The organism is Rhizobium sp. 05N430 (assembly GCF_056396985.1).
Genome location: NZ_JBFTMO010000010.1, coordinates 110,206 through 167,876 on the forward strand (window position 1 = coordinate 110,206; position 57,671 = coordinate 167,876).

At 57.6% G+C, this 57,671-nt stretch carries 51 protein-coding genes and 1 pseudogene (2 of these 52 only partly in view); 33 read left to right on the plus strand and 19 right to left on the minus strand.

All coding sequences use genetic code 11. The features are described from left to right. Both AC1DJO_RS20200 and AC1DJO_RS20205 read right to left on the minus strand, forming a co-directional pair. Positions 1 to 515, minus strand: the 5' end (the start) of a protein-coding gene (locus AC1DJO_RS20200; protein ID WP_310295858.1) for a mechanosensitive ion channel domain-containing protein. The gene continues 1,006 nt to the left of window position 1, outside the view; only the first 515 of its 1,521 coding nucleotides appear in the window; it begins with the start codon at positions 513 to 515; the stop codon falls past the left edge of the window. Between the two features lie 350 nt (positions 516 to 865). Further along, complete coding sequence (locus tag AC1DJO_RS20205; RefSeq protein ID WP_112386565.1) at positions 866 to 1,264, minus strand: VOC family protein; 399 nt, start codon at positions 1,262 to 1,264, stop codon at positions 866 to 868. 88 nt (positions 1,265 to 1,352) lie between these two features. On the opposite strand from AC1DJO_RS20205, the gene AC1DJO_RS20210 reads away from it, so the two are divergent. Next, positions 1,353 to 2,063, plus strand: a complete 711-nt coding sequence (locus AC1DJO_RS20210) for a helix-turn-helix transcriptional regulator (protein WP_112386564.1) — start codon at positions 1,353 to 1,355, stop codon at positions 2,061 to 2,063. Here the strand turns inward: AC1DJO_RS20210 and AC1DJO_RS20215 are convergent, their stop codons facing one another. Together AC1DJO_RS20215 and AC1DJO_RS20220 are read right to left on the minus strand one after the other, a co-directional pair. After that, the gene (locus AC1DJO_RS20215; RefSeq protein WP_310295864.1) at positions 2,064 to 2,336 is read right to left on the minus strand and encodes a hypothetical protein; all 273 of its coding nucleotides are present in this window, start codon (positions 2,334 to 2,336) and stop codon (positions 2,064 to 2,066) included. It lies immediately after the preceding gene. A 4-nt stretch (positions 2,337 to 2,340) separates the two neighbouring features. Then, complete coding sequence (locus AC1DJO_RS20220; RefSeq protein ID WP_112386562.1) at positions 2,341 to 3,132, minus strand: DUF899 domain-containing protein; 792 nt, start codon at positions 3,130 to 3,132, stop codon at positions 2,341 to 2,343. Positions 3,133 to 3,242: 110 nt separating this feature from the next. On the opposite strand from AC1DJO_RS20220, the gene AC1DJO_RS20225 reads away from it, so the two are divergent. The 5 genes from AC1DJO_RS20225 to AC1DJO_RS20245 all read left to right on the plus strand — a co-directional run bounded on the left by AC1DJO_RS20225 (position 3,243) and on the right by AC1DJO_RS20245 (position 7,070). After that, positions 3,243 to 4,463, plus strand: a complete 1,221-nt coding sequence (locus AC1DJO_RS20225) for an HTH domain-containing protein (protein ID WP_112446092.1) — start codon at positions 3,243 to 3,245, stop codon at positions 4,461 to 4,463. Positions 4,464 to 4,493: 30 nt separating this feature from the next. Further along, positions 4,494 to 5,129 (plus strand): Vgb family protein, encoded by a 636-nt coding sequence (locus AC1DJO_RS20230; RefSeq protein WP_310295868.1) that lies wholly within the window; start codon positions 4,494 to 4,496, stop codon positions 5,127 to 5,129. 94 nt (positions 5,130 to 5,223) lie between these two features. Further along, positions 5,224 to 5,580 carry a VOC family protein gene (locus AC1DJO_RS20235; protein ID WP_112386559.1) on the plus strand — a complete coding sequence of 119 codons (357 nt, stop codon included), beginning with the start codon at positions 5,224 to 5,226 and terminating at the stop codon, positions 5,578 to 5,580. Positions 5,581 to 5,843: 263 nt separating this feature from the next. Then, positions 5,844 to 6,746, plus strand: a complete 903-nt coding sequence (locus AC1DJO_RS20240; RefSeq protein ID WP_477972716.1) for a DnaJ C-terminal domain-containing protein — start codon at positions 5,844 to 5,846, stop codon at positions 6,744 to 6,746. 9 nt (positions 6,747 to 6,755) lie between these two features. Next, positions 6,756 to 7,070 (plus strand): chaperone modulator CbpM, encoded by a 315-nt coding sequence (locus tag AC1DJO_RS20245; protein WP_112386557.1) that lies wholly within the window; start codon positions 6,756 to 6,758, stop codon positions 7,068 to 7,070. 24 nt (positions 7,071 to 7,094) lie between these two features. Here AC1DJO_RS20245 and AC1DJO_RS20250 read toward each other — a convergent pair whose 3' ends face one another. Both AC1DJO_RS20250 and AC1DJO_RS20255 read right to left on the minus strand, forming a co-directional pair. Then, positions 7,095 to 7,553 (minus strand): hypothetical protein, encoded by a 459-nt coding sequence (locus AC1DJO_RS20250; RefSeq protein WP_112386556.1) that lies wholly within the window; start codon positions 7,551 to 7,553, stop codon positions 7,095 to 7,097. Between the two features lie 103 nt (positions 7,554 to 7,656). Beyond that, the gene (locus AC1DJO_RS20255) at positions 7,657 to 8,352 is read right to left on the minus strand and encodes a helix-turn-helix domain-containing protein (RefSeq protein ID WP_112386555.1); all 696 of its coding nucleotides are present in this window, start codon (positions 8,350 to 8,352) and stop codon (positions 7,657 to 7,659) included. Between the two features lie 68 nt (positions 8,353 to 8,420). Between AC1DJO_RS20255 and AC1DJO_RS20260 the strand changes: the two genes are divergently transcribed. Together AC1DJO_RS20260 and AC1DJO_RS20265 are read left to right on the plus strand one after the other, a co-directional pair. After that, positions 8,421 to 9,569, plus strand: a complete 1,149-nt coding sequence (locus tag AC1DJO_RS20260; protein ID WP_477972646.1) for an FAD-dependent oxidoreductase — start codon at positions 8,421 to 8,423, stop codon at positions 9,567 to 9,569. A gap of 342 nt (positions 9,570 to 9,911) precedes the next feature. Continuing rightward, positions 9,912 to 10,649 carry a metallophosphoesterase gene (locus tag AC1DJO_RS20265; RefSeq protein ID WP_477831719.1) on the plus strand — a complete coding sequence of 246 codons (738 nt, stop codon included), beginning with the start codon at positions 9,912 to 9,914 and terminating at the stop codon, positions 10,647 to 10,649. A 93-nt stretch (positions 10,650 to 10,742) separates the two neighbouring features. Here AC1DJO_RS20265 and AC1DJO_RS20270 read toward each other — a convergent pair whose 3' ends face one another. Continuing rightward, positions 10,743 to 11,516, minus strand: a complete 774-nt coding sequence (locus tag AC1DJO_RS20270; protein ID WP_310295878.1) for an SOS response-associated peptidase family protein — start codon at positions 11,514 to 11,516, stop codon at positions 10,743 to 10,745. A 157-nt stretch (positions 11,517 to 11,673) separates the two neighbouring features. Beyond that, positions 11,674 to 12,774, minus strand: a complete 1,101-nt coding sequence (gene dinB / locus AC1DJO_RS20275) for a DNA polymerase IV (RefSeq protein ID WP_310295880.1) — start codon at positions 12,772 to 12,774, stop codon at positions 11,674 to 11,676. 169 nt (positions 12,775 to 12,943) lie between these two features. Between dinB and AC1DJO_RS20280 the strand changes: the two genes are divergently transcribed. The 5 genes and pseudogenes from AC1DJO_RS20280 to AC1DJO_RS20300 form a co-directional block, all read left to right on the plus strand. Further along, positions 12,944 to 13,129, plus strand: coding sequence for a hypothetical protein (locus AC1DJO_RS20280; protein ID WP_112386551.1), 186 nt, complete (start codon positions 12,944 to 12,946; stop codon positions 13,127 to 13,129). A gap of 144 nt (positions 13,130 to 13,273) precedes the next feature. After that, positions 13,274 to 14,029 carry an ImuA family protein gene (locus tag AC1DJO_RS20285; RefSeq protein ID WP_112386550.1) on the plus strand — a complete coding sequence of 252 codons (756 nt, stop codon included), beginning with the start codon at positions 13,274 to 13,276 and terminating at the stop codon, positions 14,027 to 14,029. Then, positions 13,950 to 15,461 carry a Y-family DNA polymerase gene (locus AC1DJO_RS20290; RefSeq protein WP_477972649.1) on the plus strand — a complete coding sequence of 504 codons (1,512 nt, stop codon included), beginning with the start codon at positions 13,950 to 13,952 and terminating at the stop codon, positions 15,459 to 15,461. The genes AC1DJO_RS20285 and AC1DJO_RS20290 overlap by 80 nt, the downstream gene beginning before the upstream one ends. Then, positions 15,458 to 18,721 (plus strand): error-prone DNA polymerase, encoded by a 3,264-nt coding sequence (locus AC1DJO_RS20295; RefSeq protein ID WP_477972651.1) that lies wholly within the window; start codon positions 15,458 to 15,460, stop codon positions 18,719 to 18,721. The genes AC1DJO_RS20290 and AC1DJO_RS20295 overlap by 4 nt, the downstream gene beginning before the upstream one ends. Positions 18,722 to 18,797: 76 nt before the next feature. Next, positions 18,798 to 19,046 (plus strand): annotated as a pseudogene (locus AC1DJO_RS20300) (aminoglycoside phosphotransferase); the annotation flags it as partial. A 553-nt stretch (positions 19,047 to 19,599) separates the two neighbouring features. Here the strand turns inward: AC1DJO_RS20300 and AC1DJO_RS20305 are convergent. The 3 genes from AC1DJO_RS20305 to AC1DJO_RS20315 are packed head-to-tail and all read right to left on the minus strand — an operon-like array spanning position 19,600 to position 20,490. Continuing rightward, entirely contained in the window at positions 19,600 to 19,914 is a 315-nt protein-coding gene (locus AC1DJO_RS20305; protein ID WP_112386547.1) for a hypothetical protein, read from the minus strand. Between the two features lies 1 nt (position 19,915). Further along, the gene (locus AC1DJO_RS20310) at positions 19,916 to 20,128 is read right to left on the minus strand and encodes a hypothetical protein (RefSeq protein WP_112386546.1); all 213 of its coding nucleotides are present in this window, start codon (positions 20,126 to 20,128) and stop codon (positions 19,916 to 19,918) included. After that, the gene (locus AC1DJO_RS20315) at positions 20,128 to 20,490 is read right to left on the minus strand and encodes a hypothetical protein (protein ID WP_112517580.1); all 363 of its coding nucleotides are present in this window, start codon (positions 20,488 to 20,490) and stop codon (positions 20,128 to 20,130) included. Before AC1DJO_RS20315 ends, AC1DJO_RS20310 begins: the two co-directional genes overlap by 1 nt. A gap of 285 nt (positions 20,491 to 20,775) precedes the next feature. On the opposite strand from AC1DJO_RS20315, the gene AC1DJO_RS20320 reads away from it, so the two are divergent. Next, a complete protein-coding gene (locus AC1DJO_RS20320; RefSeq protein ID WP_112386544.1) occupies positions 20,776 to 21,753 on the plus strand; it encodes a 3'-5' exonuclease in 978 nt (325 codons plus the stop codon). Positions 21,754 to 22,372: 619 nt separating this feature from the next. Further along, complete coding sequence (locus AC1DJO_RS20325; protein ID WP_112386543.1) at positions 22,373 to 22,681, plus strand: hypothetical protein; 309 nt, start codon at positions 22,373 to 22,375, stop codon at positions 22,679 to 22,681. Between the two features lie 652 nt (positions 22,682 to 23,333). Here AC1DJO_RS20325 and AC1DJO_RS20330 read toward each other — a convergent pair. Next, on the minus strand, positions 23,334 to 23,555 hold the full coding sequence (locus AC1DJO_RS20330) for a hypothetical protein (protein WP_112446096.1): 222 nt from the start codon (positions 23,553 to 23,555) through the stop codon (positions 23,334 to 23,336). Between the two features lie 211 nt (positions 23,556 to 23,766). Between AC1DJO_RS20330 and AC1DJO_RS20335 the strand changes: the two genes are divergently transcribed. After that, positions 23,767 to 24,534 carry an SDR family NAD(P)-dependent oxidoreductase gene (locus AC1DJO_RS20335; protein WP_112446097.1) on the plus strand — a complete coding sequence of 256 codons (768 nt, stop codon included), beginning with the start codon at positions 23,767 to 23,769 and terminating at the stop codon, positions 24,532 to 24,534. Between the two features lie 155 nt (positions 24,535 to 24,689). Here the strand turns inward: AC1DJO_RS20335 and AC1DJO_RS20340 are convergent, their stop codons facing one another. From AC1DJO_RS20340 to AC1DJO_RS20360, 5 genes are all read right to left on the minus strand, one after another. Further along, positions 24,690 to 27,977, minus strand: a complete 3,288-nt coding sequence (locus tag AC1DJO_RS20340) for a DEAD/DEAH box helicase (RefSeq protein WP_477972653.1) — start codon at positions 27,975 to 27,977, stop codon at positions 24,690 to 24,692. 89 nt (positions 27,978 to 28,066) lie between these two features. After that, entirely contained in the window at positions 28,067 to 29,917 is a 1,851-nt protein-coding gene (locus AC1DJO_RS20345; RefSeq protein WP_477972655.1) for a recombinase family protein, read from the minus strand. An 89-nt stretch (positions 29,918 to 30,006) separates the two neighbouring features. Continuing rightward, entirely contained in the window at positions 30,007 to 30,825 is an 819-nt protein-coding gene (locus AC1DJO_RS20350; protein ID WP_477972657.1) for a recombinase family protein, read from the minus strand. Between the two features lie 130 nt (positions 30,826 to 30,955). Then, positions 30,956 to 31,348, minus strand: coding sequence for a hypothetical protein (locus tag AC1DJO_RS20355; protein ID WP_477972659.1), 393 nt, complete (start codon positions 31,346 to 31,348; stop codon positions 30,956 to 30,958). Between the two features lie 55 nt (positions 31,349 to 31,403). Then, positions 31,404 to 31,619, minus strand: a complete 216-nt coding sequence (locus tag AC1DJO_RS20360; protein ID WP_477972661.1) for a hypothetical protein — start codon at positions 31,617 to 31,619, stop codon at positions 31,404 to 31,406. 579 nt (positions 31,620 to 32,198) lie between these two features. Between AC1DJO_RS20360 and AC1DJO_RS20365 the strand changes: the two genes are divergently transcribed. The 14 genes from AC1DJO_RS20365 to AC1DJO_RS20430 all read left to right on the plus strand — a co-directional run bounded on the left by AC1DJO_RS20365 (position 32,199) and on the right by AC1DJO_RS20430 (position 52,961). Next, positions 32,199 to 33,344, plus strand: coding sequence for a hypothetical protein (locus AC1DJO_RS20365; protein WP_477972663.1), 1,146 nt, complete (start codon positions 32,199 to 32,201; stop codon positions 33,342 to 33,344). 246 nt (positions 33,345 to 33,590) lie between these two features. Continuing rightward, positions 33,591 to 34,751 (plus strand): hypothetical protein, encoded by a 1,161-nt coding sequence (locus tag AC1DJO_RS20370; RefSeq protein WP_477972665.1) that lies wholly within the window; start codon positions 33,591 to 33,593, stop codon positions 34,749 to 34,751. A gap of 126 nt (positions 34,752 to 34,877) precedes the next feature. Then, the gene (locus tag AC1DJO_RS20375) at positions 34,878 to 35,234 is read left to right on the plus strand and encodes a hypothetical protein (RefSeq protein ID WP_477972667.1); all 357 of its coding nucleotides are present in this window, start codon (positions 34,878 to 34,880) and stop codon (positions 35,232 to 35,234) included. After that, a complete protein-coding gene (locus tag AC1DJO_RS20380) occupies positions 35,234 to 37,090 on the plus strand; it encodes an ATP-binding protein (protein WP_477972669.1) in 1,857 nt (618 codons plus the stop codon). The genes AC1DJO_RS20375 and AC1DJO_RS20380 overlap by 1 nt, the downstream gene beginning before the upstream one ends. After that, positions 37,087 to 37,902, plus strand: a complete 816-nt coding sequence (locus AC1DJO_RS20385) for an ATP-dependent metallopeptidase FtsH/Yme1/Tma family protein (protein WP_477972672.1) — start codon at positions 37,087 to 37,089, stop codon at positions 37,900 to 37,902. The genes AC1DJO_RS20380 and AC1DJO_RS20385 overlap by 4 nt, the downstream gene beginning before the upstream one ends. Before the next feature lie 26 nt (positions 37,903 to 37,928). Beyond that, a complete protein-coding gene (locus AC1DJO_RS20390) occupies positions 37,929 to 38,855 on the plus strand; it encodes a DUF429 domain-containing protein (RefSeq protein WP_477972674.1) in 927 nt (308 codons plus the stop codon). A 400-nt stretch (positions 38,856 to 39,255) separates the two neighbouring features. Next, the gene (locus tag AC1DJO_RS20395) at positions 39,256 to 39,567 is read left to right on the plus strand and encodes a hypothetical protein (protein WP_477972676.1); all 312 of its coding nucleotides are present in this window, start codon (positions 39,256 to 39,258) and stop codon (positions 39,565 to 39,567) included. A 218-nt stretch (positions 39,568 to 39,785) separates the two neighbouring features. Continuing rightward, the gene (locus AC1DJO_RS20400) at positions 39,786 to 42,116 is read left to right on the plus strand and encodes a hypothetical protein (protein ID WP_477972678.1); all 2,331 of its coding nucleotides are present in this window, start codon (positions 39,786 to 39,788) and stop codon (positions 42,114 to 42,116) included. A 480-nt stretch (positions 42,117 to 42,596) separates the two neighbouring features. Next, positions 42,597 to 42,803 (plus strand): hypothetical protein, encoded by a 207-nt coding sequence (locus tag AC1DJO_RS20405; protein ID WP_477972680.1) that lies wholly within the window; start codon positions 42,597 to 42,599, stop codon positions 42,801 to 42,803. Continuing rightward, positions 42,800 to 45,559: a class I SAM-dependent DNA methyltransferase gene (locus AC1DJO_RS20410; RefSeq protein ID WP_477972682.1), complete on the plus strand. Its 2,760-nt coding sequence runs from the start codon at positions 42,800 to 42,802 to the stop codon at positions 45,557 to 45,559. The genes AC1DJO_RS20405 and AC1DJO_RS20410 overlap by 4 nt, the downstream gene beginning before the upstream one ends. 4 nt (positions 45,560 to 45,563) lie before the next feature. Further along, the gene (locus AC1DJO_RS20415; RefSeq protein ID WP_477972684.1) at positions 45,564 to 47,621 is read left to right on the plus strand and encodes a DEAD/DEAH box helicase; all 2,058 of its coding nucleotides are present in this window, start codon (positions 45,564 to 45,566) and stop codon (positions 47,619 to 47,621) included. After that, positions 47,614 to 48,822 carry a GIY-YIG nuclease family protein gene (locus AC1DJO_RS20420; protein ID WP_477972686.1) on the plus strand — a complete coding sequence of 403 codons (1,209 nt, stop codon included), beginning with the start codon at positions 47,614 to 47,616 and terminating at the stop codon, positions 48,820 to 48,822. The genes AC1DJO_RS20415 and AC1DJO_RS20420 overlap by 8 nt, the downstream gene beginning before the upstream one ends. A gap of 115 nt (positions 48,823 to 48,937) precedes the next feature. Continuing rightward, complete coding sequence (locus AC1DJO_RS20425) at positions 48,938 to 51,493, plus strand: hypothetical protein (RefSeq protein WP_477972688.1); 2,556 nt, start codon at positions 48,938 to 48,940, stop codon at positions 51,491 to 51,493. Beyond that, the gene (locus tag AC1DJO_RS20430; RefSeq protein WP_477972690.1) at positions 51,459 to 52,961 is read left to right on the plus strand and encodes an argonaute/piwi family protein; all 1,503 of its coding nucleotides are present in this window, start codon (positions 51,459 to 51,461) and stop codon (positions 52,959 to 52,961) included. The genes AC1DJO_RS20425 and AC1DJO_RS20430 overlap by 35 nt, the downstream gene beginning before the upstream one ends. Positions 52,962 to 53,974: 1,013 nt before the next feature. On the opposite strand, the gene AC1DJO_RS20435 is transcribed toward AC1DJO_RS20430, so the two are convergent. Beyond that, on the minus strand, positions 53,975 to 55,297 hold the full coding sequence (locus tag AC1DJO_RS20435; protein WP_477972692.1) for a hypothetical protein: 1,323 nt from the start codon (positions 55,295 to 55,297) through the stop codon (positions 53,975 to 53,977). Positions 55,298 to 55,299: 2 nt separating this feature from the next. Next, positions 55,300 to 56,244 (minus strand): hypothetical protein, encoded by a 945-nt coding sequence (locus tag AC1DJO_RS20440; RefSeq protein WP_477972696.1) that lies wholly within the window; start codon positions 56,242 to 56,244, stop codon positions 55,300 to 55,302. 323 nt (positions 56,245 to 56,567) lie between these two features. Between AC1DJO_RS20440 and AC1DJO_RS20445 the strand changes: the two genes are divergently transcribed. The 3 genes from AC1DJO_RS20445 to AC1DJO_RS20455 form a co-directional block, all read left to right on the plus strand. Beyond that, complete coding sequence (locus AC1DJO_RS20445; RefSeq protein ID WP_112386540.1) at positions 56,568 to 56,741, plus strand: phosphoketolase family protein; 174 nt, start codon at positions 56,568 to 56,570, stop codon at positions 56,739 to 56,741. Positions 56,742 to 56,841: 100 nt separating this feature from the next. Next, the gene (locus AC1DJO_RS20450; RefSeq protein WP_442208270.1) at positions 56,842 to 57,243 is read left to right on the plus strand and encodes a sulfocyanin-like copper-binding protein; all 402 of its coding nucleotides are present in this window, start codon (positions 56,842 to 56,844) and stop codon (positions 57,241 to 57,243) included. Between the two features lie 53 nt (positions 57,244 to 57,296). Beyond that, a protein-coding gene (locus tag AC1DJO_RS20455) for a cytochrome b (RefSeq protein WP_112538797.1) crosses the window boundary here: on the plus strand, positions 57,297 to 57,671 show its 5' portion. Its footprint extends 132 nt past the window's final position; the window shows 375 of its 507 coding nt (coding positions 1-375); it begins with the start codon at positions 57,297 to 57,299; its stop codon lies off the right edge, out of view.

Here is a 57,671-nt window from a genome sequence, read left to right on the forward strand (position 1 = left end):
AGATTCAGTGCGATGCCGGAAAAAACGTCGTTGAGGGTACTTTGCAGTGCCAGACCAAGGACGATTGCGAAAACGCCGGATGTGGCGATCAGGGTGCCGACCGGCAGACTGAACACGAAGGCAATAATCGAGAGAGCCGCGCCGACGTAGATGATGCCCACAAGCAGATCCTGTATCAGCCGGCCCTCTCTCGGATTTCGCTCGAAAATCAGAAACAGCCGAACCGAAGCGACAAGGACCATTGCAGTGCCGATCCACCACGTCGTTTTCGCAAGGCCGAGAAACAAACGGTGTGTCAGATCCTCGGCCGTCATATCGGTCGACCATGGCGCGACACCGTTGGCGATCAGCAGGACCGTCAGCATCACGAAAAACACGACGTGAGCGGAAAACCGCAGCGCGGGCCGTCCTCTTGCAAAGACTCTCGCTGTCAGAATCAAGACCACAAGGGTCACGAACTGAGAGATCGGGTCACCGAGAACACGGCCTATCAGCGTAGAAAATGGGTCTGACATGGCGTCTCCTGGATGATGCTCGAACCAACCTTACCCCAGCGCCGCATGGTGGCAATCGACGGTCAACAGGAATCTTCGCACCATTCTGCCTATTCTGAACCATTCAAGACCTACCTTCGCGCAGCGATAGTTTTTACCGGGCCATCCGGTCGACCTTCCCGAGCAAGGCTCGGCGACCGATATCGCGGCGTCTAGGATAGATATTGTTTTCATAGATCTTTTCGATGAAAAGACGCAGCTCCCTTCCAAATGAGAACTTCTTCGTGTGAAGCATTTTCCTGGCCGTACATATGCATCCGGCACCGCTTCTTGCTTCACGAACGTTGACAATGCTCGCGTCTGGAGCGCCATCAGCGGCTGCCAAACCGAGCTCTTGCTTCTTCCGTCGCGGGCATGAAGAACGATACTAGCGTGCCCTCAGGGTCTCTGAACTGGAAGGTGCGATTGCCCCAAGGTAGCAGTTTTGGCTCGTGCACCACTTCGACATTGCTCTTAAGGCGTGAGAACTCCGCATCGATATCATCGACCAAAAATTCGAGTATCGCGGACCGGTTGGCGCCCGGCGTGGCGGTTCCGGCCATGAAGAGACCCACTGTCTCGGCTGCGCCGATCGCCAATGTCGCGCCAGGCGTCACTATCTCGGCAAAGACCGGCGCCAGCCAGTCAGCGGCGGTATCCGTCACCAGTTCGTAAAACGAAACGGCGGCGGTGATGTCGCTGACGATAAGGCGGGTGGATGCAAGTCTCATGATCTATCTCTCCAATAACGCCGCTTGGTCGGCATTGAGACCTTGTAAGCGAAGCCTCCTGACAGCATGGTGGCAGCAGGAGTGAGCCATGCGTCGTGCCGACCGTCTTTTCCAAATCATCCAGATCCTTCGTCGCTCGTCGCGTCCGGTAACGGCAACCATGCTTGCCGGCGAGCTGGAGATCTCGATCCGCACAGTCTATCGGGACATGGCCGATTTGATTGGTCAACGTGTCCCGATCGCTGGCGAAGCGGGCTTGGGCTATATTCTCGATTCAGACTACGACATGCCGCCCCTCATGCTCACACCTGATGAGATCGAGGCGGCCGTGCTTGGCGCCCAGTGGGTTGCACAGCATTCCGACCCATCGCTTGCAGCTGCTGCCCGCGATCTGATTGCCAAAATCGCTGATGCCATACCGGAAAGACTGCGCCCCCACATTGCTGAACCGAGCATTGGCACCAAGCCGAAAGCCGGCGATGCCGCAGAGATCGTCGACGCAAGGCAGCTTCGCAGCGCCATCCGCACCGGTATGAAGATCAGGCTCCGCTATCACAGCGAGCGTGGGGAGCACACGGAGCGGATCGTTTGGCCAGTCATTCTCGGTTATGCTGAAGCCTATCGGATGCTGATCGCATGGTGTGAGACCCGAAGCGATTTCCGCCATTTTCGTACCGATAGGATGATTGCCGCCGAAGTTCTTGAAGAGCCTATCGGCTTGCGAAAAGGCGAACTGCGGCGTCGTTGGGAAAGGTGGCGAAACGCCCGGGATCCTTCAGCATTCCCATTCAACACCTGATCAGGTGTCACGGTTGTGCCGCTTGCCGAGCAGATGCACCCACGGGACAAGATGGGCAATCGCCATCAGCACATACATCAGCACCATCCCGCTTAGCATCGAGCCGCCGTCGCTGGCACAGATCGTCATTGTTGATCGATCGCCAGCATTCAGGAAAGCCATGACGCCAAAGACAGGAGCGGCGGCAAGGTGTAGAAAGCGGCTGATCGCCGTGGTCCGATATCGGCCGGCGGAAGCGCCGGCCATGCCGTTGTGAATGAACGATCTGCGCACGGCGCTAGACTCCGTAGCGATCGTGATGGCGCCACCAGACGCCTTCCTCATTGCGCCCGAGTGGTGCCCGGTCGAGCCATTGATACATGCCCCAGAGGCCATCCAGCCCGCGGGCGTAGGATGAATAGGTGTGATAAATCTCGCCGCCATGCAAGGCAAAGGAGCTCACACCTGGCCGGTCGCGTGTATAGGTTGCTACATCAGTGCCCGTCATCGAAGCGATCTGCGCGACGGGCCCCTCGCTGCCCTTGAGCTCCCATTGTTGCACCGTCTCGGCGAGCGGTTCGGGCATCGGTGGCTCACGGCGATAGTTGTACTCGATGCCACCGTTCACCTGCTCCTCCGGCGTGAACCAGACATTGAAGTCGTGATTGAAATCACTTTCCGCTGAAGACGCCCAGTCGAAGGTCCATCCCATACGCTTCTTGAATTGCTGCAGTTTGACGAGTGGTCCGCGCGAAACGGCCCAGAAGGCGACGTCATGGTTTTCCAGATGTACGAAAATGCCGTTGAACCCGTCAGCTATCGATGAACAGGAGGGGCAGCCCGCTGTATAGTCCGTGCCGAACATGAAGTGGTAGACGAGGAGCTGCGAGCGCCCCCGGAAGAGCGCCGAAAGAGGCACGATGCCCGCATCTGTCTGCAACTGATATTGTTTGTCGATCTTCACCCAGGGGAGCTGGCGGCGGTGCTCCGCGATTTCGTCGCTGCGCCTTGTCAGCTCTTTTTCTTCTTCAAGAAGGGCAAGCCGGGCTGAAAGCCATGCCTCGCGCGTGCCAGTCACAGTGGTCGTCATCATCTTTCTCCTCATCAAAATTCTGCAGGCGCTTCACGTAGCCGGCAGATCGGCGTTACCCTAGGTCTGATTGACCGGAGGGTGGGAGTTACAAGTGTGACGGGATTTCAATGGACTCGATGATCACGGCTGCGGCGCAAGCGCTCGCGGCCGGCGATGTGCTCGGCGCTATGAAACGCGTCGCGCTGCGTGGCGATGCTCCGGCGCTCGCTCTCAGAGGAATTGCACTTGCCCAGCTCGGTGATTTCGAGCGGGCCAAGGCGCTCCTGAAAAACGCTCACCGCGCCTTCACCTCCCGCGAAGAGCTGGCTCGCGCCCGCTGCAAGCTGGCGGAAGGTGAGATCGCCCTTGTGAGCCGCGACCTCAGCTGGCCTGAAAAGGCTCTGGAGATGGCGCGCCAGACGCTCGAGCGGCACGGCGACAGGCCGAATGCAGCCCATGCCCGAAATCTGCAGATTCGCCGCCTGCTGCTTGTCGGCCGCCTCGAAGAAGCGGAGACGCTGCTTGCGATGCTCGATCCATCGCCATTGCCGCCCGCCGCAAGAGCAAGCCTGGAGCTGACCGTCGCCGGCATTGCAGTCCGCCGGCTAAAGATCCAGATCGCCCGCGCGGCTTTTGCGCGCGCGGCATCTGCGGCAAGGGACGCCGATATTCCGGCTCTTGTTGCGGAAGTGCAAAACGCAGCTCATGTTCTCGATGAGCCCGCGGGCCGAAGAATTGTCCACGGCGACGAACGCACCCTTTACCTCGATGAGGTCGAGGCACTCCTTTCCTCTGATGGCCTTATCATCGATGCCTGCCGCTTCACCATCCGTCGTGGCTCCCGAATCGTTTCCTTGGCTGGAAGGCCAGTGTTGTTTTCACTGGCGCGCGCGTTGGCCGAGGCTGCACCGGATGACTTGCCGCGCGGCGTTCTGCTCGCCCGTGCCTTCGGTGCGCGCCATGTAGACGAATCCCATCGTGCCCGTCTGCGGGTCGAAGTCGGGCGGCTGCGCGCCGCGCTAGAAGGGCTTGTGACCATCGAGGCCACACAGGACGGCTTCGTTCTCCTGCCTGCCAACGGCGCCGATGTCGCGGTGCTGGCACCGCCGATCGATAATGAGAACGGTACTGTGCTCGCCCTCCTTGCCGACGGTGAAAGCTGGTCGAGTTCGGCTTTATCGATCGCGCTCGGGATCAGCACGCGCACGGTCCAGCGCGCACTTGAAACACTTGCTGCGTCGGGCAAGGTCGAAAGCGTAGGCAATGGACCGGCGCGGCGCTGGATCAGCACGCCGGCAATCGGTTTCCCGACAACATTGTTACTCCCGGGACCGCTCCCGAGCGGCTAGCGTCGCGAAAATAATGATGGAGGAATAGGCATGAAGCGATCCGCAGCCGAGATCATCCGTGAATACGGTCCTTTCGATAGTGCCCAAAGGGTCAACGGCGTGACCTTCGACGGGCAGCATATCTGGTTCGCTTCCGGCGAGAAGCTCCATGCGCTGGATCCGGAAACAGGTAGCGAGGTAAGCACGATCCATGTTGCATCGCATGCAGGGACCGCATTCGACGGCCGCTCTCTCTACCAGATCGCCGAGGATCGGATCATCAAAATCGACCCTCAGACCGGCACGGTCCTGTCGACCATTCCGGCGCCCGGAAACGGTGGCGATTCCGGGCTCGCCTGGTGTGAAGGCAGCCTTTGGGTCGGCCAGCATCGCGGCCGCAAAATCCATGAGATCGATCCGGATACCGGCGCCATCAAGCGGACCATCGAATCCGATCGGGTCGTGACCGGCGTCACCTGGGTCGACGGTGAACTGTGGCATGGGACGTGGGAAGGCGACGTCAGCGATGTACGCCGTATTGATCCGGGGACAGGCGAGGTTCTGGTACGCCTCGAGATGCCCGAAGGGATCGGCGTTTCCGGCTTGGAATCTGACGGGAAGGATCGCTTCTTTGCCGGTGGCGGAACGCAATCCGTGGTTCGGGCAATCAGGAGACCGCGACCGTGAAATCAAGGCGCAACGCTGCCCTCTCATGGCAAATGGAACGCTTCGCGGCGTTCGATCATTTCAGGAGTGAATGGATTCGAGCGGAGCTAGGCAGATGCAAATCCAAGGGGTCTACGCCGCACTCGCGACCACCGACATCAAGAAGGCAGAAGAATTTTACAGCTATCTATTCGGTCGGGAAGCCGACGATCGCCCGATGGCGCGATTGATCCAATGGCGCGATGTTGCCGGAGCGAACATTCAGGTATTCGAGGATCGTGATACGGCCGGTTCCGGCCGATTGACGATAGTCGTGCCTGATATGGCCGATGCCAGAAATGCCCTTCGGAAGATCGGTGTGCAGCTTGTGGGTGAAGCCCAGGGTGACTATGGCCGGATTGCACAGATTTCCGATCCAGACGGCAACCGCATCACGCTTGCTGAACCGCCCTCAAGAGCGTTCACTCGTTAGGCTCGCGTCGCCGGCACGGCTTTCACACGGCCAACCGGATCAAGGTAATCCGGACAGCCAACAGCAATTGAGCGCCAACCGGGCAAGAGGTGCGGGAAACCTGGCGATCCATGTGCAGATCAACTGCGATGGTCGCGCACCCGTCGTTATGTAAGCCGTTTCATGCACGCCCTGACAGCCCCCTGGTGTTACGCCGCAAGGTTCTTGCAGGCAAAGTCGCCAGCACTATCTCTTATGTAACAAAGGTGCATGGCGGGATACTCATGGCGAACCCCTACGAAACACTGGGTGTGGCAAAAGGCGCATCGCAGAAGGAAATTCAGACCGCATACCGCAAGCTTGCCAAGAAACTGCATCCAGACCTCAATCCTGGAGACGCTGCATCGGAGGAGAAATTCAAGGCAGCGTCAGCCGCCTACGCAATCTTGGGTGACGAAGACAAGCGCGCCAAATTTGACAGGGGTGAGATCGACGAGACGGGCGCAGGGCAGCAACAGCGGAGCTACTATCGTGACTATGCTGCGGATCAGGCCAGCGGCGCCCGTTATCATAATGCAGGCGGTTTTGCCGATTTCGGTGACAGAGACGACATCTTTTCGAGCTTCTTTTCCGGAGCAAGGAGCAGGGGCAATGCGTCTTACCAAGGTGGCGACCTGCAGTATCGACTGGAGGTCAGTCTTCGCGAGGCGGCGAACGGTGGCAAGAGGACGGTTTCGCTTCCCGAAGGCGGGACCCTGGAGCTCAAGATCCCGGCTGGTGTCCGGGACGGCCAGATCCTGCGCCTTCGTGGAAAAGGCGCACCGGGCCATAATGACGGACCGGCCGGCGACGCCCTCATCGAAATCCACGTTCTGCCTGACAGGCAGTTCTCCCTTGAGGGCGATGACGTCAGGACCGAAGTCCCTATTTCAATCCGCGAGGCGGTTCTCGGCGCAAAGGTGGAAGTCCCGACCCTGTCCGGCGCGGTGTTCCTTTCGGTTCCACCAAATTCCAGCACCGGCAGGACGCTTCGTCTCAAGGGCAAGGGTTTTCCAAACAAGCATGGTGGCCATGGCGATCAATACGTCGTCCTGAAGATCGTGTTGCAGGGCACGCCGGACGCAGAGTTGAACGAATTCATGACCAACTGGGAAGCGGGCAAGTCACATGATCCGCGGCGTACATAGGAGGAGGCGATGGACGAGCTTGAATATTGCCGTACCCTGAGGATTGAAACGTCAACCCTTCAGATGTGGGTCGAGGAGCGATGGATCATCCCGGTTGGATCTCCCGACGCTTTTTCCTACGAGGATGCCGACGTGGCAAGGGGTCGCTTGATTCTAGACCTGATCGGAAGCATGGGGGTCAATGATGCAGGCATCGACGTGGTCATTGATCTTGTCGACCAGCTCCACAGTCTGCGCGAACGGATGCGTTTGTTGATGGATGCCATCGCGACGCAGGACATCGCGGTCCAGAATGCACTCGGCCGCGCACTCAATCGGGGCTGATGCCCGCAGAGAACGCCTGCCAGGTCATTCATTCTTGCTCATCGTGCTCTTGTATTCGAACTCGGCATTGGCTGGGTGGTCGACATATTTGTGCTTGAAGACCTCCGCGTCTTCGGCCTTTTCGAAACCGACCGCCACCCAGCGAGACGCGGCCATATTTGAATCGGCCCAGATGACGAAAATCTCGGCTTCGGGAAATTCGCTTCCCCAGTCATTTGCCCGATCTTGGAACGCCTCGTCGGTTTTGAAGGAAAAGGTGAACAGTGCCTTCAGCCGTTCTTCGTGGGCATGGAAGTAATCCAACACCGACTTCTCGTTGATAGGGAAGGGAGCGCTTTCGAAATTGTCGTCTGTGCCGAACTGCAGCGTCTCCAGATTCTTGCCGCCCTTGTTCCGGCGTAGCGAGAACTCGAAATTGTGGTGTTCCAGGCTGTAGGCAGTCGCTGTCTTCGGATGGCTCCATTCAACGCGGTTCAATTCCATCTGCAAACTCCGGTCTGGCATTTGGTGGCGCGAAAGTGGTCGTGCAATCAAGAACTAGGGCAGGCACAGATTTGGAGGAGGGCCCAACGCCGATGAGCCGTTGTTAAAGGTGTGATCTGCCGTCTGGTCCCTGCCATGTCGCAAGCTCACTAATACCCGCCAGGATGAGATCGAGCCCGGTCAGGAAATCTGCCCTATCATCGTGTGCCGGCAGATGAGCCGCCATACTGCGGGTGAACGGAAACGCAGCGGCATTGAGGTTAGACCAGTCCTTTGCCATTGCGCGGAGGAATAATTCTCGATCGAGGCCGAGGTCGCGGGCCATCTCGGCATTGGCAGCATTCTGCCCCCCAACACCCAGAACATAGTTCAATAGGGCGGCCACGACCGACCACTCAACCGCCGGATCAATCCCCATCTTTCGGATCTGCTGCCCGAACCGTTCGAGGATCCGGATCGATGGCATCGATCCTGGTGCCTGGGCAAGGGCCGTAGCTATCCAGGGCCTTTTATCGACCTCATCGAAGAGAGCGAGCGAAACTTCACGGATTTCCAAAAACGGCGATGCTCCGCAGGTCGGCGCCAAGACGGCTTCGACAGCTGCGTCGCAGGCCGCGATCAGGAGATCGGCCTTGTGGGCAACATGATAATATATCGCTCCGGCCCCGGTGTTGAGGTGTGCGGCCAGCGCCGGGAAGGTCAGGCCGCGTGTGCCGGCGATGTCAAGCAGCTCTATCGCCGCCTCGATAATGCGTTGCCTCGTCAGCGAATCGGACCGTCGTCTGCTGTCTTTTTTCATAGTTGATATTGACACGAATGGAATGGCATTCCAACTATGGAATGACATTCCATTCAAGGAGATTGTTCGTGAACGTTTCAATTATCGGCGCAGGGCTAGGCGGCCTCACGCTTGCCCGCGTCCTCCATATCCACGGCATTGCCGCAACCGTCTATGAAGCGGATGCCGATCGCGATGCCCGGCCTCAGGGCGGGATGATCGACATCCACGATTTCAACGGCCAGCTGGCGTTGCGCGACGCGGACCTCTATGAACAGTTTCTGGCCCTTGTGCATCCTGGAGGGCAGCAGTCGCGCGCGCTCGACATGCACGGCAACGTCCTGATGGACAATCCTGACGATGGCACTGGCGGCCGTCCTGAAGTTCAGCGTGGCGAACTGCGGCGGATCCTTCTGGATTCTCTTCCGCCCGGCACGGTATTATGGGGACATAAACTGAGGACCGCCGAACGTCTCGGGAGAGGAAGGCATTTTCTTTCGTTTGAGAACGGTTCGACTGCCGTGGCCGACCTGCTGGTTGGCGCCGACGGCGCGTGGTCGAAAGTTCGCTCCCTCGTCTCGGGCGCCAAGCCCGCGTATTCGGGAACGACGTTTGTTGAAACCTGGCTTCACGACGCAGACACTCGCCACCCCGCAACTGCAGCGGCCGTTGGCGGCGGCTCGATGTTTGGTCTCGCGCCCGGCAAGGGAATCATGGCACACCGGGAACCCAATGCCGTGCTCCATGCCTATGTCGCGTTAAATCGGCCGAAGCATTGGATCGATGCCATTGACTTCTCCGATCCCCCCAGCGCGAAGACCAGGATCGCAGCGGAGTTTAAAGGCTGGGCGCCAGAACTGACCGCCCTGATCACCGATTGCGAGCGTAACCTGGTCGCGCGCGTCCTTCATACGCTTCCGCAAGACCACCGATGGGAACGGGTTTCAGGCGTCACCTTGCTTGGTGATGCGGCCCATCTGATGATCCCGTCCGGTGAAGGGGCCAATCTCGCCATGCTCGATGGCGCCGAGCTTGGCAAAAGCATTGCAGCCAGCCCTGGCGATATCGAGACGGCACTTGCTTGCTACGAACAGCAACTCTTCCCGCGCAGCCATTCGGCTGCGATCGAAGCCGCAGAACTGGTCCAGCTGATGTTTGCCGAAGACGCGCCCTACGGCCTTGTTGAGGCATTTGCGCAGGATCTGCTCGGCAAGCCTAAGGCGGCAACCAAGGCCTGATCCGTGGGCCGGCTCCGGAAAAACCCTCGGCGGAGAGGATCGCCGGGACCTTGCAAGAGTGCCACGATGGGGTACCGTGACCTCTATACACCGGGAAAGTCGATGATCTCGATAGCCGACCGATCAGAGATTGCAATTGGCGTCGGGATCATCGCCCACCGAACGCGGTAAAATGCAGCAGACACCAATCCATCGGCTGCAAGGGTCATCGCCCCAAGAAGTGCTTGCGCTGACGCCCACCCGCAAGGTAACCGGAGCAGGTCGGCTCCGGTGAAAAATTCTTATCCATCCCAATCGAGCGCGACCTACCGCCAGAAAATCACAATCAGGAGCCAGTCTTCATTGTCCGATATTTACGCAATCGGCGACATTCACGGACGCGCCGATCTTCTTGAGGCGCTCCTCGGCCATATCGCCGCCATTCAGCGCGCTGGTAGCTCGCAGCCCGTCATCATGTTTCTTGGCGATCTCATCGACCGGGGTCCGCGCAGCCCAGAGGTTCTTGATCTCGTTTCTTCCGCTCTTGATCGCTATCCCGGCTCGCGGCTCGTATTGGGAAACCATGATCATTACCTGCGCTCGCTGCTACGCGACGAGCTCGCTGAGGACGATGCAACCAATTGGATGGATTGGGGCGGCGTTGCGACCGTCAGCGCTTATTCACGCCAGCCGGTACCTAATTTTACTGGGATTGCAACCGAGATACGCGAGCGCTTTCCACATCATATCGGCCTCCTGAACGGCGCGGTGACCCATGAGGTTGCCGGCAGCTTCTGCTTTGTGCATGCAGGTGTGCGCCCCGGCGTCCCTCTCGCCGCACAGACCGATTACGACTTGCGATGGATCCGTGCGGGATTTCTCGATCACGTCGAGCAGTTCGACCATATCGTCGTGCATGGCCACACCATCACGAACTCTCTGTGGCCCGAAATCTACCAAAATCGCATTGCGCTCGACACCGCCGCCTACCGGACGGGCAGGCTCAGCGCCGCCGTCATTCGCCATGACAGGCTTTCTCATTTCCTCTGCACCGGCATTGCCGCTAATGGCGGGATCAGCGTGGAGGAATGGATGTCGTAAGCGGGGCCAGCGATACACTGCACGCTTGCCCGCCAAAGTGTCAGGTCCGAATTTCCCCGATGCCGGATTTCGCGTGCGACTGGGCCACGATTTTTACGGTAGAGCTGGCTCGGCAAGTCGCTCACCCGTTTTCGAGACGATGCTGTATTGGTAGGGCTCACGCGAAGTGATCATGATGGCATCGTCCGGCAGTGGGCGGGCGAGCACCTTTGCTTCGTCCCAGGGTGCCGTCATCCACAGTTCAGTTTCCTCGCGTGTGCGCAGGAGCACAGGCATCGCTTTCTCGTGCACGGGCCGGACGGCGTTATTGGGATCCGTGGTCAGGAAGCCAAAAAGATCATCAGTTGTCAGACCGTCTTTGACCTTTCTGACACTTTTCCATTGCGCCACCCACAGTCCAGCAAAAAACATCAGCGGCTTTTCGGGAGCGGCAGAAAACCATGCGTTGGGTGTCGCCTCTTTGCCAGTCTTGCTTTTTGGATCGGGTTCGGCAAATGACGTTACCGGCACCAGGCACCGGTGTTCGATACCGAACCATCGCTTCCAATGCGGCAGATTCAATTTGCGCACGTTTGGTGTCCCGCGGTCTGGCTCCATGCGGATCAACTCCTCCATGTCGACAGTTAGACCCTTTGCCCTGGCTTTTGCAGCACGCGCCTCCGCCGCTGCTTTTTGCAGGTAGAAAGGCGCTGGAAGGCCCCAACGGCAATTTGCGACCTGCCTGCGACCGTCAGCCACGTTCCTGATGACTGGCGCAAGCTGGTCGGTATAGATCTGGTAGGCGGGCATCGGGTTAATCAGGCTCTCGGCGTCCTGAGCCCATTTCGTAACCCAGTCCTTGTCTTCCATGCGATAGAGCGTACACATCGATCCCCGCCTCCGATTTCCTCGACGGTAGCCGATGCGGCTGCACCTGCCAATAAAATCGTTACCTCAGTCAAGCACGGAACTCCTTCGAAGCAGCAAGTCCGCAAGGCCGCGCCATCTGTCGCCGAATGAGACTTGTGGCTTACTATGCAAGGATCTACCAGGTCAGCGAGAGTTGTTCGGTGCACGGCTGCGTCCTAGGCTCCAGGGACGAGAGCGTCACGCCGAGAAGCCGGATGCCTTTTGACACCGGAAAGACTCCTTCGAGCAGAAGGCGGATGCCGTCTTCGATCGCGCCTTCCGAACTTAATCCTTTTTCCAGCGTTCGGGAGCGCGTGATCTGCGTGAAGTCGGAATATTTGACCTTGAGCGTTACGGTCTTTGCGGCAATGCTGTTTGCTTCGCAATAGCGCCAGACTTTGGCAATGAGCGGCATCATGCCATCCATCGCCGGGCCATAGGCATGAATATCGGACGCGAACGTGTCCTCGGCGCCCACAGATTTGCGAACCCGATCAGGCTTGACCTGGCGGTCGTCGATGCCGCGGGCAATCCCGTAGTAGTAGGGTCCTGATTTTCCGAAATGACTGACGAGAAACGCAAGATCCTTGCCTCTAAGATCTGCACCGGTCTCAATGCCGAGGCGCAGCATTTTCTCGGCTGTCGCCGGTCCGACGCCGTGGAACTTCTTCACTGGCAGCGCTGCCACAAATCCCGGACCATTCTTCGGCGTGATAACTGCCTGTCCGTTTGGCTTGTTGAGGTCGCTCGCCATCTTAGCCAGGAATTTGTTGTAGGAAATGCCGGCTGACGCATTGAGCCCTGTCACCGCCTTGATCTTTTCACGGATTTCGAGCGCGATCTCGGTTGCGATCTCTATTCCCTTGAGATTTTCGGTGACGTCGAGATAAGCCTCATCCAGTGACAGTGGCTCGACCAGCGGCGTGTACTCGGAAAAGATCGCCCTGATATCGAGGGAGACCGACTTGTAGACGTCAAATCGCGGCTTGACGAAAATCAGATCCGGGCATTTTCGCTTGGCCGTCACGGATGGCATTGCCGAACGCACGCCGAACGCGCGTGCCTCATAGCTTGCGGCTGCGACGACGCCGCGGGCCTCAGCGCCACCAACGGCGATCGGCTTTCCGCGAAGTTCGGGATTGTCGCGCTGTTCTACAGATGCATAGAAGGCATCCATGTCAACGTGAATGATCTTGCGCACTCGCTCTGGTGCGGGGCTGTCCGGTTCGGCACTCATCTCTCATTCCACATCATGCGCCATCCACCACCGGGTCGCATCAGGCCTCCCTGGTTTCCGGCTTCGCCGCCACATCGAGCTGGCACCTGTCTATCCCGTCGGCGGCATTCATTCTCTCGCATCCCAATGCCAGCCGGCGACGCAAGTTACGTATCGGGATTGCCGCGCCATGCCGCTGCACAACTGCCTTGCGATTCATCTCGTCGCTGCGACCACATGCCCGGCATGCGACAATGAGAACCTTGCATCGAACCTGCCGGAGAATAATCCCATCTTTAAAGGAATTTTTTCTTATCTTTGTCATTTTGCCTATCTGTGGACGAGCTCTTTCTACCGCATTGATTTTGCTTCCTGATCGCGCGTCGAGCCGCTGTGGACGAATGTTGGACCACGAGTATCTGCCAAAACATGACGATTGACTCAAATGCCAATCAGGAACAAACAAGGAACATACTTGCTTTTGTGCAGAATGGAAACCCGCTTTTGACAGAGGTCAATTTTGGCGCACGGTGCCGCAAATCTCGTGATCTCCGAGCTTCGGGAACGCATTCAGCATCTCGAAGGTCCATCTTCGCGTCCGAAGCGGGTCCTACCCTTCGACATACCCGACATCGATGATCGCCTGCCAGGCGGAGGCTTGGCCTATGGCGCTCTGCATGAATTTGCCGGCGGCGGCGCGGGAACTGTCGACGGCGCGGCGGCGGCACTTTTCGTAGCTGGCATTGCTGCCCGCACCACGGGCCAGATTGTCTGGTGCCTTGCAAGACCGGACCTGTTTTTCCCTGCGCTGGCGCAGGCGGGCCTCCATCCGAAGCGGGTCGTTTTTGTCGAGTCCGCCAGCGAGGACGACGTCATCGCCAACATGGAGGAGGCCCTGGGCTATGGCGGTCTGGGTGCCGTGGTCGGCGAGCTGGTGCGGTTGCCGATGACCAAGTCGCGTCGCCTTCAGCTTGCCGCGGAGAAGTCTGGAACCATGGGGCTGATCGTCAGGCGCTGGCGGCGACAGACAGAAGCCAGGGACTTCGGCCAGCCGACGGCTTCGGCCACGCGGTGGCGGGTGAGTGTCACTCCGAGCGAGGAGCTTCCTGTGCAAGGCGTCGGTCGAGCACAGTGGCGGTTAGAGCTTATAAGAGTGAAAGCGGGCGAGTGCGCTGAGTATTTCGTAGGAGCGTGTGATGCCAAGGGTCGTATCAATCTATCTTCCGGAGCTGGCGACGGACAGGATCAGGCGATCCGATCCTTCTATTCCCGTTGAGCAGGCCATCGCCGTGATCGCCCGCAGTGGGTCGAAAAGGTGGGTATCGGGCGCCGATGCTGCAGCCAGGAAATCGGGCGTCCGTGTCGGTATGCCTGCTGCCAAGGCCCAGGCGATCTTTCATGGGTTGATGCTGGTCGACGCCGATCCGGTGGCCGATGCAGCGGCACTCGAACGGATCACCCTCTGGGCCTTGGGCCAGTATTCGCCGCTCGTCGCTGTCGATGCCCCTGACGGGATCATCATGGACACCGAGGGGGCCGATCATCTTCAGGGCGGGGAGCCGTTGATGGTCTCCGGGATCGCCAACCGTTTCCGCGCCAAAAAGCTGTCGGCCCGCGTTGCTATTGCCGACACGTGGGGGGCAGCACACGCCTGCGCCCGGGCAACTCGGCAGGAGAGCGTGATCGTACCAGTGGGCGAGACCGTACGTGCCGTCGAGAAGCTGCCGCTCTCAATGCTGCGGCTCTCGTCCAAGATCGTCGGCGACCTTCACACGCTTGGCTTCAAGACGATCGGAGAGCTGTCGGCAACACCTCGTGCGCCGCTCGCCCTTCGTTTCGGTCCTGAGATCGGCCGCCGGCTCGACCAGATGTTCGGACGCATCGCAGAGCCAATCGAGCCTATCCGAGCCGCTGAGCTGATCGAGGTCAGCCGTGTGTTTGCCGAGCCCATCGGGGCCGCCGAGACGATCGACAAATACGTCGGCTATTTGATCATCCGCCTGGTGGCTGAACTTCAGCGCCATGGCCTTGGTGTTCGCCGCGCCGACCTGATTATCGAAAAGATCGACGGCACTCGCCAAGCCGTTCGTTCCGGAACGGCAAAGCCGTCGCGTGATGTCGTTTGGCTGAAGAAGCTCTTTCGCGACCGCACTGAGACAATCGAGCCGGGTTTCGGAATTGAGAAGCTGACCCTGGTGGCCGTCAGGGCAGAACCTTTCGAAGAGTTTCAAAAGGTCTCCGCACTGGTCGAGGAGGAGACGCCCGATATCACGCCGCTGATTGACATCTTCGGCAATCGCGGCCAGCGGGTCTATCGCGTCGCTCCTGTTGCCTCCGACGTTCCCGAGCGAAGTGTCGCGCGGATCGCGGCGGCAGCCTCAATCTCGGACGAGACCTGGGTGCATCACTGGCCTCGGCCGGTCCGACTGCTGGCACAACCCGACCGGATCGAAGCGATTGCGCTCATGCCGGACTATCCGCCTGCGAGCATCACATGGCGCGGACGAAAGATGAAGGTCATCCGCGCTGACGGTCCTGAACGGGTATTTGGAGAGTGGTGGCGGCGCGACGGTGAATTCGACGCCGTTCGGGATTACTTCGTCATCGAAGGCGAGGGCGGCGAGCGCCTATGGATTTTCCGGCGCGGCGACGGCGTTGACCCTGCCACCGGCTCGCGCGAGTGGTTCGTGCACGGGATATTCGCATGAGCTACGCCGAGCTTCAGGTCACGACCCACTTCAGTTTCTTACGGGGGGCATCCTCGGCAGACGAGCTGTTTGCCACCGCCAAGCAATTGGGCATCGAAGCCTTGGGCGTCGTGGACCGGAACTCACTTGCTGGCATCGTCCGCGCGCTTGAAGCGTCCCGTGCCACCGGCATCAGACTTGTCGTCGGTTGCCGCCTCGATCTTCACGACGGCATGTCGATGCTCGTTTACCCAATGGACAGAGCTGCGTACTCCCGCCTGACGAGGCTGATCACGCTTGGAAAGAGCCGGGGAGGGAAGGACAACTGCATTCTCCACCTCGATGACGTCGGGGCCTACGCAGAGGGTCTCATCGCGGTCCTCGTCCCCGATCTCCCGGATGAAACCTGTGCCGTCCAACTCCGGAAGATGGCCGAGATCTTCGGTAATCGTGCCTATGTCTCGCTCGCGCTGCGCCGGCGGCCGAACGACCAGCTGCGGCTACATGAGATTTCCAATCTGGCGGCCAGGCATCGTGTGCGCACTGTTGTCACCAACGACGTCCTCTTCCACGAACCGGGACGACGACAATTGCAGGATATCGTCACCTGCATTCGCAACAACACCACGATCGATGAGGTCGGCTTCGAGCGCGAACGGCATGCTGACCGCTACCTCAAGCCACCGCAAGAAATGGAGCGGCTGTTCCAGCGCTATCCAGATGCACTTGCACGCACAATGGATATCGTCGAGCGCTGCAAATTCTCGCTGGAGGAGCTGACATACCAGTATCCTGAGGAGGCGATTGTGCCCGGCATGGATGCCCAGCAATCCCTTGAGCATTACGTACGGGAATACATCCCGCAGCGATATCCCGAAGGCCTCCCACGGAAGGTTTTGCGTTCTATCCGGCACGAGCTCGATCTCATCAAGGAGATGCGCTACGCGCCGTACTTCCTGACCGTGTTCAGCATCGTCAAGTTCGCCAGAAGCCAAGGTATCCTGTGTCAGGGGCGCGGATCGGCGGCAAACTCGGCTATCTGCTATATCCTCGGGATCACCAGCATCGACCCGGAAACCAATGATCTCCTCTTTGAGCGCTTCGTTTCAAAGGAGCGCGACGAGCCGCCTGACATCGATGTCGACTTCGAGCACGAACGGCGCGAGCAGGTCATCCAGTGGATTTACAAAACCTACGGCAAGGAGAAGGCCGCCCTCTGCTCGACGGTCACCCGATACCGCGCCCGGGGCGCGATCCGGGATGTCGGCAAGGCTCTGGGTCTACCGGAGGACATCATCAAAGCCTTGTCGTCGGGGATGTGGCACTGGTCCGAGGAACTGATCAGCGATGACCGACTGAAGACACAAGGTTTGAACCCCGCAGACCGTCGTCTGGCACTGACGTTGAAGCTGGCCCAGCAGCTGATGGGAGCGCCGCGTCACCTCGGCCAGCACCCGGGCGGTTTCGTCCTGACACATGACCGCCTCGATGACCTCGTCCCCATCGAACCCGCGAGCATGGCCGATCGCCAGATCATCGAGTGGGACAAGGATGACGTCGAAGCTCTCAAGTTCATGAAGGTGGACGTCTTGGCACTTGGCATGCTGACCTGCATGCAGAAGGCGTTCGTTCTTATCCGCGACCACAAACATGAGCCGCTCGATCTTGCCTCGATACCGCAGGAAGACCCTGCGACCTACGCGATGATCCGCAAAGCCGACACACTTGGAACCTTCCAGGTCGAAAGCCGCGCACAAATGGCGATGTTGCCACGACTGAAGCCGCAGACATTCTACGACCTCGTCATCCAGGTGGCGATTGTCCGCCCGGGTCCCATTCAGGGGGATATGGTGCATCCTTATCTGCGCAGGCGAGAGGGGAAAGAGAAGATCGAGTATCCGACGCCGGAACTAGAGGCCGTCCTCGGCAAAACGCTTGGCGTCCCGCTGTTCCAGGAAAGCGCCATGAAAGTTGCCATGGTCTGCGCCGGCTTCAGTGGGGGTGAGGCGGATCAACTCCGCAAGTCGATGGCGACGTTCAAGTTCACAGGTGGCGTCTCCCGGTTCAAGGACAAGCTCGTGTCCGGTATGATCACAAACGGATATTCCGCTGAATTCGCTGAGAAAACATTCAGTCAGCTGGAGGGCTTCGGAAGTTACGGTTTCCCGGAAAGCCACGCCGCCTCTTTCGCCCTTATTGCCTACGCGTCCAACTACGTGAAGTGTCACTTCCCGGACGTCTTCTGCGCTGCGCTTTTGAACTCCCAGCCGATGGGTTTCTACGCGCCTGCCCAGATCGTCGGAGACGCCCGAAACCACTGCGTGGAAGTCCGGCCCGTCTGCATCAACCGATCCCGGTGGGACTGCACTCTCGAGGAGATCGGCGACACCGGGCGGCATGCCGTCCGGCTTGGGATGCGAATGGTGAAAGGGTTGGCCGTCGCCGACGCCGCGCGCATTATTGCGGCGCGCATGAACCGCGTGTTTGAAAGCGTCGACGACGCCTGGCGGCGATCCAACGTCCCAACGGAGGCGCTCGTCCAGTTGGCCGAGGCCGACGCCTTCCTACCCTCCCTTGAACTGGAGCGGCGTGACGCGCTGTGGGCGATCAAGGCGCTACGCGATGAACCCTTGCCGTTGTTTGCGGCGGCCGCTGAGCGCGAAGCTGCAGTCATCGCCGAGCAACAGGAGCCGGAGGTCCACCTACGGCAAATGACCGACGGCCACAACGTCATCCAGGACTACGGCCATGTCGGGCTGACACTCCGTGGCCACCCGATCAGCTTCCTGAGACACGACCTCGAAAAACGGAACATCGTGACTTGTTCGGATGCCATGAATGCCTGCGACGGTCGCTGGCTGATGACGGCAGGGCTTGTGCTCGTCCGGCAGAAGCCTGGGAGCGCCAGGGGCGTCATGTTCATCACGATCGAAGACGAGACCGGGCCAGCGAATGTGGTCGTCTGGCCGTCGCTATTTGAGAAGAGGCGTCAGGTGGTATTGGGGTCATCGATGATGGCGATCAACGGCAGGATACAGCGGGAAGGCGACGTGGTTCACCTAGTCGCCCAGCAGCTGTTTGACCTTTCCAGCGATCTAACGGGTTTGGCCGATCGCCATGTCGATTTCAAATTGCCGACGGGCAGGGGCGACGAGTTCGCTCATGGATCGCCTGGTAGTCCGGATTCACGCGATCGGGCGCCTATACCCAAAGTCAGGGATATCTACATTCCAGACTTGCATATCGACACGCTCAAAGTGAAAAGTCGGAACTTCCATTGACAAGGGCAGCCACGCATAGGAACTGACATTTTGGGGACTCAAATCTCCATTATCTGTTCCGTCACTGATCAACGCATGTGTTGTTCACGGCAACCCGAACAATCGCCGCAACATCCGCGTTTTCGGAAACAATGTCGCGCTGATCGACTGGGATGAAGCGCATGTCGATGCCGCAGATCTTGATCTGGCGCTGCCCGAAAACGCCGCCGCCCTCGACGACGACGCGTATGATATTGCCGCTCAGGCAGCAGCTGCCTGGGAAGCCGCCGTCTGCTGGCGCGACGACTACGCAGTCAAGAGGCTTGCCGAAGTTCGAGAAACCTGATCGATCCAGAGCGCTGTGGATCGCGACGGACAGGACGCCGACCCGGATCGCCATGTCGAGGCACCCCACTCATCTGAAGGGGACCGCGATGGCGAGAAGCAAGCCGAAACGGCTGCCATTCTTTTCACCTTACTTTTCGGATGCATGGCCCGTTCATGTAGCTGAATGGCTTCCGCAAAGAGCAGTAGAGCCTCTGGCCCAGAGAGTTTTTTCACCTGATCTGCATCGGCCGTCTTCAACGCAATCTTTTTGGCGAGCCCCAGTCCTTGCCCCATCGCCGCGTCGAGCAATGTTTCGGCGGGCACGACAATCATCGTTGCTCGTCCCTTCGGCTTCAATTGCCTTAAAGGCGATACAACACATCACGCTACGTGTCGCTCAAGCATCGCTGCCACTTTCGCGGCCTCAAGGCGCGAAGATGTCTTGTAGGGATAATGTTTCCAGCACCCCTGGTTCTCACCTTTGCCGAAGGGAAAACCCGCCCAGTCGCCGCAATGGCAGCGTCGTGCCACAAGGACAGGCGCGCGCTGCAGGACCGGTCTATCGATATCGCTCACTTTAATTCCTCCAGGTTCCAGCCGCCCTTCGGAGCACTCCATCCTTTGCGGGTGGCGCGAAAATCAGCCTCTTCTCTGGCTTTCTGCTTGGCCTCGGCAGGTCCGTCCGCCCAGACCGTGATACGAAATCGGCCCGTTTTGAAAGTATATCTCGAGAGATCACGGTTGCGGCCTGACGCATAGCCTGCGCGAAAGATCAACCTTGCACTGCTATAGTCGGTCCGCTCGCGAAACGCCGGGAGCTGGGCATCCCACCAGTCGCGAAACGCAGCGCGAAAAAGCGCCTTGCGCGGCGCTACCTTGTCGAGCATGTCAGGTGCTCCGCTCATATACGGGCGTCCATCCCCGGGCAAAGCCGACGCTCATCGAAGCTTCGGCATGCGCCAGTTGCTCCCTCAGATGACGGCAATCCTCAATCAGGGTAGCGATCGTCGCCAAGGCGTCACCGTCGTGCCATGAAAGCGCTGCGCGAACGTCTTCGCTTGCGGAGACGAGCAGGATAGGTGCAGCGGTCGCCTCCGGCATTAGAGCATCTCCTGATGGCGGTAATGCGCGATGATGCGATCGTAGACACCACCAACAGCATCATCGACCGTCCCGCTGCAGTCAAACCAGAGTGCTTTGACGATCCGATCGGGATTGCGTAGACGATGCAAGCCGCAAGCCCGTCCTGTGTCTTCGTCTATTGCAATTTCGATCTCCCCAAAGGGGCCGGCGTCGGGAACGCAAAAGGCGCAGGCCACAGCAAAGCGCACACTGCCGGCGACCCCCAGGCTGACCATCCGGATCAACTCAGGATGCATTTCGAGCCCAGAAGCCTCCTCAGCAGGCGTCATATACATGTCGAAGCCATCAGCGCTATTATTATCGTTGCTGCCACGGTTCATCCTTCGCGCAAACATCCTCGCTCTCCATTGCTCACTGTCGGATTGGCGGCCGCACTCGCCGTATATGTTCCTATTATGTTCTGTTTTTTTACGGAGTCAACATTACCAATCCGGACTATTGGGCGAGCCAAAGCAGGCGCCTCCCTCGTCACCCGTCATGATGGTCTGCTTGGGGCACCTTTGCGCCAGTTGATTTCGAATTTGGCCCCTAGGCGCAATTTCACCTGATCTGCGCAAGGGAATCGACTAAAGCTGACTGACCGGAAATCAATCCGAGACGGGCACGTGACGCAGCAGTTCGATTTCTTTACAGATGATGATGAGGTTGAGGCACCGGCACTTGGCCCACGGCGACGGCGTAGCGTCAAGCAAGTGGTCACCGCTGATAGCGAAGGCGGCCTTGTTCGGCAGCTGGAGGCAACCGGCCGCTATCGCGTCCTCAAAAGGCTTGAGCCCCGGCCAATCGTGCCGTTTCCACGTCCCGGCTTTTTCCGGAGAGGCGTCCTCGTCGATGCAGAGACGACCGGATTAAACAATCGAGAAGACGAAATCATCGAGATCGGTATTGTCGCCTTTTCCTTTGACGAGCAGGGGGCGATTGGCGACGTGACTGGCGTCTACAGCGCGCTACACGAGCCGACCAGGCCGATTCCGGCGGAAATCACGCGGCTGACGGGGATTACTGACGAAATGGTGGCCGGCCATATGATCGACCCGCAGCAATTGCGAGCTCTGGTCGAACCTGCGGATCTGGTCATCGCCCACTACGCCAGGTTCGACCGGCCGTTTTTCGAAGCATTTTCACCTGTGTTCGATCGCAAAGCCTGGGCCTGCTCGGTTTCGGAAATCGATTGGGCCGCACGCGGATTCGAAGGCAACAAGCTTGGATATCTGATCGGCCAGGCTGGCTACTTTCATGAGGCGCATCGCGCGGTCGATGACTGTTTCGCGCTACTGGAAATCCTCGATCGCGGTCATGGCGATGGCGCCAGCTCGCCGTTCTCGGAACTTTATCTGTCGAGCCAGCAGAACCGTGCGCGCATTTATGCCGAACACAGTCTCTTCGAGATGAAGGATCAATTGAAGATGCGCGGCTACCGGTGGTCAGATGGAAGCGACGGCGGGCCGAAATCCTGGTGGATCGAAATCGAGGAGCACAGGGTCCAGGATGAGATCAACTACCTACGCGCTGAAATCTATGGATGGGAAGAAGCCGACCCGCCGGTGAGATATATGACTGCTTTCGAACGGTTCAAAAGCTGACGCTTGGGAGACGATTGCGACGGTAGGTGAGCTTACTGGCACCACATGATCGACGACCAGGAAGACGTCGGCAGCGACCGGGCATCAGGGTGACCGGCATCACATGACCACAAGCTTCATTGCCCGGTTGGCAAAGGCAGCTAACGAGATCGAGAAACTGCTGCACCTAGAAGTCAGCAGCTCACTCGTGCAATTGTCGAAATTAGTGGCCTGCGCGGAGCGCTCGGAATTGCCGGCCCGGCACACGAAACGATCAGATCACCGCGCTATTCAACGCATCAGCTAATGTGGATTATTCTCAGTTGCATGGGTGGTCCACAGCGTTGTTGACCGCAGCAGAAACGGTCAGAACCCTGCACATTGCCTCGGATGGAGAGACCAGAAAATTGATCCATGCGCAGGATCCGATCGATTGAGGATCACACCCGGCCTGCAGACGCACCGATCTCCTGAGCTCGGACCCGCCGGTTAGGGGCTCGCCAACAGCCGCAGATGCATCACAGAGTTTCGATCTGACATCCCGACGGCTGACGGTCCGGGGACCGCCTTGGTTTGGCCTCGTTGACCAGCGACGAAGCATTGCAAACACCTGATTCAAATTCGCAGAAAGGACCTTACTTTGACTAGACTAACGCTTGCCGCGGCAGGCTTCGCGCTTTGCCTATCACAGGCAGCATATGCGTCCAGCGATGCGGCCTGGAACGCGCTTTTTGCCAAGGCAAACGGGACATGCATTGGTCAGTCGGGCCTGAACACACCAGAGGCATCTGCCCCTGTTGTCTTCGATGATGCAGCTGGCAAGATTGCTCTGCTCATGCGAGGGCAGACAGGCAAGGGCAAGTCGAAGGTGAACGTCAGTCTCATCTGCCTTTACGACAAGAAGACCGGTAAAGCCTCGATCGCCGAGTACCACTGGCTCGGCAAATAGCAAACGCTGTATCGCGACATCTGAAAAATTCTAGCGGCGCTCAACACTCAGACACTTAGCCTTCTGAGAGCGCCGTCACGAGCGCGATGATCGATCCATGGACCGTTTCATCGCGGATCTTCGCGAGAACCCTTTTTTTCAGGTTCAGCCGGTCAGGCCACCCGTCCAACTGTTCGATGGCATGGACTTCGAAGGATGGCTGCATCTTGGCCGAAATGTCCGAAAAGGGCAGGGGCGACGGTCCCAAAATCAGGGCGATTGCCCATACGCGGCTTGACCTAACGCGATTTTGGCACTTCTCAAATTTTTAAATGTGCTGGAATGTGACCCAGCTGCGCTTCAAGAGTGTTCTTAGACACTCCGATGAGCTTGCGCCTTCCCTGATCCGCCGGCCAAGTTCGATGTCAACCTGCACGGAGCGCGCGCGGACTTTACAGTCATCATGCATACTTCTGAAGCTTCGCGGGGCCTGCGGTTCCATGAGTTTGACAAGGCTTTGTCCAACCAAGGTAGCCTATGCTCGGGGGCAGCACTGGAGCGGACAATTACGGTCAGAAATTAGACGGAACCTTGTCCGCGACATAATGTTGAGCACTTCAACCTGAAAGAGGAGAGGAAGTTGTGTGCCTTTTTTCGCCCTTCAAGAGCGGAATTATTCAGCCGCATGTTGAAGTGGATAACCGTCCAACGGTTCGACAAGAGCGATGATCTCAAAGTCGCTTATCATGCAATGTTGGTCGGAACCCGGAACTGCGATGGTCCAATAATCCGGATCCTCGCCGAAGACCGAGGACACTTGAACGATGGTCGTCTTGCCATCGGTGTGCCTGTCGGAACGAGCCCAATAGAAAGCCTCAGGTACTAGACTCTTCATACCACCTACTCCCACAACTGCCCCGGATCATATCAGGATTTTCAAAAATGAGTATCCCTCGCTTAGCATCATCCCCAGGCGCATATTGCTGCTTTGCCGTTGTGCTTCTGGCTGGGATGTCACGACTGCTTGACATCGCAACTCGAAAGCGCTGTCCAATGGCTTCAGACACCCGGTCGGCCGACTAGGATGACGTAAACATGGAAACCGTATGAGTTGCATTTTTGTCACCGGATCCACTGATGGGCTGGGGCGTGCCGCAGCTGAAACCTTGATGGACGCCGGGCACCGCGTAATCCTGCATGCCCGCTCGAAAGAACGCGCGGCCGTATTGGCCTCAATAACTGGAAACTTGGCGGACATCGTCATTGGTGACCTTTCGAGCGCTGGCCAGACCCGTTCAATCGCCGATCAGGTCAATGCTATCGGCGGTGCTGATGCGGTGATTCACAATGCGGGCGTCTATCACCAAGCGAGCCGCAATCCGACTTCCGAAGGCCACCCGACGATGCTCGCAGTCAACGTACTTGCGCCGTACATCCTGACAGCACTGATCGGCCGCCCTACGCGGCTGATCTACCTTAGCAGCGGCATGCACAGAAACGCCGGGACCTCGCTGGACGATATCGATTGGAAGAGGCGCGCATGGAGCCCAGTCACCGCTTATTCCGAGAGCAAGCTTCATGTTGCAACCCTCGCTGCAGCAGTCGCGAGATATCAGCCTGGCGTCGTCAGCAGCGCGGTTGATCCAGGCTGGGTTCCGACGAAGATGGGCGGAGCAGGCGCGCCTGGCGATCTCGAGGACGGCCATCGCACGCAGGTATGGCTGTCCGTCAGCGACGACGCAAGGGCCAAGGTGAGCGGTCAATATTGGTACCATCGCCAACTGCAACCGCCCTCGGCCGCCGTTGGCGACGTCGGTTATCAAGATCGCCTGATAATGAGGCTTGCCGAGATCACTGGTGTCAGTCTTGGCTGACGAGCGCTGACTACGCACGATATTTGCTTAGAGGCGAGGACGAATGGCCTCCACCGCGCGCGCAAAAGTAGCTTGATAGCGGGGCGGCCGGTTCGCCTCCCGTCAAGAGCGGTCCGCTCTTCTGAGTCTTTCTGTTTCGATGTTTCTTGCAACCCCTATCCTGTTACTGCCGATAGAACCCGGTCGAAGAAATGGGAGGGGTCCTCGCCGGCCAGGCTTGAGGCGTCGAATATCAGCCGCTCCTGTCGCCGAACCGCCCCGGCTTTCGTCGACGCTGCCACAAGCTTCGCCGACGTCTTCTCTGTCAAGGTCATTGCAAGCGCTTTTGGCCCGGCCTCAAGCTTGGCAACACCCAACCGTCCCGCGATAAGCTGCAGTCTTGCCGTCCTCAAGAGAAGCAGTACGTCGTGCGGCGGTTGGCCAAACCTATCTTCGAATTCGTCTGCGAGATCGTTCAATTCACTGACCGCGGATGCCCGCAGCAGTTTGGCGTAGAGGTTAAGTCTGACTGCTGGATCCGACACATAGTCCGACGGGATTGTCCCGACGTTTCCTAGGTTGACGATCGCGCGCTGTTGCACGCCTGACGGCTGCCAGCGAAATCTTGCGACGGCGTCTGCAAGCAGCTTTTGATAGAGCTCGATACCGATCGCTTTCATATGGCCCGCCTGATCTTCGCCAGCGATATCGCCGCCGCCGCGAAGATCGAGATCGCGGAGGCTGATTGCGACCCCAGCGCCCAGTCGGTCGTTTTCGACCAAGGTTGAAAGCCGTAAGCGCGTTTCCTCAGCCAGCTCAGCGTCCTGTTGGGTGAAAAGAGTAACGATGCCCTGGACCGCTCCGCGCCCGACACGTCCGCGCAACTGATGGAGCTGAGCGAGGCCGAACCGATCGGCTTGCCAGATAAACATCGTGTTGGCGCGCGGGACATCGAGGCCATTTTCAATGATGTTCGTGGCGAGAAGGACGTCGCCATCGCCTTGCGCAAAACCGACTATTGCTTCATCCATAGCCGCTGCCGGCATCTTGCCGTGCGCGACCTTGACCGAAAGTCCCGGAACGATCTTCTGCAACAGTATTTCGACCTGTTCTATGTCCTCGATACGCGGCACTACGACAAAGCTCTGGCCGCGGCGCCGGTATTCCCTCATCAGGCCTGTCCGCAAGGACGCCGGGTCGAACGGCGCAATTGACGTGCGGACGGGCCTGCGCCTAGATGGTGGCGTGGTCAGCAGGCTGACCTCTTGAACGCCCACCATCGCCAATTGCAATGTCCGCGGGATCGGCGTGGCCGACATGGACAGAGTGTGAAGAGATGGTGCGAGGCTGTTCATCGCCCGCTTTTCTTTCAGGCCAAACCGGTGCTCCTCGTCCACGATCACCAGGGAAAGACGTGCGAAACGAACCTCTTTCGAAAGGATCGCCTGGGTCGCGATGATGATGCGGATCTCGCCCTCGGCAAGTGCAGCCCTGGTCTTTTTCGCCTCACTTGGCTTGAGCAGTCGAGACAGCATGCCGACTGCGATGCCGGTCCCCGCGAACCGATGTTTGAAGGTGGCAAAGTGTTGTCGAGCGAGCACTGTGGTTGGTGCAATGAGAGCCACCTGTCCACCGCAAAGCGCGACCGCTGCTGCTGCGCGCAACGCGACTTCGGTCTTGCCGAAGCCGACATCTCCGCAAACGAGACGGTTCATGGCTTGTCCGGAGGCGAGATCGGAGAGGACAGCCTGGATGGCTTCGGCCTGATCAGGAGTTTCGGAATATGGAAAACGGCGGGCGAAGGCAGAAAATTCGAGACGCGGTGGCACAAATCTTTCTGCTTGCGCAGCCTGCCTCTGTTTCGCAACCGTCATAAAATGACGCGCGGTAGACTGAATGTCTGCCTGGATTTCGTCGCGTCTCCTCTGCCAGACGTCCGTGCGGAGGCGATCGAGTGTGATTGCTTCGGGCTCGGCGCCGTAACGCCATAATTTTCCAAACTCCTCCATCGGCACGAGTAGAGAGCCGCCATCGCGATATTCCAAGCGAGCCGCGTCCCGAGAGACGTCGTCCACGGTGATGTTTTCCAAATTTTTCAGGACGCCGATGCCATGGTCTTCGTGAACGACAACGTCGCCTATTCGAAGCTCTGCTGCCGCCAGAACGGCACTCGAATTCGCTATCCCACCCGCTCTATCGGTTGCGGCAATGACGACGACATTCTGCCCGACGTCGACAAAACCTTGCTCTAAGTCGCAGGCCAAGCTTAAGAGGGTGCCGGGCTGTGCCTCCAAGACCGCCTCCCATGTGTCGACGGACCTTGGCGCTTTCCCGGCTGATTTTGCCAAACGCCGACCGATCGCTTCGGTCGTTTTGCCCTGCCCAGCAATCAAAACCTTCAGCCCGTTGTGCAGATGACCTTGCGCGAATTCGACCAAGGCTTTGCGCTGGTCTGCGCGTGATATTTCTTTTGGAACCTTATGTCCCTTTCCGAGATCAAATCCGTTTGTGAAAACGTTGGTGGAGAGCCGTTTCCACTCATCCCTATCCAGATAGAGAGAACGGGAGGAGGGGTGCTCCATATCGTCGAACGCCTCGCGGGACTGGCGAGCATCTTCGATAATCTCGAGGTGGCGTTGCACACGTTCGGTTGCGCCGGGAGCCAAAAGGAAAGTGGCATCGCCGAGTACGTCAAACACGGTCGGCATGTCTTGATAAAGGCGCAGCAGCAGTTGTTCCATCGTCTCCAGAGCCGGAGCATTGTCTTCTGTAAAACGATCATAATAAATGGCTTCGGATGCCGGACCGAACGTCACTTGGTCGAGATAGCTTTCTGTCCGCTGCGTTATGCGGTCAAAACCTCTGAGTTCCTCGACCTTCTCATCCTCCGACAGAACGATGCGCATCGGACCGGGCGCGCCGGCAGGGTAGATGTCGATGACGCCTTCTCTAACCGCCAGCTCGCCTGGATCGTCCGCGACACCTTCTTCCTGATAGTTGGCCCGCTGGACGAAGTCGGAAAACGCATCACGATCGAACGGCTTTCCCACTACAAGCTCGATATGGCTTTTCGAGATGACGGTCGCTGGCGGAATACGTTGGAGTGTTGCGTCCAACGAGGTCAAAAACAGCCGCGGCCCGCCGCTCCGCGTGCTCCAAATGCGTAGAGCATCCATTCGCAGGCCCATACAATGTGCCGATGGTGGCACCCGGTCATAGGGCAGGCAGTCCCAAGGCGGAAAAACGATCACCTCGATCTCAGGAACCAGCGCACTGAGTGCCTCAGCAATTCTGGCAGCCGCGCCTTCGCTTAGTGCCACATAGCACAGGGGGAGCTCGAAGCTTTGTAAAGCTGCAGCCAGCCTAGTCGCTACGACACCCGGCGGAGGGTTGCAGACTTGGGCGTGATCGGCCGGATCAGGGAGCGTGGAGGCATCTTCATCTCTGGACTCAACGACGCTCACAGGAACCTGCCATTCTCTCGCTGGCGACTTTACCAGCTTGGAGAAACGGCTTCTCGATCAGGGTGTTCCATTAGAGCGGATCTCTTTGCTCATAACCTGACGACCGCAGGTTCAAATCCTGCCCCCGCAACCACTGAAACTTGCAAATTCTCCCACTGGGGAGACTTCTGCAAAAGCTCCTCGGCGTAAGCCTCGAGGAGCTTTTCCTTTTTTGCCTCCGTGTCGATCTCGCCCGATGCAACGCGGGCCATCATATCGTTCTGGGCGGAAGCGACAAACTGCTGTTGCATGATGTCGATCACATTCATGGACGCCATGATGTTGGCAATGTCGCCATGGACCTGCAGGGCTGCCGGCTGGTGACCGGGCGTCTTGCCGATCACGACTGTCTGGATAAGATCACGCACGATCGGCATCAGGCGGCGCTTGGCTTGCTCGTCGGCATTGTTGCGCGCGAGGAAGATCAGCCTGCGGATGGCAATCTCAGTATTCGCCGAATTGAACTGCGCTTTAAGCTTCGCAATCTTTTCCTGAAAATCCTCTACCGGCTCTTCGGCTGCACCGGCGAGTTCGTTGACCAGCTTCTCGCGCGTGACTTCCAGCTCATCGAGCTGGTCGTCGAGGATGGCGAGGCGCGGCCGGCCCTCCGCTTGCCGGTCCTGGATCTGCTGCAAGAGGCCTGCCTGCTTCGACTTGACGGTCGCGAGCTCGACCGCCAATTCCTCCCTGCGGGAGGGGGAGCTCTTCAACCTGCTCGTCTCGTGAGCCACCATCTTCTCGGAAATGCGGTCGAAGATGTCGAGGGAGTAGAATGCGACCGGAAGGCAGTTGAGAACGCGCTCTTCAAGTTCTTGGCGAGTGATTGTCTTGCTGTTGCCGCAGCAGGCGCCGCCGAGGTCATCGATCGGAAGACGCTTCTTGCGGTTGGTGCAGCTATAGCGATCCTTGCCAGAGATCGCGTAGGGGCCACCGCATTCCTCGCATTCGAGCATGCCGCTCAGAAGATATTCCGGCCGGTGTGTCGCGTTGAGCCGGTTGGTTGTGGCGTTCTGATAGAGGTCGCCAATCACGGCGTCTCGTGCGCGGACGCGCTCCCAGAGTTCGTCCGAGACGATGCGCATTGTCGGGACCTCTGTCCAGACCCATTGATCGGCGTCATTCATTCGCGCCGTCCGCCGTTCCGTGTCGGGATTTTTACGATACTGGCGCTTGTTCCAGACGATGCGGCCGATGTAGCTCGGATTGTTGAGGATGCCGGTTCCAACCGTTTTGGAACCGCGGATGGCGGTGTCGCGCCAGGCTCTCCCCCGTGGTCCGATGATGCCTTCCTTGTTGAGGATATCGGCGATATCGCGTGGAGAGATACCGTCAGCATACATCGTGTAGATCCGCTTCACGATCTCCGCCTTGACCGGATCAATATCCCGCAGCCCCTTGATGCGGTCGCCATTGGCGTCACGCTGCTGTGACAGCTTGTATCCGTAGGCCAGGCAAGTCGATGCCTTGCCTCTCCGGACTGCGGTCTTCATGCCTTCACGCGTCCGGAAGCGGATCTGGTCGACAAGCTCGTCGCTCAATGTCGCCCGAAAATGCAGTTCCAGTTTTGTGATGGCCTGGCTGGCATGAACGGTCCAGATCTCGGTATTGTGGTAATTCAGGTCTTTGAGGATCTTGGCGCTATGCTCGACGTCGCGCGACAGGCGATCGACGGTGACGCAAAGCACGACGTCGATGTGTTCGCGCTTCACATGCGCCAAGAGCCGCTGAATACCGGGCCGTGACAGGAAACTCATGCCGCTGACGGCCGAGTCCGAGTAGGTCGCGACGACGTTCCAACCCTTCTGTTTGGCGAAAGCTTCACAAAGTTCGATCTGCGTTTCGATCGATACCTCGTGCTGGCGGTCCGTCGAATAGCGGGCGTAAAACAAGACGTTCTTCATTCTCAAACTCCATACGGATAGATGCGTTTGGGAGAGGCCGCTGTTGGCGCCCTCTCTTAAATTCTTGGCGATTCAATCGCGCGCGGTGGTCACCAGGACCGGGAATACCGTCGCCTGACATTGGCCTGTTGCTGTCGAACGCGGTGCCAGAGCTCATCGCTGACGATGCGTAGCGCGGGGACATAGCCGTCGAATTCTCCGTCAGCATTCTGTCGCATGCCGACATAGAGGGTGTTATTGAGGATACCGGTTCCGCGAGCCCGGTTCCCAGCGATCGCCTCCTCGCACCATGGCCTGCCGTCTGGCCCCTCGATGCCTTCGGCATTCAACGTCGAGGCGATGTCGCGCGCAGAACGGCCAGCGGCACACTGCCGGAAAATGCGACGGATCACTTCAGCCTGCTCAGGATGCACCACTCGATATCCGACGATCCGCCGCCCTGCGGCGTCGTTGGCGGACGACAGCTTGTATCCATAGCCAGCCGGCCGGATTCCGTAATCGTTCTCCGGGAAGTGGACTCTGGTCGCCTGGGCCTGATCGGTACCATTATCGATGTGGGGCAGATTATGCGGTGTCACACGTTCGGTCATTGCCGCCGACCACAGTTCGATCTCCCTGCCACCAAGTTCGTTGAGAAACCGTGCGACGTGGGTACCGTTGTCCGACACGTTCGAGGGCGCGTCGCACAACACGATATCGACTGGCTCGCGATCCATATACGCGCAGAGCGACCTGATGCCCGGCCTGGCTTTGAAAAGCGCATCATTGTTCTCGGCGTCAGTGAAACATCCCACCAGCGCCCAGCCACGCGCGGCTGCGAATGCCTTGCCGCGCTCGATCTGCTCGACGACCGATCCCTCACCTGTCTTTCTCGCAGCGCGAGCGTAAGAAACCACCTTCTTCGTCATGCTTCCATTCCGTTCCGTAAAAGATTGAGAAGTGGGGAGGCGGACTTGTAGCAGCCCGCAACTCCGTTGAGAGCCCCGGCGTCAGCGGCAATTGCTCGATGGAAATAATTGCCGCGGCGTTGACGCGTCGTCAGGCGTTGCTCGCGCTGATCCGCTCGACTGCAGCCGAGAAGTCTGCCGCAGCGGCCTTGAGGTGTTCGATCAACGTGATGACTGCGGCATTCTGCATGCAGCCAGGGTCGCGAAGCGAGATTGCATCGACTTCCTGCAGCCAGAGCTGCGCTGCGACTAGGTGAGGTAGCGCCTCGCTCTGCAGAGCAGTGCTGATGTCAGCGAGTGTGACGCTTGGAGGAAGCGGGAGCCCGTAGCAGACTTCCCCCAGCTTCGATCGCGTGATCCCGCGGGTCAGGTCCGACTGGAGCGGAAAGCTGACGAAGCGCGGTTCAATGAGAACTGCGCGCGGACCCTTGGGCACGTCGGCATCCGCTAGCGCTGCATTGATCTGTTCGATCAGCTTCGGCACCTCTGAGCGCCACCAGGAAGCGTGCTTCCTGAGACCGCGGGGTATTGCCTTAGCCCTACGCGGAGACGCAGAGGTACGAGTTGCTTGGTTCTTGATCGACATGAGGACCTCCTGTGGTTGCCGATTGCCATCGTCTTCGACGACGATGGGCGGCGGAGGCAGCCACGCAGGAGGAGGTACGGCCAAAAAATGCGCTCAGCGAGATGCGAGCACTAAAGGGCGCGCCGGAAGAGAAGATCGTCGTCATGATGGTGCTGAATGCGGTCGTCATGTGCGTCTCCTTTCCTTTATGGCGCATGGGCCGTGTATCGAGCGAGAGACATATAGCCTACCGCTGCGATCATTGCAAGTGTCTGTAATCAAATGTTTTTTTGGCAATAAATGTTTACATCGCGAATGTGCTATTCTGAGACTCCATTTGTTTTTAAACATGTTTTGCGTGAGAGCGCCGCTTTTGAGCCGCCAGCCTTCATAAGCCGTTAAGCATGACGATGTGCCAGCCGGCGCGCGTCGTGAGGAGGGGCGCTACACGCCAGGGCATCGTCTGCGTGCTTACAGGGCACGCTGGGTCGGTGATGGCGCCAGGCCTCGGCGTAACAAGGTTGAACCGCGAATGCTACCAGAAGTTGTTGCGGTAGTATAAAATTTATTTTCCGTCATTTTGCTGCTGTGATGCGGCCAATCCTCAAAGTAATGAATGTAAAAATCCAAGTAATAACAAAAGTTTTATCATATCGAAAACGACACAACCTATTGTAATTATTGAGCTATTCGTCAATATCCGCTATAATATTATTATCAGTCGCATGGTGCGGCTGTGGAAAGTACTGTGAAAACAGGGATGTTTGACATGAAGAATAGGAAAAACGCGCTGGCGTCGTCAGCGCGCGTGGGCTTCGACTACGCCGCGTTCGCGATCTCCCCGGAGATCTCTGCGGAACTCGAGGCGAAGGCGAAGTCGCTGACCGATCTCGGGCGCAAGGAGACGGATCACATTTTCGAGCTGGGCGCCTTGCTCGAGGAGGCGAGCGCTCATATCCCGGACGGGACGTTCGGGAAGTGGGTCGAAGCGCGGTGCAACATCACTGCGCGTACGGCGCGCAACTGGCGCGGCGTCCACCGCAATCTCGGTGGCTACCGGGAGCGGGCGGTGGAGCTGGCAATCGGGCCGACGGTCTTGATCCAGTTGGTCTCGGCGCCGGCGGAAAAGATCACGGCGGCGTTCGCGTTCGCTGAAGATCAGGGTCGGATCCAGGTTGCTGACGTGAAGGCAATCCTGGCGGGCGACGACCTGCCAGGCGAGGGCGAGACCGAAGTTGACGCCGTTGATCTCGGCGGTGCCCATGGCCTGAAGGCTATGGTGGAGGAGCGGACTAAAGAGAGCCGAACAGCTTTCCTGCGCAATCTCTCAGGCCTTCTGAAGATTCTCTCCGTTGCTGTGGCTGAAGCGGAGAGGACCGGCAAGAGGATCAAGAAGAGCAGCATCGCCCCGAAGGCCGAGGTTCATGCTTACCATGCCTACGAGCTGCTGAGCAGTCTGGGAACCGGTGTTGGTCCGCAGGGGGACGGCAAATCGACAATGAAGATCGGCCTGCCGTCGGCGTCTCGCTGGAAAAAGGTCGAGGCGCTGTTGTGGCGACTTCGAGACAGCTCGAACTGGGCGCGGGTCGATAGCCTGGAGGAATGGCTGGAGACAGTCGTGATCCCGATCCTCACCTGGGCGACGTCGAAGGAAAAGTCGCCGGCGTGGCCGTTGCCAGAAGACACGTCTTCGCCGCAGGCCACGGTCGCAGCGTCATCGTTGGGCCAGGCTGAGATCGAAGACGATCAAGACGTCGACCTCGATGAGGAAGCCGAGATGGTCGAAGCCGAAGCTTCGGATGTTCAGGCCGAAACGGAAGCAGACGTTAGCGACCCGGTTGCTGCCCTGCTTTCCGCGACCCGCGGACAACGCAGGGGACCGGGCCGGCACAAGCTGGAACTGATAACGAACTGATCGGTACGAGATGAGAAGGGGCTTTCGAGCCCCTTTTCCGATTCCGGCGTCGCGCGTTCGGCCGGTGAGCCCGCTGTTAACCTTGTTCGGGCTCTGTTCTCATTCTTTGCTGCCAGGGTCCTTGAGATCCGGTCAGGGTCCTGTCAGGACTGGGTGGCTCCACGAGATGGAGCAAGCGGCCCGAGGCAGCGCGCCAACGCTACCAAGGGCCTGACCCTCAAGCCTTCTCATGAAAGGAATCGGGCTTTGACCAACCTACACGCTTCATCCCCCGCCGGGGAAGTTCTCCGCGCCGCGACTTCGGCATCCTCCACCATCTCTTCGCTCGCCGGCCCAACGTCGCGCCGCCGCTTCGGTGAGCGTGCCGCTGTTCAGGCTGAACCGCCGGCGCTGCGCCGCCACCCGCATCTGGTGCGCTACACGCAAGTCGAGGCAGACTTCGACGTGCTGATCGAGAAGGCGATTGCCGCGATCGCCGACGGCGAGCCCGTGGAGGACGAGATCCTCGGGCACTATGTCAACGTGGCCTCGCTGGTCCGCGCGGTCTCGTTCCGCGAAGGCAAGCTTCTCGAGCAGGCCGTCGAACGGTTGGCCAAGGTCAATCCGGATCTGATCGTACTGATGCAGTCGATCAAACTGCCGTTGGTCAAGGCCGCGATCGAGGCGGTGGCCGGCAATGACTGGCGCCAGCTCGAGGGTGTGCGGCTTGATTGCGAGGCACCGGCCAAGGGGAGCTACACGCCGGACCTGATCATCGTGAACCGCGCTAAGCGGGCCGCCTTCGTGTTGGACCTGAAGCGCTCGCTCGCGTCCTACGGCGACACCAGCCGGCTTGAGGAGCTGAAGCTCAAGATGCTGGCATCGGCAATGATCGTGCCGGACTGGCTCTACAAGACCCAGAAGCGGACGATGGTCGAGACGGTGGGCGTTGCGATCGTCGATGGCGCAAGCCGTCCCAGCGATCATACGGCGGGCGTTTGGGCGCTTTCGGAAATCGACGACCTTCTCGAGATCGACGGTGCTGCTGCCTGCATGGCGGAACTACGGCTGCGCTTCGGACGTCGTGTCCAACAGCTTCTCGAGGTCGAGGCGCGTCGAGCGCTCGGTCTCCCGGAGACGCCAATCGTGATGTCGGCCCCAGTGCTCGCCGCTGATGCCTCCACGACGTCGCTCTATACGCGCCGCTTTGGGATGCTGCAGGCAATCCCCCGTGCCATGGTCTGCGAGGATGCGACGGACAAAACCGGCCATCACGGATCCGGATGCCGTTGCAGCTCCTGTGAAGATCCGAGCTTCGATGATGATGACGATGGCCGCGATGATCCGGAGGCGCTTTCGGATGACACCGTCTCATGGCCGCCCGAGCATGTCCGCATCGGCTTTGCACGGCGTCTGCTCGACGCCTGACGCTACAGAGCCTTCGCTCGGATGAGGCTATGGCTGCGGCGCGTGACGCCGCGGCGGCCTCTTGCCGTCCCCATTAGCCGTGAGAAGACGCCGTCCGCTGAAGCCGGACCGGCGAGGAGATCCTGCATGTCCGCAGACATCATGCCCACCCAGGCGTCACCGACGTCACCCCGACTCAAACGAACCAACGCCAGAGCTTCAAAGCCCAGTCAGCAAAATGTGGTTCCACGTCCGCAGGACGATCCAGCTCTGATTGTCGGCCTCGCGCTTGCGTTTGCCCGACAGGGGCCGGGGGACCCACGCGTCATTCCATCAGTTGTGCTCGACCGGCTGCGCCACTTGGCAAATTCCGGCGAGCCAACCTGCCGCCTGGTTCTCGATTGCCTCGACAGGAGGGCCGGCGCCAATCATCGGACGGACGCTGGTCAGGGCTGGCCGACGGAAATTGTTTCCGTTCACCCAGCCATGAAGGAGGATCGTTGATGGATCGCCTGTCTTCCTTCCTGCTCCGGCGCTTGGCCCATGTCGAGCGCTGTGCCGTCCGGCGTCTCGCGGTTCGCAACGGCCTGCTGACGATGAGCACCAGCATCGTCGATAGTCATGTTGTCGGCCACTTTAGCCCAGCCTTCGATGCCTCCCATCTCACTGGCGAGTTTGAACAGGACCGTCAGTGGGTGCGGGATCATCTCGCAGGCTTTCTGATCGATGCACCGCAGGACGGACATGGCCGCCCAGTTCTCGACCAGGCCGTGCCGGTGTGGCCGGCGCATCTCGCGCCGCGTTTTACGGGTGAAGATGGCACGCCCCAGGCTACGCTTGCCTACGCGGTCTGTGTCGTTGCCGACGCTGGTTACAAGCCGAGCATCAAATCCATGGCCACTCTGCTGCTGCTTGCTGCGGCCATGAAACAGTCAGGCGTCTCGCTGCGCGATCTCGGCGCAGTCCTGCGCCAGCCGGCACCCGTCTTCTCGGTGGCAGTCCTCGCCGACGGCTTTGAACGCGCCTTGCCGCAGCTCATCGAAAACACCGACATCGTACCGTTCGGGCCTTACAACGGCGTGGCGGCGGACTTTGCCTTCAACGACGATCTCTGGCGTTGGGTAGGCAGCGAGACCAAACGGGTGTTCCTGCAGGTCCCGGCTTTAGAGACGAACCGCCCGAGCCGGGCAGCACTGCGCGGGCAATTGCTGCGGGCCTTGGCGGACGGCACGCCCGTGCTTGCCGTGTCGGAGGCACACAATGGTGTTCCTGACCAGGTCGATCTGACCTGCGACATCAGACTGACGGGCGCCGGGATCGACCGCCTGTTGATCGCCGACCTGCTGGAGGCTGTCTACGGCAGCGAAGCGGTCATCCGCCATGACAGCAGTATCGCGAAACTCGATGCCGGCGTGCTCACGCTTGACGATCTCGCAATCGCAATCAGGCCCGGCCGTCCGATCCTGTCGAGCCTAGATGCACTCGGCGGACTAGCAGCGCTGAACCGCGAGGACAAGGAAGACGGGAACGCTGACAAAAAGGGGGCCTCCTCGCGACGTCTCGTGACGCACAGCCCAAGTGAGCGCAGAGGAGAGAACTCCGGGGATGGCGGCGGGGCGGACGGTCGCGCATCGTCGTCAAAGGACAAGCGCAAGGATAGGTCCCGACAGAAGCCGACGGGCGCCGAAGTAATCCAGCCGGAACCCGATGACGATTCATCTGCGCCGGTCGCGCCACCTGTCCTGCGGGTCGAGACCCTGACGGGCTATGGTGCCGCGAAAGACTGGGCGCTCGGCCTGAAAGCCGATCTTGCGGATTATCTTGGGGGTGAGCTGCCGTGGTCGGACATGAGCACCAAGCTCCTCCTTTCAGGACCTCCGGGTACAGGCAAGACAACTTTTGCACGGGCGCTTTGCAACACGCTGCAGGTTCCACTGGTCGTCACCTCTGTCTCGACCTGGCTACAGGGCGAGTATCTACATGATGTGCTGGACCGCATGGCAAACACGTTCGCGGAAGCCCGACGTCAGGCGCCGTCCATCCTGTTCATCGACGAGATCGACGGCATCGGTCAGCGTGCCTCGGCGTCGCGACCCTACGCCGACTACTGGAACGCCTGCGTCAACAAGCTGTTGGAGCTTCTCGACGGCGCGCTGAAAACCGACGGCGTCATCGTCGTTGGCGCCACGAACCGGCCGACCGAAATCGATGAGGCGATCCGCCGCTCCGGGCGGCTGGAAACGCAAATCGAGATCCCGCGCCCCGATATTCCGACCCTCGCAGGCATTCTCGCCCATCATCTGGGCAACGACCTCGATGCCGTCGCCATGTCGGACACCCAGATCGGAGGTCAGCCATGACGGGAAACACCAAAATTAGCGGCTCGATGGACGAGATCGAGGTCATCCTGGAGGATGAAGGCGAGCGCGGCATCGACAGGCCAGAGACGGCCGAGCAGGACACCCCAGTGCTTCAGGCGTTGCGACGTCTGGCAACACGAGCAATGGACCTGACTGGCGCCGACATTGAACGGATCGTCCGCGAAGCTCGATTGAAAGCTCGCCGAGAAAAGCGCCGCCTCACTTATGCCGATGTCGAAGCTGGCATCCGCGGTCACCGCCCGCCGGTCCCGTATGATGTCCGATGGCGTTTCGCGATCCACGAGTCCGGCCATGCGGTCGTGCATCACGCTCTACGTCTCGGGTCGATCAAGGGGCTGACGATCGACGCCAAGGACGGCGGCCACAATGCAGTGACCTTTGCGACCAACGCACCCGATACCGAAGCTTGGTATGAGCGGCTGCTGGCAATGCTGATGGCTGGCCGCGCGGCTGAACTCGTCGCGCTCAAGGCCGTATCGGCGGGCTCCGGCGGCGCCGAAGAGAGCGACCTGGCGCGCGCAACTCGTGTCGCTCTGGACATGGAACAGGCACTCGGCTTCGGTGGCCGTCATCCGCTGCTCTACCTCGGACACAAGGATCCGACCGCGATCCTCAGCCGCGACGCCAAGCTGGCAGAGCGGGTGCATCGGCGGCTGGAGTTCGCGCAGGCACGGGCGACGGATGTCATCCTCGAAAACCGGCAGGCCTTCGACGGGCTGGTGCGCGCGCTCTTCGACGCCCAGGCGCTCGATGGGGCAGCGGTCATGGACATCCTGGCCGGTGCCTCGTAAATCCAGAGCGAGGGATGGAGGACGGGATGTCTGTAACTGTCGTCGCACATTGCGACTGGAGTATCGAAGCCAAGAAGCGATGGATGTGCGTGGCGGTTCGGCAGGGCGAGACGTGGGCCCTTTCGGCGCCGGAACCCGTCGGCGATACGCAGAACCTTACACATCGGCTGCGGCGGCGGATAGGAGCAGACGCCGCAGTGCTGATGGGTTTCGACTTCCCGATCGGTCTTCCTGCCGCCTACGGCAGAACTCTAGGGACACCTGACTTCCCTTCTTTTTTGCGGTCATTCGGGGACGCACGCTTTGCGCGTTGGTTCGACGTCGCGGAGCATCGCGGCGAAATCTCCATCGACCGACCGTTTTATCCAATGCGGCCTGGGGGCACACAGCGGCAGCACCTCTTCGACGCTTTGGGGCTGACGGCCAAGGATCTTCTGCGCCGCTGCGAGCGGGCGACGCCGGATCGCGGCGACGCCTGCATGCTGTTCTGGACGCTCGGCGGCAATCAGGTGGGCAAGGCCGCCTTGGCCGGCTGGCGTGAGATTATCCTGCCGAACTTGGAGGAGCTATCGCTATGGCCGTTCGACGGTCCGCTCCGTGAACTGATGATGCCGGGCGCCACTGTTGTCGCAGAGACCTATCCCGGTGACGTCTATGGCCAGCTTGGAATTCCCCGACGCCCTGTGTGGAGTAAGCGACGGCAAGAAGGACGCCGGTCCGTGGCAAGTCATCTGATGCGGTGGCTGGAGAACAGGCCACACGTCGACGGGAGCGGACTCCAAAGTCTGATCAGCGACGGTTTCCGAAACGGCAAGGACGGTGAAGACCGGTTCGACGCGACAGTCGGCCTGCTTGGCATGATCGACGTCGTCGATGGCCGACGGGGCGAAGGGGTACCGGAAGCTGATGATGTGAAAACGTGGGAAGGCTGGATCCTCGGTCAGCAGGCTTAAGTCTCCCGCACGTTGATCTATCTTAAAAAGAGCTGATGCAGGTCGCCGGCAACTCGAAACAAATTGCGCTCATTCGATTCGAACTTCCGGGCGAACGATTCGAAAGTCGAGGGCAATGTTTCCAAGCTCTGGGCAAACGTTTCGATCGTCCAGATTTACGATTCACCCGAAATCGGAATGGTCGCACCTTGTGCGCCCGGCGCAGTCAACATAGCCGTGGGACTGCCGGCAACCTGTCTCGACGTGCCCGCAATCTGAAACAAATTGCGCTGATTCGATTCCAAACTCGAAAATTCCGATTCACAACACGATGATTCCGTTTCGGTGACAAACGCCTTGCGCTGTGCCGCCGGTCCTCTGACCATCGGAGTGCCATCAACGAAAACAGGGGGAAGATGACATGGCGCGACAGACCTTGGAGGAGCGCAACGCCAAGCAGAGGGAGCGGCAGCAGCGGCTGAGGGACCGGCATCGGGCCGAGCGGCGTCCGGATCGTGACGACGTCGCGCGGGCCATGCTGTTCTGGACGATCAGCAGCTATCTCGACCAGGGACGGCAGGACTGGATAGAAGAGCTGGCCGACGCCGTGGTTGGGGTTCTCGTCGACCAAGGCTTCGACGAGCGGGCAGCCGACGAAGTCTTCGATGATCTCGTCGATCGCTACGCTAGCGATGACCAACCTTTCCGCCGCAAGGTTCACCTGCGGGACTGACGATTTCTGGCCATCTGCTCTGCCTGATCACCAATTTGTGCAAACGGCGTTCACATTCGGGGACTTCGTCCCCCCGTTACTTTGTGAAACGCCGTTTGCAACTGAATCGTTTTTATGAAGCCATTCGCCTACGGAAACCCTTGGTTACCGGAGGTTAACTCCCTTCGCATAGCTCGCGTGCCCCGCATCTGCGGGAACGATCAACAACAGCTACGTGAATGGAAATGAACCAATTTTCTGCCAAAGCCTTTCAACGCAAGATCGACGCCTTCTGCCAACTGCGGCTGGCGCCGCTTTTCAAGGATGACGAACTTCCCCGGCTGAAGTGGTATTTGCACACGCTCATTCAGACGAGGAGACCGGCGCCAAGAACCAGCGGCAGGACAGACTGGCACGTTGTCGCGGCAGCCTGCGGCCTGGACACCAATCTGCTTGCGGGCAACGCGCGTCAGATCGATCCAGCCTTTGACGCCATTGGTCGGTGGATCCGAGACACGCGCCTCTTAGCCACGGCAGCAGACCCCGAAGTCCCTCGAACACGAAAGACGCTGAGGACGAAGGCGGTGCCCACAAGTCCCCGACCAGCCCGCCCACCCCAGAACCAGCCCAAACCAGCATCGGGCGCTACAGCAGCAAGTCCACGCACAGGTCTCGAATTCCCAGAACCGTTGTTCGACGTCAGCGAAGATCCGACGGACTTTTCCGAGGCGTTACAGCTCCAGCTCCGGCGCCATGGCGAAACGTACTGGACGCTCCATCGTGCCATCACCGGTCCAGATGACGTCACAGACAAGAATACGCTTTTAAGCTGGATCGAAGGCCGGAAAGTGCCGCGGAGTATCGAGAGTTTCGAGATCTTGTCACGGATCGAGCGACGGTACCGGCTTCCTGCTGGCTACTTCAAAGCCAAGCTTCCACACCCTTCACGATCCGCTTCAGGGTTTGAGCTGTCCGGCATAGAGCCTGCCGAACGGCGTCGCATCGCCTGGCATCTCCCTGAGGATTTCAACACGCTGTCCTTCCAGAAAAGGGAGGAGATCGTCGACTGGGTGCGGCGGGTCATAATCAGCGGGACGACCGACTACCGGAAGTACCAGGCCGCTGCCGCCAAGCAACGCTACGCCATCCGTTTCCCCGGCGTCTCCTATGGTGGGCGGGCGCCACGGGACGGTAAAATCGTTGTGCCCGCGAACTATGAGCAGACTTGGGTCGAAGATCCTGACTTGCTGTCAGGCGTGATAGAAGCGCCACCGTCACTCGCCATGGAAATGGCCGACCTGGTGCGCTTCAAGACGTCAGCACTAACGTCTGTCGGTTTTCAGCGAAACGGCGTCTGGGGCGAAGAAACCGCCTCGCAGAAGATCGAGCATCTCGGGCTGATGTTCGGTGCCCTTGCAGCATCCAGAGATGGAGAGGTGAAGGGCTACGGGGTGCCGGTCCGGCAGTTGACGTTTGGCCTCCTCATTTTCCCCGGCGTCTGGGATTGGTATCTGCAGTGGCGGGAGACGCGCCGCGGCTTTTTCACCGCTTGGGAAGTCGACATGTTGCGGATCGCCTTGGCGATCACCAAGGAGGGGACCGGATGGCTTCGGCAGCATCCGGAGCTTCTGGCGCGGGTTCAACCGATTGCCGGCCTCGTTTCGCAAAACGAGATCGACTACGCGAATGCGGACTGGCACGGTGCCTGCGACGACTTCCACAAGCACGCTGCGCACCGCGTCAAGGAAATCCAAAGGATCGCTCGCGTTCATCGCGATCCGTTCGAGCCGATCATGCCGGTCCTCGAGGCGGCGAGCCCCGTTGGAGAGTATCGCAAGATCACCGAGGAGATCATTCGCCTGATGCCGGATGAGCATCGTTATCCTCGGCCGGCCGCCGAAGCGGTCCGATCATTCCTGATGCTGAGATTAGGACTGCATCTTGGGCTTCGCCAGAAGAACCTCCGGCAACTGATGCTCAACCCGAAAGGCTCGATGCCACGTTCGGAACGCGCACTGGAAAAAATGAAGCGCGGCGAAATCCGGTGGAGTGAACGGGAAGGTGGCTGGGAGGTCTTCATTCCTGCCGCAGCGTTCAAGAACGCGCATTCATCGTTCTTCGGTGACAAGCCCTTTCGGCTTGTGCTTCCGGACCTCCTGGACCTCTACAAGTACATCGACGCCTATGTCGACCGGCACCGCTCGGTACTGTTACGGTCGGCTGCGGATCCCGGCACATTCTTCGTCAAGACGGTCAAGACGACGAGCACTGATGCGGCTTACGATACTACTAGCTTCTACGAAGCATGGCGTCTCACCATCCAGCGCTACGGGATCTACAACCCCTATACCGGACGAGGCGCAATCAAGGGGCTGCTCCCGCACGGTCCCCATAACGTCCGTGATGTGCTAGCAACCCATATCCTGAAGCAGACTGGTTCCTATGAGCAGGCGAGCTACGCCATCCAGGACACAGCCGAAATGGTCGCCAAGCACTATGGGCGGTTCCTGCCCCAAGACAAGGCCGCGCTTGCGGCCCGCATCCTCAACCAGGTTTGGGAAGCCGCCTAACGCACACGGGGCGCCGGAAATTATTTCCGGCGTCTTTCGGGGTAAGAACGGGTATCCTTCATTGCGGATGCGTGACAAACCGCTACTGGCCTTATTGTGACTTCCGAGCGGCTCTAGTCTATTGAGGTATCGAGGTCGCTAGCGCGGATCGGCTGAAAACGCCGTTAGACTCCTCGACGGATCAACACCTTACGTAGCGCCGATGAGTTTCCCCCAGTTCAGAGTATTCTCTAGCGTCACATTGTCGGCTATGCGCTCAAGGTGGCGCAGGCGCCCCACCTCAGCCTGACGCACGTCGGGATCGCACCATTGCTGTGCGTCCCACTAAGTGGCGCGGCGTCGTATTGACACAGAGCAATATTCGGGTTGGTCGATGCTTCTCCAGGTAGCCAGGCCCGATAATTTGAAATGCGGATAACTTCTCCCTAGTGCTCTCACCCATCTTGGCTTGATGTGTATCCAAGGGCTACACTGCGACTCATGAAGGAAAAAGATGCCGGAATGCGAATCCGTGTCGAGCGGGAGCTTCGCGATGAATTTCTGACGATGTGCCGCGAGCAGGATCGCCCTGCCGCGCAAGTCATCCGGGAATTTATGCGGGAATACATTGCGGCAAGAACAATGCAGCGCGCCGGCCAAGCCGAGACCATCGGTGAAATGCATGTCGCGCCAGGGGGGGAAGAATGAACGCCGTAGAGATCGAAGAAGCCATATCGGCTCTCGCCGAACAGCCGTTTGACGCAGACGAGTTTCCGTTCGCGTTCCTTCAGGCGTTTGGTGCGAAGGAGACCACGCTTCGACGTCTGCGCAGTGGTGAAACCAATAAGTCTGATCTGGGCGGCGTTCTTCAGACGAGCAACATTCACATCGCGGTTGCGCCTGAAGGTACCGTGACCGAGACGCTTGGCAAGCTCAAGGCCAGCCCGGCGACAACGCGCGCCAAGGCGAAATTCGTGCTCGCCACGGACGGCAAGGAATTCCAGGCGGAAGACCTGAACTCCGGCGAAGTCGTCGTCTGCGGCTACCCTGATTTCCCTGACCACTTTGGCGTTTTTCTGCCGCTCGCTGGCATTTCTACCGTCAAACAAATCCGCGAAAGCGCCTTCGACATAAAGGCGACAGGTCGGTTGAATCGCCTGTATATCGAGCTGCTGAAAGATAATCCGGAATGGAGTTCTGCCGCCCGCCGCCATGACATGAACCATTTCATGGCCCGTCTTATCTTCAGCTTCTTTGCCGAAGATACCGATATCTTCCTGAAGGATGATCTGTTCACCGCTATCATCGAGAAGATGAGCGACAAGGACAGCTCGAACACCCACGAGGTCATCAGCGAGATTTTTCGTGCGATGAACACCAAACGGGAGGATAGGGCCAGCGCTGGAATTGCACGCTGGGTTAACGATTTCCCCTACGTGAACGGCGGTTTGTTCTCCGGCAGCACAGAGGTTCCACGGTTTTCCAAGATCGCTCGTTCGTACCTGCTGCATGTCGGGAAGCTCGATTGGAAAAAAATCAACCCCGACATTTTCGGGTCGATGATTCAGGCTGTGGCCGATGACGAGGAGCGCAACGCCCTCGGCATGCATTACACCAGCGTGCCGAACATCCTGAAGGTCCTCAATCCTCTGTTTTTGGATGATCTGCGGGAACAGCTTGAAGAGGCGGGAGACAATGCCCGCAAGCTTCTGAACCTCCGCAACCGCATGGCGCGTATTCGCGTTTTTGATCCCGCCTGCGGCTCCGGCAATTTCCTTGTTATCGCCTATAAGGAAATGCGCGCTATAGAGGCTGAGATTAACAAGCGGCGCGGTGAATCTGATCTACGCACGGAAATCCCTCTGACCAACTTTCGTGGGATCGAGCTTCGAGATTTCCCCGCGGAAATAGCACGCCTTGCATTGATCATCGCGGAATATCAGTGCGACGTGCTTTATCGTGGTCAGAAGGAGGCATTGGCGGATTTTCTGCCGCTTGACGCCAAGAACTGGATCACTTGTGGCAATGCCTTGCGGCTTGACTGGCTTGGCTTGATGGATGTCGAAAACGTCGGTGTGAAACATCATGCCACTGATTTATTTCATTTGCCAGTCGACCAGCCGAAGATTGACTTCCAAAATAAGCATGGGGAAATTTACATCTGCGGAAATCCGCCTTTCAAGGGCGCAAGGAAGCAGTCGAGCGAGCAAAAGTCCGATCTTTGTGAGATATTTGGAGGTGGAAATGACTACAAGGACTGCGACTATGTTACTGGATGGTATCTAAAGGGGGCAGACTTTCTCGCCCGCGAACCTGGCGCTTTGGCATTTGTCTCAACAAGTTCAGTTTGTGAAGGCGAGCAGGTTCAGCATATTTGGAAGAGAATTTTCGACAACGGATTAAGCATATTCTTTGCACACAGGCCGTTCCCTTGGAGAAATAATGCAAGCAATATCGCAGTTGTAACATGCATCATTGTCGGGTTGCGTCGTTCCTCGGAAAAAACGTTGGGTATTTATGAAGGCGATAATTTTCTTAGATGCCAAAATATATCTCCATACCTTGTGCCAGGTAGCCCTGTATTTGTGCAGGCAGAAAATTCGCCTATATCAGAGAATTTTCATCTTATGTCGTCGGGCAGCATGCCCAGAGACGGCGGCTATCTGCTTTTAGACAACGACGAAAAGTCAGACCTTGAAAAAGATTGGCCTCTCGCCACGAAATTTTTGAAACGGTACTCTGGCACCAGTGAACTTACCAACGGAAGTATACGGTGGTGCATTTGGATTGATGATGAAACGCTGCCCGAGGCTGTACATATCCCACCAATTGCAGAGAGGGTTCGGCTGGTTGAGAAGTTTCGCTTAAATTCTACGGCCAAAACGACCGTGGGCTATGCTCGAATTCCGTATAAGTTCGCGCAAAGATCACATCGTCAAGGAAATGCCGTATTAGTATCCGCGACAAGTTCTCAGAATAGAGAATACATACCTGCTGACTGGATAAACGATAGAATCGTAGTATCGAACGCCGCGTATGTTGTTTATAATGCTGATTTATTTGAGATTTCGATTGTTATGTCTCGAATGCATCTGGTTTGGATTGCCACCGTTTGCGGGAGAATGAAGACAGATTACAGGTATTCAAAAACCCTGGGTTGGAATGCCTACCCCGTCCCTAAGTTGACCGAGAAGAACAAAGTTGATCTGGCCCGCTGTGCCGAGGATATCCTTTTAGCACGCGAGGCGCATTTCCCCGCAACCATCGCCGATCTGTACGATCCTGAACAAATGCCCGCTGACTTGCGTGCTGCGCATGATCGCAATGATGAAGTTTTAGAGCGCATCTATATCGGTCGCCGCTTCCGCAGCGATACCGAACGCCTCGAAAAGCTCTTCGAGCTTTATACGAAGATGACGACCTCGAAGGATTCCAAGCCAAGCAATTTAAAGATGAAAGCATAACGCCATGACCAGCGAAAAACACGTCCCTTCCGTTTCCGTCACCTATGCGCAAAATGGCAATTCAACCAAGCCGAACGAGCTTGGCATGCGGCCTATGCAGGAGTCGGTGTACGAGAAGCGGGGCGAGCAATATTTGCTGATCAAATCACCTCCCGCATCGGGCAAGAGCCGGGCGTTGATGTTTGTTGCGCTGGACAAGCTCAACAATCAGGGCTGCAAGCAGGCGATTGTCGTCGTGCCGGAAAAGTCCATCGGATCCAGCTTTGCCGATGAGGCGCTGTCGAAGCACGGTTTCTATTGGGATTGGCATGTCTCCCCGAAGTGGAACCTTTGCAATGCGCCGGGAGCGGATGGTGGCAAAGTCAATTCGGTCAAAGCGTTTCTGGATAGCGACGACAAGGTTCTCGTCTGCACCCACGCCACTTTCCGCTTCGCCGTCGATAAATTTGGCATCGAGGTTTTCGATGACAGGCTGATTGCGGTAGATGAGTTTCACCACGTTTCCGCCAATCCCGACAACAAGCTCGGCAGCCACCTGGGTCAGCTCATCGGGCGCGGTAAAACGCATATTGTTGCCATGACCGGCTCTTACTTCCGGGGCGACGCCGAACCGGTGCTCATGCCCGAGGACGAAACCAAGTTTGAGCCAGTCACCTACACCTACTATCAACAGCTCAACGGCTATAAATATCTGAAGTCACTCGATATCGGCTACTTCTTCTACGCCGGAGCCTATTCGGACGACATCTTGAAAGTGCTCGACCCGGAAGAAAAAACCATCATCCATATCCCATCTGTCAATTCGCGCGAGAGCACCAAGGACAAGATTAGGGAAGTCGAGCATATCATCGAAGAGCTGGGCGGTGGGCCAGATGCTTGGCAGGGAACTGATCCCGTGACTGGCTTTCAACTGGTGAAACGTCCCGATGGCCGCATCCTGAAAATCGCCGATCTGGTCGATCCCGATCATCAGGCGACGATCCAGGCCAGTCTCCGATCGCCCGAAATGAAGACGAACCGCGACTATGTGGACATTATTGTTGCACTTGGCATGGCCAAAGAGGGGTTTGACTGGATTTGGTGCGAGCACGCCCTGACGGTCGGTTATCGCTCCAGCCTGACCGAGGTCGTTCAGATCATTGGCCGCGCGACACGTGATGCACCCGGCAAAGCCCGCGCGCGGTTCACCAATCTCATTGCCGAACCGGATGCTTCCGAGGAGGCCGTGACGGAAGCGATCAACGATACGCTGAAAGCGATTGCGGCGAGCTTGCTCATGGAACAGGTGCTCGCGCCCCGTTTCAATTTCACGCCTAAGCGCCCGGAAAGTGAGCCGGCGCCCGGCTTCGACTATGGCGATGGCGGTTATGATCCGAACAAATGCAATGTCGGTTTCAACGAAGAGAGCGGTGAATTTCAGATCGAGATCAAGGGGCTTGCCGAGCCGAAAAGCAAGGAAGCGCAGCGCATTTGCCAGGAAGACCTGAACGAGGTCATTACGGCTTTCGTTCAGGACAAGAGGTCAATTGAACGGGGCCTGTTCGATGAAGAATTGGTGCCTGAAGAACTGACCCAGGTCCGTCTTGGCAAGATCATCAAGGATAAATATCCGGAGCTGGACGACGAAGATCAGGAGGCCGTGCGCCAGCATGCCATTGCAGCCCTGAACCTGACCCAGCAGGCGAAGGCCGCGCTGAATCCCGACGGGGAAGCTCCGAAATCCGGTAATACAGCCTTGCTTGACGGCATACGGAAGATCGCCATGGATGTGCGAGAGCTCGACATTGACCTGATTGACCGCATCAATCCGTTCGGCGAAGCATACGCCATCCTTGCCAAGACGATGGACGAGGAGAGCCTCAAGCAGGTCGCCGCCGTCATTTCCGGGAAGAATGTCAAGCTGACACCCGAAGAGGCCCGCGATCTTGCGCGCCGGGCCGTCAAATTCAAGCAGGAGCGCGGGCGTTTGCCATCAATCACTGCCGCCGATGCGTGGGAACGGAAGATGGCGGAAGGTGTAGCTTATCTGGCGCGCATGAAAGCGGAGGCCGCGAATGGTTGATTTCACCGACGAAGATGATGCTCTGCTTGCTGAATTAGGGGTCGAGGTCGAAACCAAGAAGGCTGGCAGCCGCACGCCGCGCGAAGAGCGGATTATCGCAGGCTTTGAGGAAATTCAGCGCTTTGTCGAAGAGCATGGCCGCGCGCCACGCCACGGCGAACACTGCGACATTTTTGAGCGGCTTTATGCCGCTCGGCTGGATCGTATCCGTTCGCTGGAAGAATGCCGCGCGTTGGTCGAACCTCTTGATCATTACGGCTTGCTTGGCGATGAGATTGCTGCCGCTCAGCCCGATATCGGCGAAATGGACGATGACGCGCTGTTGGCCGAACTTGGTATCGAAGTGGAAGCGCCAGAGATTACGACTCTGAAACACGTTCGCTCAACGGCAGAAAAACGAGCCGCCGAGGAGATTGCCAACCGTGAACGCTGCGAGGAGTTCGAGAGATTCAAGCCACTGTTCGACCAGGTCCAGGCAAATCTGAAAAGCGGCGTCCGTACGACACGAAAATTCGTGAAGGACGCGGGCTTCCTGAAAGCCGAAATCACGGTAGGTCAGTTTTTCATTCTGGGCGGACAGACAGCCTATGTCGCGGAAGTCGGCGAACCGATCAAGGCTCCTAATGGCGAGACAGACGCCCGTTTGCGCGTCATCTATTCCAACGGGACGGAAAGCAATCTGCTTCTGCGTTCACTTCAGCGCGCCCTTTATAAGGACGAAGCGGGCCGCCGTATCACCGAACCGAGCGCCGGGCCACTTTTTGCCGAGGAAACCGATGAAGATGATACCGCCAGTGGCACGATCTATGTTTTGCGCAGCAAATCTAACCATCCTCTTGTGGCCGAGAATCGCGACATCGTGCACAAAATCGGGGTGACCAGTGGCAGCGTCGAAAAGCGCATTGCCAATGCCAAACTCGATGCCACCTTCCTGCTGGCAGACGTAGAAATCGCCGCAACCTACGAGCTTTACAACATCAACCGGGCGAAACTCGAAAACCTGATCCATCGGGTGTTCGAACCGGCAAAGCTGGAAATCAAGATCAAAGACCGCTTCGGCAATCCCGTTGTGCCGAGAGAATGGTTTTTGGTGCCGCTGTTCGTCGTGGACGAGGTCGTGGAAAGAATCAAAGATGGCAGCGTTTCAGGGGTGGTATACGATCCAAAAACAGCGAGCCTGATCGATAGCGCTGCGGCCTGAAGGTTTTTAGCCGGGCCAAATTCATGGGCACTCTGTTTGTGTAAAAGCGAGGATAACTCGCACTTGGCACATCAAATGTTCTTGAGTTGTTCTCGCGATGGGTTACGCTGGTTGTATGAGCCACAAAACTAGCGTTTCGATTCTTGCCTCGCTATTGAGGCCCGACAACGACGCTCGCCCCACATTTTTGTTGGGGGCGGGGGCCTCATTTTCCTCCGGTGTTCCTCTGGCGGCTGAAAGCGTTCGTCGTCTTGCGAAGCAAGTCTATGCCGAGCGTGAGCTTGGAGGCAGGACTCTCCCAGAGCGCATAAAACCCTCGGAATGGACCAGTTGGCTTCACCAGCAGGACTGGTTTATTCACGGAGATGATCAACTCGCCGAGAATTTTCCGCTCGTAGTCGAGAATTTGCTAAAGCCGGAAGCGTATAGACGGCGATTGTTGTTAGAGCTTGTCAGCCTGAAGGGCGAGCTGGGTTCAGGTTACCGCGCCCTCGCTGATCTCGTCCTGCGCGGGCTTGCCGGAACGGTGATGACCACCAATTTCGATTTGTGCCTGCCGATGGCGCTCGGAGAGAAGCACCCTCATATAAGGCATGTTGCGGAAATCAATCGCAGGCCCGACGATTTCAACGAATTTAACCCCTTCGCAAGGGCTCAGATTGTATGGCTTCACGGCAAGGCAGAACAGTATACTGATCGAAACCTGGTTCATGAGACGCAAACTCTCGATCGTGTTCTCCTCGAAAAGCTGCATCCGCTCCTTGAGTTCTCGCCCTTGATCGTCATGGGGTATCGAGGGTACGAGCCGTCGATCATGTCATCGCTTCTCGGAGCCGAAGGTCAAAAATTCCGGCACGGTATATTTTGGTGTGTGAGAGCAGGTGAGCCGCTTCACCCCAATGTTCAGGCATTGTCGGACCGCTTGGGCAGTAATTTTCAAAGGCTGGAGATCAAGGGCTTTGATGAAATCCTGGCCGATTTGAATGTGGAGCTTGCCGGTGTCCAGCGGTTCGTTGCACTTTCAGTTGCCGAAGCCGGAGAGAGCTTTGATGACCAGATATGTGAAGGGGCAGTATGGGCTGATGTCGATGCAGACCTGGCGCTTGTCACCCTTCGGCAGTACTGCGAGAAACTTGAACGCGGTAGTCTCACATCAGATCAGCTCAAGCCATTGATGCGCGAGATCGGCCTATTGGCCCAGCAAAAGGATGCCTCGGAACAGCCGACGAATGCCTGCATCCTGCTGTTTGGTCGAAATCCTGAACGCTTCTTTTCGCATTCGGTGATTTCGGCGACGATTTCCGGAAAAAGGCGCATCGTTTTCGAAGGCAATCTAATCTCTCAATATCGTGCATTGCTTGAGTGGCTGGAAAGCAAAGATGTCAATCCCATCATCAAGGTTAAAGGCAAGCAAAAGCATTATTCGCGCGCTGCATACCCTGAGCGGGCTTTGATCGAAATGCTGGTTAACATGATTGTTCACCGGGACTATGAGATCGTAGCGCCAAGTCAAATCGACGTGGACGGAAACTCTGCCGTGTGCTTTTCCAATCCAGGCGGAATGTCTGCGCAGTCGAAAAATCGACTTGAGACAAATGACGAAGGTGCGTTCTCCCCCGTGCCGGAGTTCAGCGATCTCCGAAATAGAACCCTATGCGATGTATTTTTTGGGATCAGCGCCATGGAACGCGCGGGTACCGGTTTATCCGACACCCTCGATCTTTGTTTCGAAGCTGGCGGCTCTGCGTCATTCGCTTTCCCGCCCGGAGAGGATGGATTCCTCGCCAAGCTTTTCAGGCCGGGCGCTTCTGCGGGATCAGCCTCCGTGTCGATCGACACCCGCCCTGTGGGTACCTATACGATAAACTCGCTCATGTTCTCCGCTTTGCCTGAGACGATTACGCGCCTCAAGATTAAGGAAGGCGTCGACCTGTGGCGGGACGTTCCGCTGCATGATGCCGGTACATTCGTCTATGAGCACCGCAGCGGTGATTTATGGACGTTCTTGCCTACCCCTATCGCCAACCTCCTATTTGCAAATGTCCTTACGGAAGAGGCGACAGTCATCTCCCTGGCAGAGGCGGATTCAGACATTGTCCTGCACCGGAAAATCGCTTGGCTGATACGTAAGCATTTTGAGCAGCATATTCGGTCCTTCGAGAAGGACGGTCTTGTCGTTGAAAAGACGAAGAAGGGCCATCCGGCGAAACGTGCCTATTTTCAGAGCAGGAATAAAGACAACAGAACCATCGTTTATGACACACCCCGACGAAAGGGTATCAGACGCGATGTTGTCAAGAAGCGCGGCGATGACGGGAAGCCGTGGTTCGAATGCGAAGGTTTCGGCTACGAAGTTGTACGCCTGGGTAACGGCTGGGGTGTCCGGATCAAACCGTTCTACATGTTCACGAAGCAGGACGGCATCACCCCCTTGCCGGGATATATGCGGACGAGCCGCGCTACGCGCCGCATTCGCTTCGATAGAAACACCAATGTCGAGAGCGATCTCGTGTTCTGGGGGCGGTTCCTATCCCAAGGAGGGCAGACGATAAATATCGGTGATGAAAACGTGCCTGATCTGGTGCTGGAAGGCAGTTTTTACACCCAGGATGTAACAGAAGAAGGGCTGGTGGATCATGACGATTCAAATGAAGATCGACGTACTGCGTGAGCCCAGAATCGAGTTTTCTAATGCGAAAACCGACATCGATCCACGCCGGGGACTGCCAAAGAATGGACCATCTGATAACACGGGTCTGCGGCAGATCAAGCTGGGCTTTGTAGGCCTGTCAGAGGATATCGACGCTGCCGTTGCATGGCTGTCGCGATTTGAGACTTTCATTCCGGCGAAGGAAAATAATTCCGCGCGTTTTCGGAATTGGCCGGGCCTAGAAAAGGCCTTGAATGCAAAATTCATTATGGAGAAGCGGCACAGGCGCATCGTTTCTTCCTCTAAATATGATCAGCTTTTTCGCGACGCGCTGAAGGGTCAGAAGTTCGGTGAACTGGTTGAGCTCTTCGAATACGAAGTCAGCAGTCTGTACGGGGACGAGGCTCCCGACTGCATAATCCTGTGCATCAAGCCTGAACTTGGTGATTTGAGAGTCATGAACCCAGGCCTGTCGCCGGAGGAACGCCGGGCGCTGGAGTTCTTGCGGGCGGAAGAAGAAAGCGATCAGCTTGCGTTATTTCAGCCCTCGCCAGACGAGCTCGAAGCAGCGAGCGCACTCTATACGATGGCTGACGATTTGCTGTTTCGAACGTTCTACCGTGCCCTTAAAGCAAAGATCATGTCTGATGGTCAGGCTGTTCCAATCCAGGTCGTTAGACGCGACACAATCGAACGGCCAGACGATAAGGGGCAAAGTCAGGCCACTCGTGTCTGGAACGCTGCCGTTTCTATCTATTATAAATCAAAGGGCATTCCGTGGCGGCCTGCTGACCTGCCGAAAAATGTCTGCTTTGTCGGGATTTCCTTTCACCACATGAAAAAGCGTGGCGGGCATCTGGTCTATGCCAGCGTGGCGCAGGCTTATTCGACAGATATCGAACCTTACGCGATCAAAGGTGCGAGCATTGATCATGACCAGAAGCGTGATCGCCAACCTTACCTGAACCAGGCGCAAGCGCGTCAATTGCTCGAGCAGATACTGGAAGAGTACGAGCGACGAGCCGGAGTGACGCCCGACCGCGTGGTAATTCATAAGACGACAAACTATCAGCCTGAAGAAGAACGAGGCTTTCGGACGGCTGCCAAAGATCGGGTCGCCAACTGTGATCTGATCTGGCTGCGCAATACCTCGTTTCGTGTCGTCCGCAAAGGAACCGAAGAACCATGGCGCGGCACATTGTGTTCGCTAGATGGTCACTCCTATCTGTTCACGAGCGGCTATATCCCTTGGTGGAACGAATTCCCAGGAATGCACATTCCAGCACCTCTGGAAATCGGTTCTTGCGGTGAGACTGACATTCGTGCACGCGCGGAGGAAATCCTGGCATTGACCAAAATGAACTGGAATTCCAGCGATGGGATCACCCGTTTCCCGATCACGCTGCTCTTTGCACGGCGCGTGGGAGAACTGATGTGCGAGCTTTCGGATAACGCGACGCCCAATCCGTCTTATCGTTTCTACATATGATGTAAATAGTCAAGAAGACAGGGAAATTGGCTTGGCACCGTGTAGGCCTTTGGCTTCCTTTTGGGGCAGGGTGCAAGTGCTTGTGGTTGTAACGCCGAGGAAGCAGTAGCGTTACTGAAACTACGCTACGCTGGATCCACTCTTTGCCCTTATCGGTAAGGCGAAAGTTTGAGCCGCTCAACAAGTGTTGCGGGATACGCGGATTCTGCGCAGGGAAATAATTTCCTCTTCACGCGTCCGTGTCCTACAAAAGTCATTCAAGCGAGGTGCGGCTAGGGCTGCTGGCGAGGTGAAAAATTGAGAAACAGGGAACCACTCTTTATGCCCGAAGTGGGGCATTACTACAGGACCCGCAGCGGGAGCCGTGCATATGTTTCCAGTGACGTTGGCGTCAATCCGTTTCGGGAGAGCCGCATCGATCTCTATCCGCTAATTGGCTACATAGAGAGCCACCACCAAGTCTGCTCATGGAGCGTGGATGGACGTATAGAAAAGGGAATCGATCGGCCTTTAGACTTGGTAAGGGAAATTCCCGCACCGTCACCCATAGCTGGCTGGATTGCGATCACGGCGTCTGCGGTCAGTCCGCTTTCGTCGAGCCGTGAGCAAGCCGTTGGTTCGCTCAAAAACATTGAGAGGGACATTCCTCTCCTTGCGGTTATTTGGATAGAAACCTTGGCTGGTGACGGCTTATAGTCAAGTGGTGCTGGCCAAGCCGATCGGCATAGATTGCTGATCTATACGTCGACGGCAGGTGGTCAGGGGACACTCGGCGGGCTCAGCGGGATGGCGCACCGTGTCGGCGATATGCCGAAACGTAGCATGAAGCGCTTAGAATTGTGCTTGAACGATCCAATCTGCGTCGAGCACTCTCCAGACGGTCAACACGATGATCGCCATCTATATGGAGCGTTCTGTCACGCTTGTCGTCCCCCCGAAACCTCGTGCGAGGCTAGGAACACACGGCTCGACCGTCGGTTGTTAGTGCCCACCGTTGTAGGGCCTCAACGGAATCAGTGTTTCTTTCCATAGAATTCCGCAATCAGCTTTTGTGCACTTTTTTTCAACGAATCTGGGTTCGATTCGTTCGCAGCCTTCAGCAGGGCCGCTACAGATTTATTCTTCACGCCAAGCGAAGCTAAGTCCTGACCTTGAACAAGGCTGATCCATTGCGCTGCCGGTTTCGAGTCTTGGAGTTTTGCCAAAACATGCGTGTCAGCGGGAAGGACATGATTGAGATAATATTGCCAGCGATCAGGCGTGAATTTTTCAACAATCCTTTTTGCCTCCGCTGCCGCAGACCAAGAAACGCCGTAACGATTCCCTAAAACGATGCACAAAAGTGCAGTTGCACAAGCCGGGAACGCTGGGGTTGGTATCGTTGTCCCGAGCTTGGAAAGGTTTTTTACGGGAGCGTGCTCATTGTAGAAGTTGTTCATGCCCTCATGAGCGCGAAGTATCTCGTCCGCAGCTTTTATGAACGTGTCGCTTCTGAGATTCTCGGGCACATAATCGAACCCGCCAACTTTTAGGAGAACACTCTTCAGTCCGCTAACTGAAGTTTTTTTTCCGTCGGCGTACGTTTCGGCATAAGTGTGGCCCACCTGCCAACGCTCTGGATCACGCAGAAGGGTCCAGATGGTTGGAACTATCGAATTTGCGTTCGCTAACACGTGTTCAAGTTGGGCACCGGTCTTCTTTTTGCTCCCATTCATGAGAACACTGATCGTCAATTTCAAAAAGAAATACGGCGAAGACTTCAGCATCTCAACCTTGGGGTCGGTTTCGGCAAGAGTGGCTCCTTCGAGGGCATTTCTAAACTCAACGAACTTTTTAGCTACCTCAACTTTCGGTCGCCCCAAGACGCCTTTGACGCACGCTTTGAGTGCCGATACCGCTTCCGTCTCGTCAATGTCCTCCATCTCGGCTTCAGCCATATCCAGCTTCGAGAAGTGCGTGACCATCTCGTAGGTATGTCGAAGCCTCATGGAATCCGTAGAGGATATAACGCCCAGTTCTTCGGCAAGTCTTATTGCATCTCTGGTTGTCAGGACGTCCTCGATATCGTCATCTTCATCGACGTCGGTTCGACCCAACATCTCGGCAATCAACCCTATGCCGACAGTCGAGAGCTCCTTTTTTAATGCGGTTACGGTTTTCCCCCAAAGGAAATTGATGCCCATTTCGTAAAATTCAGCATCGAATGCTGCAACAATTTGCTTCCGGTCCTTGAGGCCGAGCTGCGGCGCGTAGCTGACGATTTCCGATGGAAGCTTCGCAGTTGCAGGAAGTAGCTGTGTATTGTCTGGCTGCCAAAGGGCTAAATCCGTCGCCATTCTTATATCCCTTTAAAATCTGTCCAGCCATCCTGTGACTGCATGAAGGCTGCCGACAGGCCGTTCCCAACTCTCGACGCAAGCGTTGAAAAGGCTCTCTTTCGAGCGCCCCCTACGACCGTGTTCGCTTTAGGTATGGTGGTGAAGCAGTTGTAGCCCAGCAGTGCGCCTCTGTTGTTAAATAAGACAATTCCGTCCGAATTGAACATACCTTTAACGAGGTCAGCCTTGCTGTTCAAATTCGGTTCACTGTATTCGTCTGCTTTTAACTTTGTTATCAGGTCAACAAAATCTATAGGATTCTCCAGTATTATTCCGTCCGATGATAGAAATTTTGGTGCGTTTGAAGCGGTAGATACTGCTACTAGAGAGCCGTGGGAAGCATGTAAGGCCGTCGAAAGAAGTTTGCTTATGTAGCTCTGTAGAGATTCGGCAGTAGGTTTCGGAGCATTCTTACAAACAGCAGAAACTAAGTTATCCAGGTGTTGAAGAGGTGGAAGACTATCCTCCTCTCTATTGTTCAAGAATATAAAGTGCGACTTTTTGAAATTTGATTTAAGTTCGATGCATTCATCTGCTATCTGGAATGCTTTCACTAATATCAAGTCCGGGTTTCCGTCGCTCATGATTACGCTGTCGACAGGAACGGCTATTGATCTTGTGGAACCTCTGAATAGCCCATACTCAATCTTATCCTTACCTTTCTCATTTATGTAGATTAGCCAATTTTCTCCAGCGAGCGGTGCACACTTCTTCAAGGCCTGTTTAATGCCGTTAAGGTTTGGATCAGCAATCCCAATCTGAAATTTTTCTCCATCAGGCAGCATCGCCATGGCTTTATCAAAATCATTGCACAAATAGACCTGAGGTCGAAGCTTGACGCCCTCTTCTTTGTAATGAGCCAACATTACGATTAACTCGGCCAGATGTATGACCGGGTTGATCAATGTCAGTTTGCTAATTGAACAGAAATCGCTGACTGCGCCGACGAGATGCGTCCTAAATGTGATATTTTGTACCAATTCCTTCCCCATCGGATTGCTAAATAAACGTGGGTCCCCTCACATAGGCCGTATCAATCATGCCGTTCAATGGGGCTGTCAAGCTGGGTTGTGTTGGAACCTCTTTGATATGAGGCGCGTGTGATTCAAATGAGATTGAATGACTGGCCGCACGGCTCCGCTATGACCTGAAGGCTATAGATGAACTTACAAGTCTCCGTGTACTCAGGCCCCCGCAACCAATCTTTCCAGATACTTAGCAAGGTAATTTGGCCCTTGAAGCCATCGCGCGAGTTCCTGGTCTAGCCGAGAAACACCCTCAAGCCGTCGCCTTTCTGCATGAAAAACTCGCCCGGCACCGCGCATATGTGCGAGACCATGGGGAGGACATGCCGGAGATACTGAACTGGCGTTGGCGTGGGGCAGGTACCGCGGGTCGGTGATTAAGCAATGACGTTCAGGAAGGCGTCAGATTCACTGGCTAGTCGGGTCTGGTTCAACCACCGAGAGGCGACTGACGTGAAGATTATACGAGGAGTTCTGGTGGCTTTCGCACTGGCCGGCGCTGTCACCCCAGCTTTGGCAGCGACCACAGTCAGGGTCGTTGAGGGAGGGGAGGGAGGTGGTCCGATGACTCTGTCAGTTGATCAGCCAACCATCAAGGCCGGCGATACCGTGTTCATGGTGCATAATGATGCGGTGACGGAGGAACACGAGATGGTTTTGGTCAAATTGAAGTCACCCGACGCGACCGTCCACGTTGTCGCCGGCAAACATCGCGTCGATGAAAAGCAGTTGAAGAGCATGGGGGAGGTCTCCGAGCTCAAGCCTGGCGCTGACGGGCAGTTGAAGGCGAACCTCACTGCTGGCTCCTATCTCCTTCTGTGCAATATCAAGGGCCACTATGAGGCCGGCATGCATGCGATGTTGACCGTCACGAAATAGGGGCTTCCCCGTCAAAGATAAGTATAAGCAGAAACAGTGGCAAGGAGACGACGATGAAGAAATTGACACAAAACCCGACGGCGTACTCCTTGCCGCAACGCATCCTTCATTGGCTGTCGGCGCTGCTCGTCTTCTACAATCTGCTTTTGCCTGACGGCATGAGCGAGTGGCAGCGGGCGATCGAACACACCGGTTCGGCAACTGATGCGCAATTGGCAGGCGCCGATCTCCATGCGTATGTCGGAATTTCGATACTGTTGCTGATCAGTATCCGCCTCGTGCTGCGCTTCATTCAGGGAACGCCTTCCGCGCCCGCCGAGGAACCTTACGTCCTGACCTTTGCAGCCAAAGGCGCCCACGCGACGCTTTACCTGCTCCTTTTCGCATTGCCGATCAGCGGGATGGCAGCGTTCTACTTCGGTTACGAC

Excerpts from the sequence above, each read along its gene's own strand:
- AC1DJO_RS20205 (WP_112386565.1), bottom strand. The coding sequence starts at position 1,264 with ATGAGACTTGCATCCACCCGCCTTATCGTCAGCGACATCACCGCCGCC.
- AC1DJO_RS20210 (WP_112386564.1), top strand. The coding sequence starts at position 1,353 with ATGCGTCGTGCCGACCGTCTTTTCCAAATCATCCAGATCCTTCGTCGC.
- AC1DJO_RS20220 (WP_112386562.1), bottom strand. The coding sequence starts at position 3,132 with ATGACGACCACTGTGACTGGCACGCGCGAGGCATGGCTTTCAGCCCGG.
- AC1DJO_RS20225 (WP_112446092.1), top strand. The coding sequence starts at position 3,243 with ATGGACTCGATGATCACGGCTGCGGCGCAAGCGCTCGCGGCCGGCGAT.
- AC1DJO_RS20230 (WP_310295868.1), top strand. The coding sequence starts at position 4,494 with ATGAAGCGATCCGCAGCCGAGATCATCCGTGAATACGGTCCTTTCGAT.
- AC1DJO_RS20235 (WP_112386559.1), top strand. The coding sequence starts at position 5,224 with ATGCAAATCCAAGGGGTCTACGCCGCACTCGCGACCACCGACATCAAG.
- AC1DJO_RS20240 (WP_477972716.1), top strand. The coding sequence starts at position 5,844 with ATGGCGAACCCCTACGAAACACTGGGTGTGGCAAAAGGCGCATCGCAG.
- AC1DJO_RS20245 (WP_112386557.1), top strand. The coding sequence starts at position 6,756 with ATGGACGAGCTTGAATATTGCCGTACCCTGAGGATTGAAACGTCAACC.
- AC1DJO_RS20250 (WP_112386556.1), bottom strand. The coding sequence starts at position 7,553 with ATGGAATTGAACCGCGTTGAATGGAGCCATCCGAAGACAGCGACTGCC.
- AC1DJO_RS20255 (WP_112386555.1), bottom strand. The coding sequence starts at position 8,352 with ATGAAAAAAGACAGCAGACGACGGTCCGATTCGCTGACGAGGCAACGC.
- AC1DJO_RS20270 (WP_310295878.1), bottom strand. The coding sequence starts at position 11,516 with ATGTGTACGCTCTATCGCATGGAAGACAAGGACTGGGTTACGAAATGG.
- dinB (WP_310295880.1), bottom strand. The coding sequence starts at position 12,774 with ATGAGTGCCGAACCGGACAGCCCCGCACCAGAGCGAGTGCGCAAGATC.
- AC1DJO_RS20280 (WP_112386551.1), top strand. The coding sequence starts at position 12,944 with ATGCCGCTGCACAACTGCCTTGCGATTCATCTCGTCGCTGCGACCACA.
- AC1DJO_RS20290 (WP_477972649.1), top strand. The coding sequence starts at position 13,950 with ATGCCAAGGGTCGTATCAATCTATCTTCCGGAGCTGGCGACGGACAGG.
- AC1DJO_RS20295 (WP_477972651.1), top strand. The coding sequence starts at position 15,458 with ATGAGCTACGCCGAGCTTCAGGTCACGACCCACTTCAGTTTCTTACGG.
- AC1DJO_RS20305 (WP_112386547.1), bottom strand. The coding sequence starts at position 19,914 with ATGCTCGACAAGGTAGCGCCGCGCAAGGCGCTTTTTCGCGCTGCGTTT.
- AC1DJO_RS20310 (WP_112386546.1), bottom strand. The coding sequence starts at position 20,128 with ATGCCGGAGGCGACCGCTGCACCTATCCTGCTCGTCTCCGCAAGCGAA.
- AC1DJO_RS20315 (WP_112517580.1), bottom strand. The coding sequence starts at position 20,490 with ATGAACCGTGGCAGCAACGATAATAATAGCGCTGATGGCTTCGACATG.
- AC1DJO_RS20330 (WP_112446096.1), bottom strand. The coding sequence starts at position 23,555 with ATGAAGAGTCTAGTACCTGAGGCTTTCTATTGGGCTCGTTCCGACAGG.
- AC1DJO_RS20335 (WP_112446097.1), top strand. The coding sequence starts at position 23,767 with ATGAGTTGCATTTTTGTCACCGGATCCACTGATGGGCTGGGGCGTGCC.
- AC1DJO_RS20345 (WP_477972655.1), bottom strand. The coding sequence starts at position 29,917 with ATGAAGAACGTCTTGTTTTACGCCCGCTATTCGACGGACCGCCAGCAC.
- AC1DJO_RS20350 (WP_477972657.1), bottom strand. The coding sequence starts at position 30,825 with ATGACGAAGAAGGTGGTTTCTTACGCTCGCGCTGCGAGAAAGACAGGT.
- AC1DJO_RS20360 (WP_477972661.1), bottom strand. The coding sequence starts at position 31,619 with ATGACGACCGCATTCAGCACCATCATGACGACGATCTTCTCTTCCGGC.
- AC1DJO_RS20365 (WP_477972663.1), top strand. The coding sequence starts at position 32,199 with ATGAAGAATAGGAAAAACGCGCTGGCGTCGTCAGCGCGCGTGGGCTTC.
- AC1DJO_RS20375 (WP_477972667.1), top strand. The coding sequence starts at position 34,878 with ATGTCCGCAGACATCATGCCCACCCAGGCGTCACCGACGTCACCCCGA.
- AC1DJO_RS20380 (WP_477972669.1), top strand. The coding sequence starts at position 35,234 with ATGGATCGCCTGTCTTCCTTCCTGCTCCGGCGCTTGGCCCATGTCGAG.
- AC1DJO_RS20385 (WP_477972672.1), top strand. The coding sequence starts at position 37,087 with ATGACGGGAAACACCAAAATTAGCGGCTCGATGGACGAGATCGAGGTC.
- AC1DJO_RS20390 (WP_477972674.1), top strand. The coding sequence starts at position 37,929 with ATGTCTGTAACTGTCGTCGCACATTGCGACTGGAGTATCGAAGCCAAG.
- AC1DJO_RS20395 (WP_477972676.1), top strand. The coding sequence starts at position 39,256 with ATGGCGCGACAGACCTTGGAGGAGCGCAACGCCAAGCAGAGGGAGCGG.
- AC1DJO_RS20400 (WP_477972678.1), top strand. The coding sequence starts at position 39,786 with ATGGAAATGAACCAATTTTCTGCCAAAGCCTTTCAACGCAAGATCGAC.
- AC1DJO_RS20405 (WP_477972680.1), top strand. The coding sequence starts at position 42,597 with ATGAAGGAAAAAGATGCCGGAATGCGAATCCGTGTCGAGCGGGAGCTT.
- AC1DJO_RS20410 (WP_477972682.1), top strand. The coding sequence starts at position 42,800 with ATGAACGCCGTAGAGATCGAAGAAGCCATATCGGCTCTCGCCGAACAG.
- AC1DJO_RS20415 (WP_477972684.1), top strand. The coding sequence starts at position 45,564 with ATGACCAGCGAAAAACACGTCCCTTCCGTTTCCGTCACCTATGCGCAA.
- AC1DJO_RS20420 (WP_477972686.1), top strand. The coding sequence starts at position 47,614 with ATGGTTGATTTCACCGACGAAGATGATGCTCTGCTTGCTGAATTAGGG.
- AC1DJO_RS20425 (WP_477972688.1), top strand. The coding sequence starts at position 48,938 with ATGAGCCACAAAACTAGCGTTTCGATTCTTGCCTCGCTATTGAGGCCC.
- AC1DJO_RS20430 (WP_477972690.1), top strand. The coding sequence starts at position 51,459 with ATGACGATTCAAATGAAGATCGACGTACTGCGTGAGCCCAGAATCGAG.
- AC1DJO_RS20435 (WP_477972692.1), bottom strand. The coding sequence starts at position 55,297 with ATGGCGACGGATTTAGCCCTTTGGCAGCCAGACAATACACAGCTACTT.